Raw genomic sequence first — 57,052 nt, 5'->3', positions numbered from 1 at the left:
CGCTGAGCGCTGGCAACAACGCTGTCATTCCAGTTGATCATCGCCCAAAGGCCCTTGCCGCCCAGAGCTTTGCCGAGCGCCTCGCCGGCCAGCTCTCCAAGCTTGTAGTTATCCGTAGCAACCAGGCAGACCGGCCACTTCGAATCAGTGGAGTTATTTATGAGAACAACGGGGATATTCTTCTCCTCGCAGATGCTCATCGCACTGCCGACAGACGCCGGATCTCCGGGAGCGATGACAATGGCGCTGACCTTTTTCGCAACGGCGGCTTCTATCATTTCGACCTGAGCCTGCAGGTTACTGCCATCGTCCGGGCCGTTGACGGAGCATTTCACGCCTTTTTCAGCGAGCTCGTCTATTGCCTTCTCAACGCCTCTCTTCACATCCGACCAGAAAGAGCCATTGAGGGTCTGCATAATCACCGCAATCTCTCCGACTTCTTTATCGCCGCCCTGGGCATCGGCCGACTGGGCAGGATCAGCAGCAGGGCTGTTATCCGGCTTATCTTCGCCGCCCTTGGAACAGGAGACGAACAGCATCGCAACCAAAAGTAATGCGAGCACAATAGAAATTGTCTTTTTCATTTTCCCTCCATATTTAGTTCGGCGCCTATTGAATATGGTTACTATACTATAGTTTCCAGGGATAGTAAACTGAATTTTCAGGCAAAAAAGTTACCTTTTCTGAACCAATTCAAAAGGCATTGATGCTCTCTCATGCAGGCGCCGGCCGCCGGGCACCCCATATTTTTACTGCTATACCAAAAGCTCAGCAGGATTCAAAACACAGAAAGGGAGCGAGAGCTGCCCAGGCACCGGGCTTTGCTTGGCTCCCCACTGAGGGACGCGTTTTTTTGGCAGAAAAACGCTGGTTTTTGGTCTTGACCATCCCGGGAGTATAAAAAACCCCGGGCAGCAGAGGGTTGTTCGCTGCCCGGGCAGATGATGGTGATAAAGAGCGGTGTTTTGGCGCTTCCACCGTTCTTTTTTTGCGCAATGGATTATTTGCCCTGCCGGAACTGGCTGGGCGTTTGGCCAAGCTGTTTATGAAAGACCCGGCTGAAATATTTCTGAGAAGAAAAGCCGCATCGCCGGGCAATTTCCTCGATGCTGTGGTCCGAAGCCAGCAGCAGGCGCTTGGCCTCTTCCAGCCGGACCCGGGCGACCAGCTGAACCAGAGAGACGCCCCATCGCTTTTTGGCGATGCGGCAGGCATACGATTCGCTGACGTGCGCCGCCCGGACAATATCCCCGACCGTGATGCTCTTCCGGAAATTTGCCCGGATATACTGCTCAATGCGCTCCTCCGCAGACAGTTTCTTCGTGCCCATTTTTGTCAGGTTGAGCAGCAGGGCTTTGACATAGTACTCCAGCAAAGCCTCGTTTTTATCCGGGCTGTAATATTCCTGGTTGATATTGGAAAACAGCCAGAGCAGTTTTCCCTGGCGGTCTGAAACACGCAGGGTTTGGGGCAGGACAAAATCCGTTTTCAGCTTGAAGCCGTAGTACTCTTGTTCGAGATCCCAGTTGATTTTCTCCCAGTGATATACCCCGGCAGGATAGGCGATAACATCATAGGCTGAAATGCCGATATCCTGCTTGGAAATCCGAACATTGGCCGGCTCTTTGATGAGCAGATACAGCAGTTCAATTTCCTCATGCTTATGCCACTTGGCGATCCCTTTGGCATTTCTCTTATGGTGCGCCGTACTCGCCACGCGAAAGCTGGCGCGCTCAATTTCCGCCGCCAGAGGCTGTTCCATCGTTTCTTTTTTCTTTTGCGCACTGCTTATTTTTTCTGGTATCATATCAATAAGTATATCATTTTTTCACTCTGGCACAACGCCTTTCTTTGGGCACAGAGGAAGAATAGCAGCGGAAATTCGGGCGCGATGCGCCGCCCTTGACTGCACAGCAGATTATTTCCCTTTCCGGAACTGACCGGGCGTTTTGCCAAACTGCCTATAGAAGACCTGGCCGAAGTATTTTTGAGAAGAAAAACCGCATTGCCGGGCAATTTCCTCAATGCTCTGATCCGAAGCCAGCAGCAGGAATTCGGCTTCTTCCAGCCGAATTTGGGTAGCCAGCTGCATCGGAGAGACGCCCCAGCGCTTTTTGACGATGCGGCAGGCATACGATTCGCTGACGTGCGCCGCCCGGGCGATTTCCCCGGCCGTGATGCGCTCCCGGAAGTTTGCCCGGATATACTGCTCGATGCGCTCGGCCGCGGGCAGTTTCTCCATGCCCATTTTGGTCAGATTGAGCAGCAGGGCTTTGACATAGTGCTGGAGCAGTGCGCCGTTTTTATCCGGGCTGTGGTATTCCCGGTTGATGCTGGAAAACAGCCAGAGCAGAGTTCCCTGGCGATCCGAGATGCGAAGAGGCTCGGGCAGGATAAAATCCGTCTCCAGCATGAGGCAGTAGAACTCCTGGCTGCGGCTCCAGTCGATATTCTCCTGGTGATACACCCCGGCGGGATAGGCCAGAACATCACAGGCGGAAATGCCGATGCTCTGCTCGGACGCCTTGACGGAGGCCGGCCCTTTGATGAGCAGATACAGCAGTTCGATGCCCGTATGCTTATGCCGCGCCGTGATCCAGACGTCGCTCTCCTCTTTATGATGCGCCGCATCCGTCAGGCGAAAACAAGCCCGCTCAATCTCCGCCGCCAAATTTTGCTCCATACTCTCTCTTTCTTTTGCGCGCTGTTCTGTTTTTTCTGGTATTATAATAAAGATACCAGTTTTTTTGCTCTGGCACAATATTTTTCTTTTGATACGAGGGGGAAGCGGCGATGAAAATTTGGGCGCACCGGGGGGCCAGCGCGGCCGCGCCGGAAAACACCATGGAGGCTTTTTCTCTGGCTGCCCAGATGGGCGCAGACGGCATCGAGCTGGATATTCAGCTTTCGGCAGACGGCGAAGTTGTCGTCCTACACGACGAGACGGTGGACCGCACTTCTTCGGGCAGCGGCCGGGTTTGCGATTTGACGCTGGCGCAGCTGAGGGAGCTGGATTTTTCCTGCGGCATGGCGGCCTACACGGGCGCGCGCATTCCCACGCTCCGGGAGGTTTACGCGGCGTTTGCCAAAAGCGGGATGTTCTTCAATGTGGAAATCAAATGCGAGCAGGGGGATTACCGCACGCTCTGCGAGAAAGCGCTAGCGCTGGAAAAAGAGGCGGGCATGGCCGGGCGCGTTCTCTACTCCTCCTTCAACTGGGACGCGATGCGGGAGGTGCGGGCGCTCTGCCCACAGGCCGAGACTGCCCTGCTCTACGAGCGCGCCTTATGGAGCCCGCAGAACTATGCTCTACAGCTGGGGGCCGGGGCTGTGCACCCCTCGGGGTATACCCTGCTGGTTCCGGGGGTAGTGCGCCGCTGCCATAAGAAGGGAGTGCGCGTGCACGCCTGGACCATCGACTCCCCCTTCGCCCTCCGGCAGATGGCGCGGATGGGCGTGGACGCCGTCATCACCAACCGGCCGGCGTTTGCCCGGGAAATTTTGCAGAAATAGAAACATGCCGCCTTCGCGGGCAGGGCGCTCTTCCCTTTGCCGTATTCTCATGCGCCTGCGGCGCGGCTTTGCCTTTGCCCGGCAGATATGGTATAATAAACGCACGGCTTAAGCGGAAGGGCTATGCCCTTCCGAAGCCTGGGCATTTATTGACGGCTGCCGTCAGCGCACACTGCGCGCTGACGACATGGTATAATAAACGCACGGCTTAAGCGGAAGGGCTATGCCCTTCCGAAGCCTGGGCATTTATTGACGGCTACCGCCAGCGCACGCTGCGCGCTGACGACATGGTATAATGAACGCACGGCAAGGCGCAAAGGTCAAGGGCGATGGGCAACCATGGGGGCAAGCCCCCATACCCCTTTACTTATTTTTTAAAATGGAATTGCCGGGAAAGCCAGTTCGCATGGCGGCATGATATAATAAAAAAGATATTTTTAGATAGGAGCATGTTTTCTTTACTATGATTCGAGAACTGAGGCAGGAAGACCGGGAAATCTTCCTGGCAATGTGCCAAAAATTTTACCAGAGTTCCGCCGTTCTGCACGGCATCCCTGCGGCCAACATGGAGGAGACCTTCCGGCGGGTTGTGGCCGGCTCGCCCTATGCGCAGGGCTATCTGCTCACCCACCAGGGCGAGACTGCGGGCTATCTGCTCACCAGCACGACTTATTCCAACGAGGTCGGCGGGCTGGTGATTTGGCTGGAGGAGCTCTATCTGGAGGAGAAGTTCCGGGGGCTGGGCCTGGGCGGCGCGGCCATGGAGTATATTCGGCAGAACTGCCCGGCAGACGTGCGGCGCCTGCGCCTGGAGGTTACCCCCTGCAATCAGGGCGCCATCCGGCTCTACGAGCGCAAAGGCTACCAGAAGCTGGACTACATTCAGATGGTTCAGGATTTTTAAAGGAAAAAGGCAGGGCAGAAGCCCTGTCTTTTTTTGCGGGGATTGGGGGAAGGGGAAGGTCAATGGCCGCTCTGAAACATGGGGGCAAGCCCCCATACCCCCTTACTTAGGATGATAAATAGGGCAGCGCGGGGATAGATTTCTTCGTGGGGCGGGCAGAGTATGAGCGAGCATGTGCCCTCTGAATGGCTGGTTTGCGGCTTCGCGTGCGGGGCCGACAGATTATACTACACTGTCAATCGGGTACAGCGGCGTATGCGGAATTGACAGGTTTTTCCGTCCCACCATTCGGGTATTTTCTCCATAGGAGCATAGGTATGGAAACGCACAACACGGGAGAGCATTTACCGGCGAACAAGCCGATTTGCAGCGGCGTGTGCGGAATTGACGGGTTTTGCCGTCCCACCATTCGGGTATTTTTCTCCACAGAAGCATAAGTATGGAAACGCACAACACGGGAGAGCATTTACCGGCGAACAAGCCGATTTGCAACAACGTGTGCAGAATTGACGGGTCTCGCCGCCCCACCATTCGGGTATAAAAATAGCAGCTTATCAGAAGGCAAATGCTTTTTTGATGATTCCCCATATGGGGTATGGGGGCCTACCCCCATGTTTACCCATGCCCTTGGCCTTTAGATGAGCGACAAACTGCGCAGGAGAAAAATCCAGGCGGTTACCGTCGCGGCGGAAAAGAGCGTCGTGTAGACGATGATGCTGGAGGAGAGGTCTCCGTCGTTGCCCAGGTTCACGGCCATGATATACGAGGCTGTGGCAGTCGGCGAGGCAAACATGATGAGCAGGGCCACCAGGCGCTCCCCCGTAAACCCCAGCCAGACGGCCACCGGCAAAAACACCGCCGCCTGCGCAACGAGCTTGAGAAACGTCGCCCAGAGCGCAGGCCCAAGACAGCGCTTTGCGCCGTCCAGCCGGAAGCTGGCGCCGATGGCCAGAAGCGCCAGGGGCGTCGCCACGCTGCTCACGCTTTGCAGGGAAGACGTGAGCATCCGGGGAAGGCGCAGATTCCAGACGGCAAAGGGCAGACCCAGCAAAATGCCCCAGATAATCGGATTTTTGAGCACGCCCAGCAGCGCCTGCTTTGCCACGCCGCCCTGAGCGGCGCCCTCCGGCCGCCTGCCCTCTATCGTCAGGATGATGACGGCCATGATATTATACAGCGGCGCGGCGGCCAGAATCATAATAGAGGCGTAAGAAGCGCTGCCGTAAATATTCTGCATGAGCGCCACGCCCAGCAGCGCGGCGCTGCCCCGGTACGAGCCCTGGACAAAGCTGCCCACCATGCTCTTATCCTTCAAAAACAGGCGCGCGCCGCCCCAGATGAGCAAAATGCAGGCCAGAGAAGAGAGAAAGCCAAAGGCCAGGAAGCGGAAATCCAGCAGGGAGGCCGCATCCATCCCGGAAATTTCCAGAAACAGCATGACGGGCAGCGTGATGGAATACGTCAGCCGGTTGGCCACGGTAACGAAGTTGTCGTTGAGCATTTTGGCGCGCCCCAGCAGATAGCCCAGCACGATGACCAAAAAGACCGGGATAGTCGCATTCAGGCTATAAATAAAATTCTCCAGCATGATAAGCAGCCTTTCTTTCTCTTTTTTCCATTATACTACGCCGCCGGCTTTTTGCGCAAAAAAACTGCGGCGGGCTTTTCGCGCGCCGCAATGCATCTCCTACTGCCTGGCCTGCCGCGCGGCCAGAACTTCCTGCACAAAGCAAAGAGCCGTCTGCCCGGCGGCGCCTGCGCCTGCCTCGCGGTAGACGATGGGCATCCCCAGCTTGGCCGCCATGCGGTTGAGCCCGGCGCCGTTGGCCAGCACCAGTTCCTGCGCGGCGGCTACGGCGTTATCCAGCTCCTTCATGGTCGCCCGCAGCACCTCGGGCTCCAGCCGCTCCTGCCCATAGGCATACAGCGCCAGCTCCCGGTTATAGACGGCGTGGGCATATTCCATAAACGCCCGGGCGCAGGAAAGCAGAAAGGCCGTCGCCTCCTCGTCGCCCTCATACGAGCGCAGCAGCGCCCGAAATTTCTCCAAATCCAGCACAAACATCATCTCCTTTATCTTTGATTATTCGCCATGTACCGGCGTTTTCCTTGTTTTTCCACGCCCTTCATGCTAAAATGAGAAAAACTGCTTCTCTGGAGGTTTTCCCATGGGTAAAAAAGTGTTTCTCAACGAATTTTCCGCGCTGGAAGTGCAAGAGCTGCTCAAAAAGAAGGAGGAGGTCGTGGCCATCGTGCCATTTGGCTCCTGCGAGAGCCACGGCTGGCACTGCCCGCTGGGACCGGACTTCTTCGTGCCCACGGAGGCCGCAAGAAGGGCTGCCGAGCGGCTGGACAACGTGGTCGTCGCGCCCTGCCTGCCTTACGGCACCTCCATCCACTATAACCAGTTTCCCCTTTCGCTGACCCTGCGGTTTGAGACCGTGCAGGCTGTGGCCGAGGACGTGCTCGAAAGTCTCATTGCCAATGGCATTACGCATCTCTACCTGCTCAACGGCCACGACGGCAACATTCCGGCGCTGGAGATTGCGGCGCGCAACGTCAAAAACCGCCACAAGGAGGCGCGCATCCTCTTCCTGCCGGCATGGTGGGAGAAAGTCGGCCCGATTATGGGCGATCGCTTCGAGGTCTGGGGCGGGCTTGGGCATGGCGGCGAGGGCGAGACTTCTATCATGATGGCCGTGCGGCCAGATTTGGTCGACCTCTCCCGGGCCGAGGCACAGGTGCCCCAGGGCGTCATCGATATGGACAAGGCGACCATCATCTGGGATATTGGCGAGATTACCCGCACCGGCGCCACCGGCGACCCGACCCGCGCCAGCATGGAAAAGGGCCGGCAGATGCTGGAAATTTTGACCGGGCTGATTGCCGACGCCATCACGGACATGCGGGCGCAGGGCTGGGATTACAGGACCAAATAGTGCAAAAAACCGAAGGCTCTGCCCTCGGTTTTTTGTTGGGGCGGAAAAAGCAAGGGCAAAAGGGCAAGGGAAGAGGGCGAAGGTCAAGGGCATTAGTGAACATGGGGGCAAGCCCCCATACCCCATGATGGGAAAAGCAGAAGCTGGAGGCGGCGAGGAGAGCGCAGGCAAAGGCTTCAGGGGGTATAGGGGCAGAAGGGCAAGGGCATCGGTGGACATGGGGGCAAGCCCCCATACCCCATGACGGAAAAGTGGGAGTTGGAGGCGGCGAAGAGAGCGCAGGCAAAGGCTCCAGGGGGTATAGGAGCAGAAGAGCAGGGGCATCAGTGAACATGGGGGCAAGCCCCCATACCCCATGACGGAAAAACGGAAGCTGGAGGCGGCGAAGAGAGCGCAGGCAAAGGCTTCAGGGGGTATAGGGGCAGAAGGGCAAGGGCATCGCTAAACATGGGGGCAAGCCCCATACCCCTTACATTATAATAGGGGTGGAGTTGCGCAAAAAAGCACAGCGGGCAGGGAGCATGCGCCCTCTGAAAAAATAGCTTCCGGCGCCGCATGCGGAAGGGGCAGGTTCCTGGGTTCCATCATTCGGGGACTGCACCGCACACAGGGCTGAAGGGCGTTTCTATCCTGCTAATCGGATGCGGCAGGAATCTCTTATCCCCAATCAGCTTTATAGTCGCCAAGTCCTGGGGTATGGGGCGCAAGCCCCATGGCTGCCCACCGTCCTTGACCTTGGGCGCGTCTGGAGCTAGGCCAGGGTGGAAGAACAAAAAATATACTAAAGAAGGAAAAGCGCAGGCGCTTTTGAGAGGAGGGACGCGGCATGTTGGAGATTGTTTTTAGCGAGAGCGCGGCAGGAAGCCTTGCGGCGGCAATGGGCAAAAAGAGCGGCAAAGGCCGCCGGGAGGCGCTTGCCGCAAAAAACGGCGGGTATGAATTAAACGGCCCGGGGCAGCCGGCTTTGGCCGGGAGCCAGGAAGATATTTGCAGTTTTCCGCTTTATCTGGGCTTTGGCGCCATAGACGAGGCGGGCATCGGCCCACTGCGGGAGCGGGCTGTCTCCGCGCTAACGGGCGCTTACCCGGCCGAAGGGACCCATGCCGCGCAGGCGTTTTTGCAGGCGGCCCGCTCATCCCTGGAAAAACTGCTGAGCCGGGCAAGGCAGGGCGAGCCCCTGCGCATCTGGGCCAGCGGCCAGCCGGACGACGCCTGCGGGCTTTGCTGGCTGATGGAACAGCTGATGGACGCAGGGCTGGAGAAGCTGGATGCCGCGCTGGTCTTGCTGCCCAGTTTCTGCGAAAAACCCGGCGGCACGGCGGTTTTGCACAGCGGCTGGGGCGAGCTCTCTGCGCAGGAATGGAGCCGGATGGCAGGGCTGGGCCAAAAGATTCCGGCGGCTCTCTGCCAGGCCATGGCGGCCTGCTGGCAGCAGCTTCGGGCGCAAAACGCGCCGCTGCGCGCCGTAGTAAGCGGGCGGCTGGTCGGCGTGCACTATGGGTTCTACGATTTCCTGATTCTGCGCGAGCTGGAGACAGAGCCGGAGGAGTTCCTGGAGGCGCGGCTGATTGGCAAACTGCTGGGCAAATACTCTCTGGGCCTGAGCGACGCCTTCTTCGCCCTGCGTTTAGAGCAGTTTGTTCGGGACGGCGCCTTGCAGGAGGTCTCCTCCCCCGCCCCGGGAGAGCCGGCCTATCACCGCATACTGCGCAAGGCAGGCCCGCAGCAAGAGACAGAGCGATAGCCCGGGCAGAAAAGGCGGACAAAGAGGGCGCTCCCGCAGAGGCAGGCGCGCAAAACGCCCTTCGCCTAAGGCGGGGCAAACAAAAAAGAAGAGAGCGAATTGCTCTCTTCTTTTTTTAATCAAGATGAAGCGCATAACAGGAGGCCTCGAACAAGCTCCCATCATACCTCGGATACTGCCCATAAGATTCAAACCGAAACCCGCATTTTTTCAGCACGTTTCCGGAGGCCGTATTGGCAGTTGCATGGCGGGCGAAAAAATCGCGCGCGCCAAGGCTTTCGTATGCCCACGAAACCAGCGCTTTTGCGGCTTCGGTCGCGTATCCCATGCCCCAGTAAGCCCGGTTCAGATTGTAGCCCAGTTCATAGGAGGCGCGCTTCGCGTCGCAGATGACCGAGCCTGAGCCGATGACTTTTCCCGAATTTTTGAGGCAAAAGCAGAACTCGTTTTTATCCCCCAGAGAGCGGATCCACTCCTCGGCATCGGCGGGGCTCTTATGCAGAGGATAAGGCATATATCTGTTGACAAGCGGGTCTCCCGCCCATTCAAATACGGCGCTGGCATCGTCCACGGTCAGCGGCCTTAAAATCAATCGCTCTGTCTCTATTCTCTTCATATTTTTACTGCTCCAGCAGTTTTTGCAGCCGCGCTACGCCCTGCTCACTGGCCTGGGGGGTATCCCGCAGGGGGAAAGGAATGCCCATCTGCTCGTATTTGGGCAGGCAGAGCTTGCGGAAGGGCAAGAGCTCGGTTTTCTGCACGTTTTTAAACCCGCGCACGAACTCCCCCAGGGCGCGGATATGCTCCGGGGCGTCCGTCAGCCCGGGGACGACCACATGCCGCACCCAAGTGGGCACGCCCATCTCCTCCGCCAGCCGCAGAAACGCCTGCACCTGCGCAAAACTACCGCCGGTATGTTTTTTGTACTCCGCTTCCGAGAGGAACTTCACATCTGCCAGCACCAGGCTGGTCTGCGCGAGCACGGAGCGGGCAGCCGAAAGCGCGCCCATGCAGGAGGTATCCAGCGCGGTATGCACGCCCTGCTCCCGCAGAAGCCGGAAAAATTCCGCGCCAAAGCCCGCCTGCATGAGCGGCTCGCCCCCTGAGAGCGTTACGCCGCCGCCCCTCTTCCAATAGGGCGCATACCGCAGTGCCTTCTGCGCGGCCTGCTCCGGCGTATAGGGCTGGCCTTGGCCGAATGCCCAGGTATCCGGATTGTGGCAATAGGCGCACCGCAGCGGGCAGCCCTGCAAAAACACCACAAACCGCAGGCCTGGCCCATCCACCGCCCCCAGAGACTCAAAGGAATGCACATAGCCGATATTCTGCTCTTCTTTGCGCATGGCGCCGCTCCTTTCGCTGGGGGATTAAGGGCAAGGGATTAAGGTCTAAGGTCAAGGGCTTAGGGGTGTTTTTGAAAAAACACCCCTAACACCCCAAAAACTTCTATGATAAGAAAATAGGGGGGCGAGTGGACATGCCCAAAGGCGCGCCTGTGCGCCGTCCGGCAGGGGAAGGGCGCCGTCTGAAAAAGCATCCGTTCTCCGGCTGGCCGGCGGGCAACGCGCGTTATCGCCGCATTCCCATCGCCGGGGCTTCTTAGCGGGCTTGCCCTCATGGCTAGAGCGGCCTTGGCTTTGCCGCACCGAATGGATGATTCACGCGGAGGGACAGGCCTTGCCGTTCTGCCGGGGCGGCGCACCGCAGGCGGGAGATAATGGCATTTCAGCCTTTCTTCAGCGCACCTTTCGCGCAAAGGAGAAGAGCGCCATGCCAAAAAGCTCTGCCATCTCCTCAAAACACCGGCCACCTTGGTTGCAAAAAGTATTCTCTCCTCCCCTATAGTAAGGGGGTATGGGAGCTTGCCCCCATGTTAACCAATGGCCCTTGACCTTGAACTTGCCCTAAACCGCCTGATGGAACGTGCGGCTGATGACCTCTCTCTGCTGTTCCCGGGAGAGGCGGACGAAATTGACGGCATAGCCCGAGACGCGGATGGTCAGCGTGGGATAGAGCTCGGGGTGGTCGTAGGCATCCATCAGGGTCTCGCGGTTTAAGACGTTGACGTTGATATGGTGCGCGCCCTGGGCGAAATAGCCGTCCAGCATGGCCACCAGGTTTGCCGTCTGCTCGCCCTCGGTTTTCCCGAGCGCCGCCGGGACGATGGAGAACGTGTTGGAAATGCCGTCCTGGCAGATGCCGTAGCGCAGCTTGGCCACCGAATTGAGCGCGGCCAGGGCGCCGTTTTTCTCCCGGCCGGCCATGGGGTTGGCGCCGGGGGCGAAGGGCTCGCCGCCTTTTCTGCCATCCGGAGTCGAGCCGGTCTTTTTGCCGTACATGACGTTGCTCGTAATCGTCAGAATCGAGAGCGTGTGCTCTGCGCCGCGGTAGCACGGGTTTTTCTTCAGTTCCTCAAAGAACTTCTCCACCTGCTCGCAGGCGATGGCATCCACCCGGTCGTCGTCGTTGCCGAAAGCGGGATAGCTTCCCGTGGTCTCAAAATCCGTGATGAGGCCGGTCTGCGCATCCCGGATGCAGCGCACCCGGGCATATTTGATGGCCGAAAGCGAATCGGCCAGCACGCTCATGCCCGCGATGCCAAAGGCCATGAAACGGTGCACCTGGCTGTCGTGCAATGCCATCTGGCTCTTTTCATAGGCGTATTTATCGTGCATATAGTGGATGATATTCATGGCGCTGACGTACGTCTTGGCAAGCCAGGGGCGGTAGAAATCCATCAGCTCCAGCACTTTGTCGTATTCCAAATATTCGCCGTCGTAGGGCGCGTGCACCGGGCCCACCTGCTCGTTTTTCTTCTCGTCTTTGCCGCCGTTCAGGCTCATGAGCAGCAGCTTGGCCAGGTTTGCCCGGGCGCCGAAGAACTGCATCTGCTTGCCCACCTGCATGGCCGAGACGCAGCAGGCGATGGCGTAGTCGTCCCCATAGACCGGGCGCATGACATCGTCGCTCTCATACTGGATGGCATCCGTATCGCAGGAGACCTTGGCGGCGAACTTCTTCCAGTTTTCGGGCAGGGCCTCGCTCCAGAGCACGGTCAGGTTGGGCTCGGGCGCCGGGCCCAGGTTATAGAGCGTATGCAGCATGCGGAAGCAGTTTTTGGTGACCAGCGGGCGGCCATCCTCCCCCATGCCGCCCACGGACTCGGTGATCCACATGGGGTCGCCGCCGAACAGCGTGTTGTAGCTGGGGGTGCGCAGGTGCCGCGCCAGGCGCAGCTTGATCACGAAATCGTCCATGATCTCCTGGGCCTGCTCCTCGCAGAGCGTGCCCTCGGCGAAATCCCGCTCGAAGTAGATATCCAGGAAGGTGGAGACGCGCCCCAGGCTCATGGCCGCGCCGTTCTGCTCCTTGATGGCCGCCAGATAGCCGAAATACAGCCACTGCACGGCCTGTTTTGCATTCTGGGCGGGCAGGGAGATATCCACCCCGTAATCCGCCGCCATTTTCTTCATATCCGCCAGCGCCGCGATCTGATCCGAGATCTCCTCGATTTCCCGGATGGTATCGCCCAGCAGGGCGCCCTGGCTCAGCGCCAGCTTATCCTGCTTTTTCTGCTCCACCAGCGCATCGATGCCATACAGCGCCACGCGCCGGTAATCCCCGATGATGCGGCCGCGGCCATAGGCATCGGGCAGGCCGGTGATGAGCCCGCAATGCCGCGCCTGCTTGATTTCCGGCGTATAGGCGGCGAAAACGCCGTCGTTATGCGTCTTATGGTGCTCAAACGCTTTCTCGATTTCCTCCGAAACCTGATAGCCATAGGCCTGGCAGGCCTCCCGCACCATGCGCATCCCACCAAAGGGGTTGCAGGCGCGCTTTAGGGGCGCATCCGTCTGAAGGCCGAGGATGATATCCCGCTGCTCGTCCACATATCCCGGGCCAAAGGCCGTGGGCGTGATGACGGTTTTGGTATCCACATCGTAGACGCCGCCCCGGGCGATCTCCTCCTTCAAAAGGTTCTGCACTTTTTCCAGCACCTGGCGCGTGCGCGCCGTAGGCCCGGCCAGAAAGCTGGCATCGCCCAGATAGGGCTGATAGTTTTTCGCAATAAAATCCCGGACGTCGATCTTGCTCTGCCAATCTCCCCCGGTAAATCCTCTCCAAGCGTTTTCCTGCATTGCTCTTCTCCTTTCCCTTCTGCCCGGCCAATGCCGGCAGGCTGTTTGCAAATATCAAAAAGGGCAGCACCCAGATAGATGCTGCCCAGACGGTCGGCTTAAAAATCCCCTCCGCTCCCTGGTGGTATTCCACCCGAAACCGTCAGTTACGGAGGTTCCTGCTGTTCTGCGCTTTTGCCAAAAGCACAGGTTTTTTACAAAACTACCATATCATGCGGCGGCGCAAATGTCAAGCACATGCTCTAGCACAGTAGCGCGGTAATGCGCCGCATCATGCAGGCAAATTGTCCCGGAAAATGCCTCCCAGGCGGGGCACATTCGGGCGCGCGGCAACGGCGCCTGCCGGAATTTTCCTGCGGCAAAATCTGGCAGATAGCTTTTCAGGGCAGGCAGAGGTGCGGGGCTTGGGGGGCAGCAGATTCGGGGCAAACCGGGCAGGAGCGCGGCTTTTGCCAGCCATGAGCAGGCAGGCCAAAACTGAGATTTCCCCCGGGCAGGCGGAACCTCTGCGCCTGGCCTAGTTTTCCTTCAACAAAATTTGCCGGATGAACAGCTCTTATTTATAGACCTCGCCGCACTCAAAATACATGCAGGCCAGCTCGGGATGCGCCTCCCCTATCAGCGCGCAGACGTGCTCCATGCCTGCCCGCTCGCTGCCCGCGTGCCCGCAGATGAGGATGGCCTTGGCAAAGCCCATCTGGGCGGCATCTCTGGCGTATTCGCCGCACATCCATTCGCAGACCTCTCCGCCGATGAGCAGCTCGGTCTCGCCCGTCAGCGCCTGCATCATCATCTGCTCCCCCGGGCAGCCGATGAGCAGGGCGATTTTGGAGACGGGCGTATCCGCCGCGCCCACCATGCGGATATGCGCGATGCCCCACTTCTCCTCTAGCTGGGCCATAATCTGCCGGGGCGTCTGCTTCTGGGCCAGCGTGAAGGCAAAGCGGCCGTCGTACTCCCCCTGCCAGCCCAGCCTACCCAGCTCGCCCTCGATGATGCCATCCGGCAGGCGGCCGTGCAGGTGGTCGTGAAAGCGCCAGAGCGTCATGCCGCTCTGCTCGATGAGCCGCTGTTTGGCCAGGATGACCGGGTCGTTTTCCCGGCCGGTCAGGTTGTCGTGGTGCTCGTAGTAGGTGGGCTCGTGGGTGATGAGCAGATCCGCCCCCCAGGCCGCGGCGTTTTGGATGACCTCCGGCGTCGCGATAAAGCAGGCCGCCACCTTCTTCACTTCCCTGCCCGGGTCTCCCGCTTTGCAGGTATCCACAGTATTTGCAATCTCTTGCTCAGACCAGCCCAAAAGCTCGGCCATCAACTCGTCTGCTCTCATGATGTTCCCTTCCTCCCGCCTAGAATTTTCAATATAGAAAATTTCTGCGTTTTATGCAAAAATCCTTGTTCCGGGGCGAAAAGCAAAGTATACTGGGAAAAGAAAGCAAAAAGGAGAGAGCACATGAATCTTGCAGAACTGAGCATTCATCAGCTGCTGAGCCTGGGCCAGGTTTCGGACTGCCCATGCGGCAAGCAGCACGAGACGCAGTTAAAATATCTGGAGCTTGGGGCAGGGGTTTTGAGTAAACTACCCGAGGTTTTGCAAAAGGCGGGCTATCGGCGCCCCTTTGCCATTTGCGACGCCAACACCTATGCCGCGGCAGGAGAGCGCGCGCTGGCGCTGCTGGACGGCGCCGGGATTTCCTACGGCTATATGCAGCTGCGGGAAAACAAGCCCGAGCCGGACGAGGCCGCGCTAGGGCAGCTCTGCATGAAGTTCGACGCATCCTGCGACTGCATTTTGGCCATCGGGGGCGGCGTCATCAACGACCTGGGCAAGATGCTAGCCGCGGCCACGGGCAAGCGCAGCATCATGGTCGCCACGGCGCCCAGCATGGACGGCTTTGCCTCGGGCTCGGGCTCGATGGTGGTGGGGGGCGTGAAAGTGAGCCTATCCTGCCCCTGCCCGATTGGCGTGATTGCGGATACGGAGGTTATGGCGGCCGCGCCCATGCGCATGCTGCAGGCCGGGCTGGGTGACGCGCTGGCCAAATACATCTCCATCTGCGAATGGCGCATTGCACACCTGGTTACCGGGGAATACTACTGCCCCGAGATTGCCCAGATGGTGCGCACTTCGCTCAAAAACACCGTGGCCCAGGCGGATAAGCTGATGGAGCGGGACCAGCAGGCCGTGCAGAACGTGGCCGAGGCGCTGATTTTATCCGGCATTGCCATGGGGCTGGCGGGGGTCTCCCGGCCGGCATCCGGCATCGAGCACTATTTCTCGCACATGTGGGAAATGCGGGCATTTGAGAAGGGCGAGCAGAGCGATTTGCACGGCATTCAGGTGGGCGTGGGCACGCTGCTGGCCGCGCGCCTTTACGAATGGATTGCAGATCTGACGCCCAGCCGGGAGCAAGCCGAGGCGCATATGCGCGCGTTTTCCCAGGAGCAATGGGAGGCGGAAATGCCGCAGTATTTTGGCTCTGCCGCGCCCGAGATTATCGCCGTCGAGCATCGCCTGAAAAAGAACGACCCTGCCCGGCACGCGGAGCGCCTGGGCCGCATTCTGGCGCACTGGCCGGAGATTTTGCAGATCATCCGGGAGGAAGTCCCTCCGTATCAGCAGATTTTTGACCTGATGAAAAAGGCCGGGATGCCCATGATGCCCGCAGACCTGGGCTTTACCCCCGCCCAGACCCGGGAGGCGTTTCTCGGCACCCGGGAGATCCGGGATAAGTATGTCGCCAGCAGCCTGCTCTGGGATTTGGGCCTGCAAAAGGAGTTTGCAGACCGGCTGGCGCAGAGTCTGTAGGAAATGTAGTATTTTTTCGGAGGGCAAAGGGCTATCAGTAAACATGGGGGCAAGGCCCCATACCCCCATAGTGGCGAAGAAAAAGAGCAGCAGGGAGAAGGGCGATTGGGCTTCTATCATTTTGAGCTGGATAAGGTCAAGGGCGGTTGGGTAATCATGGGGGCAAGCCCCCATACCCCCTTTATGGAGAATGAAAAGCAGTTTGCGGACTGACGCTTACAGAAAATGTAATATTTTTGTTCCAGCCGTCGGAAGTTTATTGCTTTTTCGCCCCGGCCGCAGTAGGATATAGAGAGAAAAAAGGAAAAGGAGTTTTTTACTTTATGAATCCATCGACATCTGGCGCTCCGGGCAAGAATTATCTGCTGGTTACGGGCATTCTGCTCGTGATTTTCAGCGTTTATAGTCTATTTGGCATCATCCCGGCGCTCATCCTATCGCTGGCCTCGCTTTCTCTTGGGATGGTGGGCGTGATTCTATTGCTGGCCACGCTGGTGGCTTCGGCTTCTGTGATCATCAATTTTATCGCCGGAATTTTGGGGATTACCAACCGCGAAAAGCCGGAAAAGGCCAAGGCCTGCATGGGGCTGGGCGTTACGATGCTGGTGATTGCAGGGCTGAACCTCATCGCTTCCATGAGCACGGGAGAATTTAACTTTTTCTCTGCGCTTTGCGGCCTGGTTCTGCCCATCCTCTACACGGTTGGCGCATCCAAGAACAAGGCAGCTGCCCAGCAATCCGGCAATTTCTAGGAAAATCAAAAAAAGCGCCCCTTGGGCGCTTTTTTTGTGGGTATTTGCGGGGGAGCCCAAGGGCGAAAGGCTGATGGACAAGGCCAAGGGCTATGGGTGATCATGGGGGAAAAGGGCTTCTACCTTTTGGGCAGCTAAGGTCAAGGGCTATGGATAGCCATGGGGGCAAAGCCCCCATACCCCCTTTATGGGGAAGGAAAATAGAGCAGGAAGAGAGTTTGTGCGCGGGCAGAGAATGGGGAGAGCATTTGCTCTCTGGCAGGCTGACCGGCAACGGCACGTGCAGAACTGTCAGCTTCCGCCGCCTCATCATTCGAGTATAGCTTGCTAATTTCATAATGCGATGTTATGCTATTGATATAGAATAATATAATATAGGAGGCTATCTATGGATACACATTCAAATGCACCTGGCCGAATCCTGCTCATCGCTTCGGGTATTGCCCACGCCATTCTAGGCTTTTTCTTCATTTTCTATACGTTATCGCCTCGCATGAGGCTATCCCCATTTTTTTCGCCAACCCTTTTCATCATATATGGAGCCCAGTTTATAATCGGCATTTTAGGTATCCTCTTTTCACGGGCGCTATCTGTTCCCAAATGCTTATCACTGATTATTTTAAGCGGCTTGCAACTGCTCTTCTATGTTTATATCCTTTTTTCAGGCTTGAACTTTATCCTTGTGATTGAGCTGTGCGCAACCATTTGTCTTTTTATCGGCGCTTTGCGCAATCTCTTGGCCAGCAGGGAATAACTGCCAAAAAATGATGGTGCCGCGGGGCAAGAAGGCCAAGGGCTATGGGTGATCATGGGGGCAAGGCCCCCATACCCCCTTTACTGGGATTCATAAAAGGGCAGAGCGGGAGGGGGGTTCGCTAGGCAGGGAATAATGGAAGAGCATTTACCCTCTGGCAGGCTGACCGGCAGCGGCGCACAGAACAGGCAGACGGCACATTCCCAGCATTCGGGTATAGCGCCGTGTGCAGAGCTGGCAGGCTTTGCCGCCCCTTTCATTCGGGTGTAGAAAAGCGGCGCGAGTGGGCACAGGCGGGCACAGCACGGGAGAGCATTTGCCTTCTGACAAACGGACTTCCAGCGGTGCGTGCAGAACAGGCAGGTTTCGCCCCTCTATCAATCGGGTATAAAAAAGGAGCAGAAACTGCTCCTTTTTTGCTGTGATGATTTGCGGGTTAGTTGAAGGGGAACCGGCGGGGCGGCAGGCCTGCGGCCTCTCTGGCGGCGCGGTCTTCCATCTCCTGGCGCTCCTCCTCGGCATATTTCCAGTTTTCCCGGGCGCCAAAATAGAACTGCACAGGGCAAAGCACCATCATGGCAAGCAGTATCGTGAGCAGCGACGAGCGAAACGCCATGTCTACCCCAAATACATGAATGATTGCATACAGAATACCTCCCGTGAAAAGCACGCCCGCGAGTATCATCACAACACCCAGCGTCTGACAGCTTTTGCATTTCTCCGGCCGTTTTGCCCGGGTGAGCCCAAAAATGCTGGCAACTACCATAAAAACGGGAATTCCTATGGCAATAGTCAGAATAGGGATCGCCACGATAAGAAATTTTCCGCCCAAGCTTTTTACCGAATCCACTACCGCGCTCGCGCTTCCTCCTCCAAGAAAAATTGCAAAGAACAATGAGCATATGAGCAGTTCGATCGCTGCCGCAACCATCTTCTTTTTCCCTGGTGCTTCCTGATACATTTTCCTTCCTCCCCCGGCAGAAAACAGGCCTCTTATTCCCGCTTCACGCCCTTATAATATTGATTATCAACAGTATACTCTTTCCTTTGCTGAAAAGCAACACCAAAGAAGCGCAGGGAACACCCTGCGCTTTTTGAAAAGAAGTTAGATAAGATAAAGATAGGAAATATATGTGAAAATAAAATAGAAAGGCATTTTGGCGGCGGCACAGCAAACCGCACAAATCCGGCTGATGATGAGCCGTAAATCCGGGCGCGCGCGTTCCATCGCTGTCGCATTAGAAATAGCTGACTTTGATGCGCTTGCCCATTTTTTTGAGGCACTCGGACAGCTCGGAGATCAGCCGCATTTTGATGGTCGAGTTGACGGGCGAGCCCTCATCCTGGTGCGCCGGGTTGATGGCCTGGCCCACATAGAAATCGATATCCGTCGCCTCCTCGAAAAGCAGGCGGGCGATCTGCGAAGCGCCGTCTGGCTTATAGCTCCACTGGGCATAGCTCTGGTTATCCTCCAGATAGTTCTGCGCATAGCTGAGCACGCGGTTTATGGTGATGGCGCCTTCGGTTGCCAAGTCCACCCCGGCGATTTTGGAGGTCGGCGGGATTTCGGGATCCAGGTAATCCGCAGAAGTATCCAGCGGCACGCCGAGAAAATCCGCCGCCAGCTGGGAGGTCGTCCCCCCGCAGACGATATGCTTGCCGGCTTTGGAGAAAAACAGGCTCATCATGGTCTTTTCATCTCCCCGGCGGCTGGGCGGGCCGATCATCAAATTCACCTGGTTTCGCTCCCGCACTTTGACGACGCAGGCCGTGGTATCATCCTGGGGCTGGCCGCCATAGAGGTTTTCGCATTCGCCGATGAGCATGGTGGCGAGCGTCTTGGCAGTAAAATCGCCGTCTGCCATCATCTCCATGAAATCTGCGATATTTTCCCGCTTCCAGTTGGGGTTCATGGCCTTGCCCGGGCCGGCGCCGATGGCGCCGTCGCTGAGCGCGATAAAGATATCCCCCAGCTGCACGGGAATTTTGGCCATATAGATGGTCTTGCCGTCTATCTCCAGAATCGTCTTGGGAAATTCATAGCGCTTGCCGCCGCGCAGCAGGATGATATGCGGGTTGTCGTAGACGATGAGCTCGGCCTCGCGGTTCTCTATGGTGCGGATGACCGAGAACGTCGAATACGCGACGCCGTGCTCGCTGCTGACGGGCAGCGTAGCCGCGATGGTGCGCACGCACTCCTCCAGCTCCATGCCGCCTTCCAGCATGGTCGTCAGAATCTTGGCGGTGAGCGTCGAGAGGATGGAGGCTTTGACGCCGCTCTTGAGCCCATCGGCCAGCACGACGATGCTGCTATCTGGGCTCTGGGCCACATCCACATGGTCTCCGCAGAGCTGTTCGCCGAATTTATTCAGGCTGTAATAGCCGATATCCATGCAAAGGTTATTCATCTGCCAGCGACTCCTTGAGCTTTGTCAGAGCGACTTTGGTTTCGGCGGTCGTCTCGCCCAGCAGGCTGGCGATCTCCTGCACCGTGCGCATCTGCTTCTCGATGACCTGGTTGGTTACCTCTATGGTATGGCGCTCGATCTGCTCCCGGCTGGCGCGGCTATCCTCCTCGGCGGTGATATCCCGCAAAATGCCCAGGATGATATGGTAGCTCTTATCGTAGATGATGCTCTGCTCCACATAGCGCTTATACTCGGCCAGATATACCCGCTTATCCCGGATATTGCGGCCGGTCTGGTAGACCTCGAAATAGGGCTGGGGGTCCAGAATGCGCACGATGTTTTCGCCCAGCACATCCTGCCGGCTTTTGAGATTGACGATCTCGCAGGCGGCAGGGTTGATCTGCTGGACCTGCATCTGCTCGTTTAGCACGATGACGCCGCTTGGGATATTGCGCAGAATCTTATCCGAGAAGGATTCCGCCTTTTCTTTGAGGAAGGGCAGGCACATGGACAGATCGGCCTTGCCTTGGAAGATGGCCATGGCCTTTTCCCGGCAGCTGTCGTAGCCGCAGCTGCCGCAGTTGAGCTCGTCTTCCGGGCGGGTTTTGCCCATCTGCCGCAAAATCTCCTCGATGGCCGAGCCGCCGGGAGTCGGGCTGCGCAGGGGCTGGGGAGCCAGCTCTTTTCTAAGCTCCCCCTCGGGGGGCATCTGAACGGCGAAATCCTCGCTGCCGGCATAGGCATTCACGGCGATATATTCCCGCACGGGCGCCCGGTGGCTCTTCTCCATGCCCGGGCCCGAGACGCAGCTGCCCTGGCAGGCAGACATCTCGATAAAGCATTTTTTCAGCCTGCCCTCGGCGATATCCTTGAGCGCCTTGATGCAGTTCTCCGTGCCGTCTACCACCAGGTAGGTATACTCCTTCTGGTCGCAGTTCATGGTGCGCAGAATGCCGCCGGATGTGGGGAACATGCGCGCCCGGCCGGGGGCAATCTCATCCGGCTCCTTGCCGACGGAAACTTGCTTTTGCTCCAGCCAGCCCGAGAGCTCTTCGAACGTCAGCACGCAGTCCACCGCGCCGGGGTATGCCTCGGCCTCCTGCTTTTTGGAGATGCAGGGCCCGATGAACACGGTATGCGCCCCGGGATGCTCGCTTTTGAGCTTGGCGCAGTGCGCCTGCATGGGGGAGACGACGTCTGCCAGATACTTGGTCAGCTCGGGAAAATGCTTTTGCACCAGGGTGTTGACCGAGTGGCAGCAGGTCGAGATGACGATATCCTGCGCCCCTTCCCGCAGAATCTGCTCATAGCGGGTTTTGACGATGGTCGCCCCGATGGCCGTCTCCTCCGCCCCGGCAAAGCCCAGGATTTTCAGCGCCTTCTCCATGGATTTGATGGTGGCGTCGTCGTAATTGGCGACGAAGGAAGGCGCGATGCTGGCATAGACGGGCGCGCCGCTGGCGATGAGCGCCTTTGCCTTTTCCACATCGCTTCGGATTTCCTTGGCGTTCTGCGGGCAGACCATGAAGCACATGCCGCAGAGAATGCACTCGTCCTCCACGATATGCGCCTGGTTGCCCGAAAACCGGATGGATTTCACCGGGCAGTGCCGGATGCACTTATAACAGTTTTTACAGTTGGATTCTTTGAGTCTCAAATAGCCCTGCATGGCTCTCTCCCTCGCTTTTCCTCTTTATAAAAATACGGCGGGCTGCTGCCCGCCGCACTTCTCCCAATGGGATGCTCCGTCTTTTGGCGGACGCTAATTTGCGCTATTTGTTCTTATTTTGGATATATTCATCCATGGCCGCCGCGGCATCTTTGCCCGCGCCCATGGCCAGGATGACGGTGGCCGCGCCGGTTACAGCGTCGCCGCCGGCAAACACGCCTTCCCGGGAAGTCTGGCCGGTTTTCTCATCTGCGATGATACCGCCCCACTTCTGGGTATCCAGGCCGCTGGTGGTGGATTTGATGAGCGGGTTGGGCGACGTTCCGATGGACATGATGACGCAGTCCACATCCAGCACGAACTCGCTGCCTTCTTTGACGACCGGGCGTCTTCTGCCCGATTCATCCGGCTCGCCCAGCTCCATCTGCACGCACTTCATGCCCGAGACGAACTTGCTCTCATCGCCCAGGATTTCCACCGGGTTGGTCAGCAGCTGGAAGATGATGCTCTCTTCCTTCGCATGCTCGACTTCCTCCGCCCGGGCGGGCAGCTCTGCCTCGCTTCTGCGGTAGACGATATACACTTCCTCCGCCCCCAGGCGCTTGGCGCACCGGGCCGCATCCATGGCGACGTTGCCGCCGCCCACGACTGCCACCTTCTTCGCATGCATGATGGGGGTGGGGTTTTCCTCTTTATAGGCCTTCATCAGGTTGACGCGGGTCAAAAACTCGTTGGCGGAATAGACGCCCTTGAGGTTTTCCCCGGGGATATTCATGAACCGCGGCAGGCCCGCGCCCGAGCCGATGAACACGGCCTCATAGCCCTGATCGAACAGCTCATCCACCGAGAGCGTGCGCCCGATGACGACGTTGGTATCAATTTCGACGCCCATTTCCTTGAGGCCGTCGATTTCCTTCTGGACGATGCTCTTGGGCAGCCGGAACTCCGGAATGCCGTAGACCAGCACGCCGCCCGCCTGATGCAATGCCTCGAACACCGAGACATCGTAGCCGCGCTTGGCCATTTCGCCTGCGCAGGTCAACCCCGCAGGGCCCGAGCCCACGACGGCGACCTTATGGCCGTTTTTGGCAGGCGCATCCGCCTTCTTTTCCGCATGGGCATTATGCCAATCGGCCACAAAGCGCTCCAGCCGGCCGATGGCCACAGGCTCGCCCTTGATGCCGCGGACGCATTTGCCCTCGCACTGGGTCTCCTGGGGGCAGACCCGGCCGCAGACTGCGGGCAGGGAGCTGCTCTTCTGGATGATCTGATAGGCGCCCTCGAAATCTTCCTCTTTGATTTTTCCGATGAACGCGGGAATATCGATGGCCACCGGGCAATGCCCGACGCAGGGCTTGTTCTTGCAGCCCAGGCAGCGGTTTGCCTCATCAATGGCCTGCTCCTTTGTATACCCCAGGGCGACTTCCCCGAAGTTTTTATTGCGGACGTCCGGCGCCTGGGAAGGCATCTCGTTTTTCTTTAAAGACATATTGGGCATACTACTGCACCTCCTTCGCAAACAGCTGGCAGGTTTTCTCGTGCGCATGGCGCTCAAACTCGCGGTACATGGTGCCCCGCTCCATGGCTTCGTCGAAATCCACCTCGTGGCCGTCGAAATCCGGGCCGTCGACGCAGGCGAACTTGGTTTTGCCGCCCACCGTCAGCCGGCAGCCGCCGCACATGCCCGTGCCGTCGATCATGATGGGGTTCATGGAGACCATGGTCTTGATGCCGTACTGCTTGGTCAGCTTGCAGACGAACTTCATCATGATGAGCGGCCCGATGGCGATGACTTCGTCGTACTGCTCGCCGCTCTTGATGAGCTCCTCCAGGGCGTTGGTTACCAGGCCCTTTTGGCCATAACTGCCGTCGTCCGTCATGACGACGTATTTATCGCTGCACGCTTTGAACTCGTCTTCCAGAATCAGCAGATCCTTGCTGCGGAAGCCCACGATGCTATGCACCTCTGCGCCCAGGCTGTGCAGTTTCTTGGCGATGGGATACGCGATGGCGCAGCCCACGCCGCCGCCCACCACAGCAACTTTTTTCAGCCCTTCCACATGCGAGGGCGTGCCCAGCGGGCCCACGAAATCCACGATAAACTCGCCTTCCTGCTTGTGATTCAGGGCCTGCGTCGTCGCGCCGACGATCTGGAAGATGATGGTAACCGTGCCTTTTTCTCTGTCGTAATCTGCGACGGTCAGCGGGATGCGCTCCCCCGCCTCATCCACGCGCAGGATGATGAACTGCCCCGGCTCTGCTTTGGCCGCAACCAGCGGCGCGTCGATCTCCATCAGCGTAACCGTGGGGTTCAGCTCTTTTTTTCTCTTAATCTGATACACTGCCCTTCTCCTTTTCCTTTATCAATTTCCCGCCCCGCATCTGCGGAGACTATCTCTTCTTGATCCTATACCCATTTTCTGCCGGATGCAAGAGAATTCTGCACTTTTGGCGGCCGGCGGTTTTGCCCGGCTGCTCCAGCTCTATTTTATCATATTTGTCTGAAAAATTCCGCTGGTAATTCTGCCCTGGGCGGAAAAATTTTCAAATTTTCCCAAAATTTCCGCTATATAAGAGGGCAGGGCCTTTTTGGGGGCCCTGCCGAGAAAAGCCACCGCCCGCCGCGCTGCCAGCGGGCGATGGTTTTAGAGAAGCTAGCTATTTAAAAATCCACTTCCGTGCCGTAGTAGCAGCAGCCGAAGAGCTTTTCCATCTGCTCCGGGGTGATCGCTCTGGGGTTGGAGCCCGTGCAGGCATCGCCCACGGCGTTTTTGGAGAATTCTGCCACTTTGCTCTTAAATTCCGCCTCATCTACGCCAAAGGCTTTCATATCGTGCGGAATCTCGAATTTCTGGTTATACGCCCAGATTTTCTCGCGCAGAGCCTGCACCTTCTCCTCGGCCGTTTTTCCGGGGATGCCGGCATAATCGGCGATCTCAGCATAGCGCCGCATCGCGCGCTCATCCTTGGCGTTATACCGGATGACATAGGGCAGATACATGGCGTTGGCGCAGCCATGGGTGATATGCCCGGTGGAGAAGACGGCGCCCGTCTTATGCGCCATGGAGTGCACGATGCCAAGGAGCGCGTTGGAGAAGGCCATGCCGGCCAGGCACTGCGCATAGTGCATCTGTTCGCGCGCGGCCATATCGCCGTCGTAGGAAGCGGGCAGGTAGTCGAACACCATCTTGATGGCCTTGAGGGCCAGCGGATCCGTAAACACCGAGGCCGCCGTGGAGACATACGCCTCGATGGCGTGGGTCAGGGCGTCCATGCCGGTATAGGCCGTGAGGGTTTTGGGCATGGTCTCGGCCAGAGCCGGGTCTACGATGGCCACATCCGGCGTGATGTTGAAATCCGCCAGCGGGTATTTGATGCCCTTCTGATAATCCGTGATGACCGAGAATGCCGTCACCTCCGTGGCCGTGCCCGACGTGGAGGGGATAGCCAAAAACTTCGCCTTCTGGCGCAGCTCCGGGAAGGAGAAGGGCGTGATGAGCTGCTCGAACGTGCAGTCCGGGTATTCATAAAAGACCCACATGGCCTTGGCCGCATCGATGGGCGATCCGCCGCCGATGGAAACGATCCAGTCCGGCTCGAACTCGCGCATGGCCGCCGCGCCGCGCATGACCGTCTCCACAGACGGATCCGGCTCGACATTCTCGAACAGCTGCGTCTGCATCCCGGCCTCGTGCAGGTAGTTTTCCACCTTTTCCAGGAAGCCGAAGCGCTTCATAGAGCCGCCGCCCACGACGATGATCGCTTTTTTGCCCTTGAGGGTTTTGAGCGTTTCCAGACTGTCTTTTCCATAATACAGATCTCTTGGTAGTGTAAATCTTGCCATGATGGTCTCTCCTTTTCTTTATTCACAAACCTTGGGCGTTCCGCCCCTTTTGCTACTATAAGTTTAGCATATGTAGTTTTTCTGGGGAAATGCAAAAACAGATATATCGATATATATTTATCGATATATCTGTACTGATTTCGATTTTTTTCGGCAAAATCCGTGCCGCTAGGCCTGCCCGGCCTGGGCGATTTCCTGGCGCACGGCCACCACCTGCTCCAAAAACGCCTGCTCCAGCTCGGTGGGCCGGAAGCCCCGGGGGAAGATGAACACATCCTGATAGCGCTCTGCCCCAAGGCAGGGGCGCTGAACCAGCCCATAGCGGGCGAGCATGGCCGCGGGCAGGGGCGAGCAGAGCATATAGGCCGCGGGCACGGCGGCCAGAAGCTCCAGCTGGCTGCCCCGCTCATAGACGCTGATCGCCTTTTTCTCCTGCCGCTCGGCCTGAGCGCGGCGGGCATCTGCCAGGGCCATGGGCCGGGCGGCATCCAGATCGCCGTGCACCAGCTCGATATAGCCCCTAAGCTGCTCCGGGCAGAGCTGCTCCTGCTCTGCCAGCGGGTTTTGGGCGGAAAACAGCACCACCGGGGCAAATTCCCACAAAAGCTCGCTCTCCAGCCCCTTTTCCTCCAGCTGTTTGCCGTAAAAGCCCTGCTGGGAGAGGGCATAGCGGATGACGCCCAGGGCGCTCTCCCCTTCGGCCACGCCCGCGATGGCATCCAGGGCGTTGCTCTCCCGCAGAGTAACATCCATCTCCTTTTGAAAATCCACACTGCGCACGAACTGGGCGAAGGCATAGGAGAGATAGCTGGCCCGGGGAATGCAGAGATGCAGGCTGCTCCTCTGGCTGCCCGGCCGGTAGATGGCCTCCATCTCCTCGATCTGCTCCAAAATGGCCTTGGCATAGGCCAAAAACTCCTCGCCCCGGCGCGTGGGCGCCACGCCCCGGGAGGTGCGCCGGAAAATCGTGATGCCCACCTGCTGTTCCAGCTCCTTGATGGCCTTGGAGAGATTGGGCTGGCCCATAAAGAGGTTGTCTGCGGCCCGGGTGATCGAGCCGGTCTTTTCTACTTCTACTGCGTATTTGAGATGCGTCAGATTCATGCTTCCCCCTGGGCCTCCCGCATGGCTTCCCGAAGGTGCTGCGAGAGCGCGGCCAGCGAGGCCGCCATGTTTTCGTGATAAACCAAAATGCCTTCGGGCACCAGAAGATGCGCCGAGGCAAAATTCCAGATGGCCAGGACGCCCCCGGCCACCAACGCATCGCAGGCATCCTGGGCGCTGGCCGAGGGGACCGTGATGATGCCGATATGCGCCCTCAGCCGCCGGCAGAGGCTGGGCAGTTTCTCCACGGCCAGCACGGGTTTGCCGCCGATGCTCTGGCCGATAGTGCCGGGGCAGTTGTCGAACGCCGCGACGATCTCCAGGCCGTATTCCGAAAAGCCGCGGTAGCTGAGCAGGGCGCTGCCCATATGCCCCGCGCCCACCAGCACGGCCCGGTTGACGTTGTCGTAGCCCAAAAAGCGCTCGATATCCCCCGTCAAAAGGGCGGTATCAAAGCCTTTCTTGGGCTTGCCCGCCTGCGAGCTGACCGCCGCCAAATCCTTGCGCACCTGCACCTCGTTCAGCCCGAGATCTGCCGCGATGACGGGCGCGGAGATATGCCCGCTCTCTTGCTTCTGCCTCCGCAGATAGTTCAGATACAGCGGCAGCCTCTGCAATGCCTGCCTGGAAATGGCTTCAAACGGCTTTTTTTGCTCCCCCATTCTGCGCCTCCAAAAATCAATCGTTTGCTATCGATATTATTATACCGAATCTCGGGCGCTTGTCAAACCGAAACATTTGGTAAACATGCCCGGCCGGCGGTTGTGGGAGCGCGAAAAATGCAGTATAATGAAACTGCGCGAAGGCGCGAGATAAGGAAAGGGGAACATCGTAACATGGATTACGAAAAACTCATCGCAACGCTAAACCGCAAGGGCTACCACGGCTATTTCTGCAAAGACAGCGCTGCGGCCAAAAAGCTGGTGATGGAAGAGCTGCTGGCCGGCGTGCGCTCCATCGGCAAGGGCGGCAGCGCCTCGCTTCGGGAATGCGGCATTTGGGACGCGCTTTTGGAGCAGGACGCCCGGACGGACGACGAGCGCATCGAGCTTTTTTCCACGACGCTCTACAACTCCCAGGGCAAAGACCCGCAGATCGCCCTGGATAAGGGCATGACGGCAGACGCCTACATCTGCTCGACCAACGCCATGACCGAGCGCGGCACGTTCATCAACATCGACGGCGTGGGCAACCGGGTGGGCGCGATGATCTACGGGCCAAAGAAAGTGATTTTGGTCGTGGGCAAGAACAAGATTTTCCCGGATTACGAGACGGCATGGGATCACCTAAAGAACGTCACCTGCCCCAAGCATTCCCTGCACGGCAGCGGCAAATCCGCATGCGCCAAGGCGGGCAGATGCGTAGACTGCGACAACGACAACCGCATGTGCTGTATCACTTCGGTTCAAGACCGCGCCCTGCCCGACCGCGAATACCACATCGTCATCGTAGACGAAGAGCTGGGCTATTAGGCAGAGAAAAAGAGCGGGCCAGCCTGCTCTTTTTTGCGTTTTGCAGAGGAAGGATGAGAGGAAATGTTACAGGATATTGCGCCGCACTGTTTTGACAACGCCTACCGCCCCGGCCTGCCCGGGCCGGAGGATCTGGCGCTGTGTTTTTGCGAGCAGGGGGTTCTGCTCAAAGACGGCCTTCTGCCAAAAATTTCGGATCTGCCAAAAACAGAATATGAGCGGCTGTTTTGCATCGATGAGACGGGCTTTTTCCTGGCGCAGAGCGCGCCGGGCGAGCTGCCGGAAGGGTTTTGCTGGCAATCTACCCGGGCATTCCGCACGATGCAGCCGCTCTGGATGGCCTTTGGCGGCATCACGGCCTGCCAGCTTTGGCGCTGGGAGCAGAGCCGAAGGTACTGCGGGCGCTGCGGCGCCAAAACCCTGCCCAGCCAGGCAGAGCGGGCGCGGGTTTGCCCGAATTGCGGGCTAACCGAGTACCCCAAAATCTGCCCGGCCATCATCGTGGCCATCTCGGATGGGGAGAAACTGCTCATGGCGCGCAATGTGAATTCCAAAACCGGCAGCTACGCGCTGATCGCCGGGTTTGTGGAGATTGGCGAGAGCTTCGAGCAGGCTGTACACCGGGAAGTGATGGAGGAGGTCGGCATCAAGGTCAAAAACGTGCGCTACTACAAGAGCCAGCCCTGGGGGTTCTCGGATACCGTCATGATCGGGTTTACCGCCGAGCTGGACGGCAGCCCGGCTCTGCGCCTTCAGGAGAGCGAAATTGCCGACGCCAAATGGGTGCCCAGGGAGCAGGTTCCGCCCTCGGGCGGCTCCATCAGCATCGGCGGCGAGCTCATCGAAAATTTCCGGCTGGGCCGCGCCTAGCGCACGCTCTGTATCAAAAAGCCGCGCCCGGGCATACTATCTACAGAAAAATGCGCCGCGCCGGAAGGAAACTGCCTGCGCCGCGGCGAAAAATTAGGAGAAGAAAATTTTTCCGCGGAAGATTTTTTCTCCCCGCAAAACCAGTTGTTTTTTGGGCGGGAACATGGTAAGATAACTTCAATATCAGCGGGAATGGTATTTTGTTTTCCAGGACGAGGAGGAACGTATTATGAAAATGGTATTTGCCATCGTAAACAAAGACGACAGCGGCGTTGTCTCGGAAGCGCTCACGCAGGAAGGTTTCTTCGTAACCAAAATTGCCACCAAAGGCGGGTTTCTCTCGGCTGGCAACACGACGCTCATTACCGGCACGGACGACGACAAGGTGGATCAGGTGATCCAGATCATCGAGGAGCACAGCAAGAGCAGAAAAGAGCTGGTTTCCATCGGCTCTATCGGCACGGCGACATATTCTCCCTTCCCTGTGGAGGTTACGGTGGGCGGCGCGACGATCTTCGTTTTGCCCGTTGAGCGGTTCGAGAAGGTTTAAAAGCGCATATTGAAAATGAAAAGCAGCCCAAAGGCTGCTTTTTTATTTGGGGCAAAAGGTCAAGGGCGGTTCTTTAACATGGGGGCACGGCCCCCATACCCCCTATTATCATAATAGGATAGCGCGGGAACACGGGCCGGCTCCCAGCTTCGCGTGCGGGGCAGATAATTTTTGATACCCCGATAAGAGGTTACCCTCAATCAGGGAAATGACATCTTCCCAAAAACCTGCTAAGATAATCACATAGCAGGTGCTATGCTGCGGCCAACAACAGACGCGCGCAGGCAAATTCCATTGCGCGTTTTTTGAGGTTATACTATATCCAGAGGAAAAAGCTGGAAATGAATGAAAAATTGCGCAACGAACGGTTTATCAAAATCGGGTTAAACATCTCATATTATCGCAGGCTCAGGGGGCTTTCACAGGAGCAGCTTGCTGAAGCGGCAGACATCAGCCGGCAGTGGCTGGGGCAGGTGGAAGCGCCTGGCCTGGTATCTCCGCTCTCTATCGAGACGCTTTTTTCCATCGCAGATGCACTTGGTGTAGAGCCGGCGGCGCTTTTAGATTTCAGCCGATAGAAAACAGCCCACATGCCGGGCTGTTTTTTGATTCCGGGAAAACGCCGAAAGAGGAGACAGACCATGGATGAAACGACCAAAATAATCTACCGCACGCTGTCGCGGCACCTGCTGGAAGCCGCACAGGAGCTGCGCAATATCCGCTGCTTTGATGAACAGCTTTATCTGGAATCGGCGCTGCGGGAAGTCTATTTGATTGTGCGGCAAGACAGCCTGCCGCCCCAAAAAAAGATAGCGCAGATTCGCTCTGCGCTGGAAGCATTCTGCCCCTATTTTATGGAACAGGCAAATTGCCTGTGCGCCGAAGATTTGCAGGAGCTCATGCAGGAAGAAGAATTTCCCGAATAATCATACCCGAATGATAGGGTGGCAAAATCTGCCAATCCTGCACGCGAAGCCGAAAGCTAGCTTGCCAAAGGGCAAATGCTCTCCTGTGCAGGAGAATACCCGAATGCCGGGGCGGCGTTTGCACGCGCCGCCAAACCCGAATGATAGGAATACAGAAACTTTCATAACCGAACGCGAAGCCGAAAGCCGGTTTCGCTGTCGGCAAATGCTCTCCCGCGCTGTTCCGCGCCAGGGAAGAGCAGAGAAGTTGAACAGCCAAAGGGCTGTACCCCAATAAAATAGCAGGATAGCGCGTATATCCTTCCCGCACTATCCTGCTATTTTCATATATTGGGGGTATGGGGGCCGCGCCCCCATGGCTACCCATGGCCCTTGACCTTCTGCCCTTCCCCTAGTTCCCGCACTCCACGCTGATGGCGTTGAACACGCCCAGCAGATCCGCAACCGCAAGCTTCTGCTTTTCTTCGCCGCCGCGGTCTTCCACGATGGCGCCGCCGTGCATCATAATCAGCCGGGAACCGTATTCCACGGCGTATTTGAGGTTGTGCGTTACCATGATCGTCGTCAAACCCTTTTCGCGCACCAGCTCATCCGTCAGCCGCATGACGTTTTCCGAAGACTTCGGATCCAGCGCCGCGGTGTGCTCATCCAGCACCAGAATATCGATGGGCGTCATGGTGGCGAGCAGCAAAGCCAGCGCCTGCCGCTGGCCGCCCGAGAGCGAGCCGACCTTCTGCCCCAGCCGGTTTTCCAGCCCCAGATGCAGGCGCTCCAGCTGCTGCTGATAATAGCCCCGGCGCTTTTTATCCACGCCCCAGGAGAGGCCATAGGGCCTGCCCTTGCGGTCGGCCAGCGCCATGTTTTCCAGCACCGTCAGGCTCGGGCAGACGCCCCGGGAAGGATCCTGAAACACGCGCCCCATTTTGGCCGCGCGCCTGTGCTCCTTCTGGCGGGTGATGTCTTCCCCGGCCAGCAGGATTCTTCCGCCATCTGCCGGGATGCTCCCGCAGAGGATATTGAGCAGCGTCGTCTTGCCGCTGCCGTTGCTGCCCACGATGGCCAGAAACTCGCCCTTCTCCAGCTCCAGATTGAAATTCTGGAACACGACTGCGGCGTCCGGCGTGCCCGGGTTGAAGGTTTTGCAGATGTTATCGAATTTCAGCATGTTTTTTCCTCCCGAGGTTGTTGGAAACCAGCACGGCCGTGAAGATGGCGGCCATGAGCAGCTTGAGGTAGTTGGTGGGCAGGCCCAGCTGCATGGCGACGGCCAGGCATGCCTTATAGATGCAAGCGCCGATGACGGCGGAAGTTGTGCTCTTCATGATGCGCAGGCGGCCGAAAATCGTGCGCCCGATGATGACGGACGCCAGCGCCATGACGACCATGCCCGTTCCGCTGGAGATATTGGCGCTTTCCGCCTGCTGGGCCAGCACACAGCCCGAGAGCGAGACCAGCCCGTTGCCCAGGGCCAGCCCCAGAATCTTGCGGTTGCCCTGGTCTTTGCCCAGGGAGGTTACGAAGCTCTGGTTATCGCCCACCGCCCGCAGCAGCAGGCCGGATTTGGTTTTGAGATACAAGTCCACGATGAGCTTGACGGCGACGACGCAGACCGCCCCGATGATGACCACCCGGTGCGCATACAGCCCATCCGGGAGCAGCGCCGCCAGGCCGCTGTTGAAAATAGTGGGCAGGTCATAAAAGGGCAGGACGGATTTGCCGCCCGTCACCACCAGGTTGACCGACCAGAGCGCCGTCATGGTCAGGATACCCGAGAGCAGATCCGTGATTTTGCATTTGACGTGCAGAAGCCCGGTGATGCACCCGGCCGCCATGCCGCAGAGCAGCGCCGCCAGGCAGGCCAGCAGCGGGTTTGCCCCGGCGCCGATCATGGCCGCGGCCACGCACCCGCCCAGCGGGAAGCTGCCGTCGACCGTCAGATCCGGAAAATCCAGGATGCTATAGGTGATATACACGCCAATGGCCATGATGCCATAGATGAGGCCCTCTTCGAAGATGTTTTCGAGCAGGCCGCCGATGATTTCCAAACTCATTTTTACACACCCGATTGATAGTTTTGTGGAGATTGCTCTATTTGCACGCGCCGCTTGAAGGTCAAGGGCGGTGAGTGGACATGGGGCTCCCGCCCCATACCCCATAACTGGGAAAGGGGGATAGAGGGGAGCGCGCCATGCTCTGCCCGCCGCTTTGCCGAAAGGTCAAGGGCGATGGGTAATCATGGGGCTTTCGCCCCATACCCCGTTACTTGGAAAGGAGGATAGAGGGGAGCGCGCCATGCTCTGCCCGCCGCTTTGCCGAAAGGTCAAGGACAATGGGTAATCATGGGGCTTCCGCCCCATACCCCATTACTGGGAAGGGGGGATAGAGGGAATCACGCCACGTTCTGCCCGCCGCTTTGCCGAAAGGTCAAGGGCGATGGGTAATCATGGGGCTCCCGCCCCATACCCCGTTACTTGGAAAGGAGGATAGAGAGGAGCGCGCCGTGCTCTGCCCGCCGCACGCACCTTCTTCCCGCACTATTCTCTCATTATAATATAGTGGGGGTATGGGGGCCGTGCCCCCATGGCTAAGAATGGCCCTTGACCTTGACCTTCCCCCCCAAAACAGCAGCAGGGCAGGCCAGCCTGGCCCGCCCCATTTTTCTGCCTTTGCTTACTGTGCCGCCGAGAGGTCTGCCGCGGAAGCGTAATCCGCCGGGAGCGTCAGACCGAGGGCGTCCAGAACAGTCTTGTTGTAGACCGGGGTGCTGGCCGCGATGACCGAAACCGCCATATCCGCGGGCTTTGCCTCGCCTTTGAGCACCTTGGCGGCCATGCGGCCGGTCTCCTTGCCCAGCTCGACGTAATCCAGGGATTCGGACGCCAGGCAGCCGTTCTTCACCTGCTCCTCCTCCGAGCCGAACACAGGAATCTTGGCCTCGTTGGCCGCGTGCAGAACCACGCTCAGGTTATCCACCACGTTGTTATCCGTGAAGTTGTTGATGCAGTCGACCTTGTTTGTGATGAGCGTCTGCGCCGCCGTGCCGACTTCCGAAGCGTTGGTTACACCCACAGCCTCAATCTCGAAACCGTAATTCGGCGCCAGCTCTTTGAATTTTTCCAGATGCGTTACCGAGTTGGGCTCGCTGGTCGTGTAGATGATGCCGATTTTCTTTGCCTCGGGCAAAAACGCGCGGATCATCTTCATCTGGCCTTCCAGGTTCAGGCTATCCGCCGTGCCCGAAGCGACCGAGCCGGGTTTTTCCAGGCTCTGGACGACGCCCGCCGCCACCGGATCCGAAACCGCCGAGAAGATGACCGGGACGCCCTCTTCCTTCGCCGCGCTGTAGCAGGACATGGCCGCCGGAGTCGCGATGCCGCAGAGCAGGTTATACTTGCTGGTTACCATGTTTTTGGCCTGCAAATCTGCGTTGGAGACCTCGCCCTGGGCGTTCTGGAAATCGATGGTGAGGTTCTCGCCCTCCACCAGGCCCTCTTCCTTCAGACCCTGGACAAAGCCATTATAGCAGTTATCCAGGGAGGGATGCGTCGCATACTGGATGACGCCGATTTTATAGCTTTCGGCCTCGGGAGAAGCGCTCTCGCTCTCTGCGGGCACAGCCGGCTCGGAAGCACCGGGCACGGGCTTGGCACAAGAGACCAGCATCAGCGCTGCGATGAGCAGCGCCAGGGCGATAGTTGCAATTTTCTTCATGTTTCATACCTCCAAAAAAATATTGATGAATTTTGTGCGGAGGCAATAAAAAAACCCTTGCCCCCATAACAGGGACAAGAGGTATACTCCTGCGGTGCCACCCAGTTTGACGCAAAAAGCGCGCCCACTCAATTCACACTAACATGTGATACAGTTTGTAACGAAGATGCGGCTCCGTCTCCCCTACTAGATGCAATGCATCGTTCGGTTTGCCCTCACAAGTCCATTCGGCTCTCTCCCCTTTGCCGCACTCCCACCATCGGCGGCTCTCTTTGAAAGCTTTGAAAGCTTACTCCTCTTGCTCATCGGTTTGTTTTGTTAGGGATAGTCTAATCCCAGGGGGCGGATTTGTCAAGATATTTTTTTCAGAAAAATTTTCTCCGCTCCTTCTCATACTATGCGCTGGCAGGGCGCGCGTGCGCGAAGTTTTGAGAGGGGCAGGGGCGTTGGGTGAACATGGGGCAGAAGGTCAAGGGCTCTGGGTAAACATGGGGGCATAGCCCCCATACCCCCACGACTGGGAAAAAGGGAATGGCGAAAAAGTGGGTAAGAAAACAAGGAGTTATTCCTAATTTTCCTGTTTCTCTAAACTTGCATATGATCCATCGCATAATCAATGCACTGAATTGCAGATAAAAATGGAAAAGTAGTATAATTCTGCCATTTTATTGGGGTATGGGGCGAAGCTCCATGTTTAAGAGCGGCCCTTGACCTTCCGGCGCGCAAAACACGGGAGAGCATTTGCCTTCTGGCAAATTGGCCTTCAGCGGCGCGGATGGGGCCAACAGTTTCCGCATTTCTGTCATTCGGGTATAGAAAGCGGCGCGGACAGGAGTGCAGAAAATGAGGAAGCATTTGCTCTATGGCTGGCTAACTGCCAGCGGCGCGTGCAGGGCTGGCAGGTTACTGCATTCTATCAATCGGGTATTGCCCTCCGCAGGAGGTGCTGCGCACGGCATACGGAGATAGTGCGTGCGGCAAGCAGAGACTGTGCGAGCATTTGCTTTCTGACTAACCAGCTTTCAGCGGCGCGTGCAGGGCTGGCAGGTTACTGCGTTCTATCAATCGGGTACAAAAAAGAGAGCAGGAATGCTCTCTTTTGGTCGTCTTGCCTTATTCTGCGATGGGCGCAAGCTGCTCCTTGCCGTAGCCATAGACATTGCGGTACTTGTAAATCAAAAACATGCACAGACAGAAGCTGATAAACTCGCCCACGGGAGTCGCCACCCACACGCCCGTCAGGCCGAAGGCATAGGAGAAAGCGACAGTCAGCACGACAGTCAGCACCATGTTCCTCGTGACAGAGACGATAGACGCCACCTTGCCGTTGGAAAGCGCGGCGAACATGCCGGACGTCGCGATGCCAAAGCCGTTGAAGAAGAAGCACAGCGCATAGATGCGCAGGCCGTCCAGCACGATTTGGAACAGCTCGGGCTCCTTGGCCTGGGTGATAAAAATGCTGATGAGCGGCCTTGCGGCCAGCTGGCAGATGATCACCGTCGCGCAGTTGGCCACGGCCAGGAACGTCAGGCTATAGCGCACAAGGCGGCGCATCATCTTGTGATCCTGGTTGCCGTAGTTGTAGCTATAGACAGGCGCGATGCCGTTAGAAAAGCCGATAAACATGGACGACATGATATAGCTCAAATTGCCGATGACGCCGTTTGCCGCGACGCCGTCTTTGCCGATGAGCCGCAGCATGGTCGCGTTGATGATAAAGCCGGTAACGGCCATGGCCATATGGTTGAGCATCTCGGACATGCCATTTTTGCAGGAATGCCCCAGCAGGCTGCCCCAGTTCGTCGAGGGCTTTGCAAAGTGCACGGCGTGCTTCTTGTTGCAATAGAAGCAAAAGCCCAGCAGGCAGGTCGCGAGATCGCCGGCGGCTGTGGCCAGGGCGACGCCCAAAACCTCGAATTTCAGGACGACGATAAACAGATAGTCTAAAAAGATGTTTACCGCGCCGCGCAACACCGTGCTCACAAGGCCCATTTTGGGCGCGCCGCTCGTCACATAGAAAAACTCGAATATCGGCGAGAGCACTGAGAAGGGCATCGTTCCGATGAGCAGATTGCCGTAGACCACGCAGTAGCCCATGATGGAATCATCTGCGCCAAGAAGCCGCATGATGGGCTCCATAAAAATCACACAGGGCAGCGCCACAATCGCCGCTACAATTGCCGCGATGATGCAGACGCTGGTAAAATCCCGCCGGGCTTCCTGGGGCTTTCCTTCCCCAATTTTCTTTCCGGCGATGGCAGAACCGCCCGTGGCAAACATAATCGCGATGCCCCAGGTTCCCATGACGATAGGAAAAGCAATATTGACTGCCGAGAGCGCATTCTTGCCCACAAATTGCGAGACAAACAGCCCATCGTCGACAGATTTGAACAGTGCCATAAACAGCGACATCGCCATCGTTGGCAACACAAAGCGAATCAGCGGCCAAAACTTGAACTTAGTGGCAATCCGATTGTCCGCTGCGGAGACGCCCTTCGGGGTCTCCTGGATTGCCTCCAGTTGCGTATCCATTTCACACCTCTACTTAGTCATTTCATATCTAGATTTGTTAGCTAACTCTTTCAGTCTAACAGAACAAAAATGCAATGTCAAATATTTCAGCAGGAATTTTGCAAAAAAATGCCTTAAAACCGGCATTTTTGCCATCCGCCGCCCCTTGACAAGGCCGCCCGGCCGCCGTATGCTAAAAGAAAACCGGCGCCAAAACGGGCGCGCTCTTCAAACGAGGGAAAGGATTTTATCATGCTGGAAGCCATCATTTCCGCCGTGCGCGAGGCCGGCAAAATTATGCTGGGCGCGCACGCCGGGCAGGAAGATATCTCGTCCAAACAGGGTAAGGCCAACTTCGTCACCAAATACGACGTGGCCGTGCAGCAGTTTTTGCAGGAGCGCCTGCAGGCGGCCTTCCCCCAGGCGGCATTTCTGGGCGAGGAGGGCGAGAGCAGCATCCTGCCCCGGCAGGGCGATGTGTTCATCGTAGACCCTATCGACGGGACGACCAACTTCATCACGGATTACCGCCACAGCAGCATCTCCGTCGGCCTGGCCCGGGATGGGCAGATGCAGGCCGGGGTGGTCTATAACCCGTATCTGGGCGAGGTGTTTGCGGCGGAGCGCGGCAAAGGCGCGTTTTTGAACGGCGCGCGCATTTCCTGCGGCAGCCGCGGCCTGGCTCAGGGCACAGTGGGCTTCGGGACTTCCCCCTATCACCCGGATTTGGCCGAGCCGACGTTTGATTTGCTCAAAAAGCTCTACGCCGTCTCGCTGGATATTCGCCGCAGCGGTTCGGCCGCGCTGGACCTCTGCTACACCGCCGCCGGCCGCACGGCGCTCTTTTTTGAGATGGTGCTCGAGCCCTGGGATTATGCCGCGGCCAGCATCATCATTTCCGAGGCGGGCGGCGCATGCACTCAGATAGACGGCAGCCCCATCACCCTGGGCAAGGGATGCTCGATTCTGGCCGGCAACCCCGCCGCCCGGGCGGATTTTTTCGCGATAGAGAAATAGGGGGAAGGCAGAAGGGCAAGGGCAATAGGTAAACATGGGGGCAAAAGGTCAAGGGCCACTCTTAGTCATGGGGGCACGGCCCCCATACCCCTTTTAGGGGATGAAAAAAGAGCGGCGCAAAGAAAGCCCGTGCGGCAGGCAGGGGCTTTTGGGCGAGCATACGAAATAAGGTCAAGGGCCTTGGGCTGACGTGGGGGCAAGCCCCCATACCCCCCCTTTTAGGGAAAAGGGAGAACGGGGAAGGAATGCCTGCGCGGCAGACAGAGAATGGGCGCAGCTATGGTTTCAAGGGCAAGGGCCTTGGGTTAGCATGGGGCGCAGCCTCCACACCTCCCTTTGCGGGGAATCATAAAAGGGCAAAGCGGGAAGAGGGTGCCGCCGCAGGGCATTTGCCCTTTGGCTGACTCATTGGCTGCTGGGCGGGCGGCAGGCTCTATCAATCGGCCGTGCGTGGCTCTCCGCAGGAGCGCGGCCTGGCAAGGCTTTGCGCGCCGCCATGCGGGTTTCTATTTCAAAGGAGTTGTTATGAAGCGACTGCAAACGCCGCGTTGCTTCCTGCTGCCGGTTTCTATTGGCGATGAGGAGGCTCTGCTGAGCCTTTATACCAGCGCTCAGGCCAGGGAGTTTTTAGGCGGCGCGCTGAGCGCCCCAAGAGCCCGGGAGAAAATTGCCCAGGTTCTTTCGGGCCAAGATGAGGTGTTCGCCGTGCGCCTGAAACAGAACGGCGCATTTCTGGGGCTGGTCTATCTGAACCCCTACTGCGGCACGCCCTTCTGCGAGATTTCCTATGAATTCCTGCCGGAGTTTTGGGGGCAGGGCTACGCCTGCGAAGCTTTGGACGAATGCCTGCGCTATTGCCAGGAAGAGCGCCGCGAAACGCAGGTAGTCGCGGAAACGCAGCAAAAGAATGCGGCTTCCCGGCGTTTGCTGGAAAAACTCGGCTTTGCGCAAAGCCAAGAGCTGGTGCGGTTTGGAGAGCGGCAAATCGTATACCATAAAAAGCTCAATCCATAAAAGCCCGGCAAACCTTCATTTGAAAAGGGCGCTGAGATTGCGCGAATGCCGGAATTGGGGAAACGAGCGGCGCAGGGAGCTGGTCTTGTTTTGGGGATACGGGGATTGCCCTCCGTATCCCCGTATTTATTTATCGCCAGAGAACCGCGCGCAGGGGGAATGGCAGCGCCAAACCTCTTGCGCGTTTTTAATGGATGCAAAAATAGGTTATAGCAGAAATTGTTTGGGAACTTTTTGTTGAATTGAGCTGAAATGTACGGTATAATGCGATCGAATTCATACCACATTTTGCCATATATCCATTAAATTGACACAACAGCCAGCATATAACGGAGAAGCTGGACAAGCGTTGTCTTGTTGTTGTGGGAGGGGAAGCTATGAAATCTGTTGCGATATTCAATAATAAGGGAGGCGTTGGCAAAACTACCGTACTATGCAACCTTGCGGGCTATTTATGCCAAAAAATGAAAAAGAAGGTTCTGGTTATCGACGCGGATCCGCAGTGCAACACCACCACCTACGTTTTGGATGAGGATTCCTTTTTCCAGGTTTACTATGAGCCCCGGCAATTTACGCTGAACGACATTGTCCTTCCTTTAAAGACGCGCGGCGCCTATATCGAGAAAGAAAAAATCAAGTTTTTGCATTCGGATGGCTTCGGGTTTGACGTGATCGCCGGCAGCCCAAAGCTTGCCACCAGCGAAGATTTTCTATCCGGCGACTGGAAGGATATCAAGGCAGGCGAGATTCGCGGCATCCGCTCGAACATGATATTTTTCGACCTGCTGAGAAAATGCGATACATACGACTATGTTTTTTTCGATATGGGGCCCTCTTTAGGCGCAATCAACAGAGCCATCCTTTTGGCCTGCGAGTTTTTTATTACGCCCATGTCTTCCGATTTATTCAGCATTCTGGCGCTGGAAAACATCAGCTTGTCTATCTCGGACTGGATGAAAAGATTTAACGATACCGTCCGCGGGCTATCCCCCGAAGATCGGGAGGGGCTCGAGGGGATGCAGGTTGCCTGCAAAATCAAGTTTTTGGGCTATATCTACCAGCAGTATATCACGCGGACTTCCAAGGGAAACAGGCGGATCGTGCGCGCATATGAGGAGATTCTCAAAAAGCTGCCGGGGAAGATAACCCAATTCTTGGTCGAGGAAATAAACAGGGACTACGATTCCGAAATTCCCTATGAAATTGGGTCCGTCCGCAATTTCTACAGCCTGATTCCCATGTCGCAGAGCTCCCATAAGTCAATTTTCACCCTGACAAGCGCAGACGGCATTGTCGGCGCGCACTATCAGAAGGTGAGAGAATACGAGCGTGTCATTCAAGAGATTGCAAAAAATATGTGCGCGAATATGGAGGCTCTGGGATGATAGCTTGGCCGGAAGAATTGATTGCTGATGTTGCTCGCCGCAAATGTGTACTATACCTGGGCTCCGGAGTTTCGGCTAATTCTGTGAGCAAAGACGACCCTGCCCGGCGCCCCGCAACCTGGGAAGCGTTTCTGCGCAATGTGCTGGTCAAGAAGAATGCCGATTTGGCGGGGCAAACGGACAGCATCGCGCAGCTGCTGGATCATCACGACTATCTGACTGCCTGCGAAATTATTGTAGACATTTTAAGCGATCAGGTTTTTGGGGAACTGGCTGCCGATGAGTTCCGGCGGCCCGGCTTCCAGCCAAGCGAAATCCACAACTTGATATATAGCCTGGATTCCCGCATCGTCATCACGCCCAATATCGATAAGATATACGAGCAGTGCGCCCAGACCAACTCTTTTGGCACGGTGGTTATCAAAAAATACTACGAAGAGATTGCGCCGTTTCTCAGGCAGTCCGACTATTTGGTGATCAAGGCGCATGGATGCGTGGACGATCCGCCGCATATTGTTTTTACGCACAAGCAGTACAATATCGCCAGATACCAATACGCCTCGTTTTATAGAGTGCTGGACGCACTTTTGCTGACAAACACGTTTATTTTCGTCGGCTGCGGCTTCTCTGATCCGGATATACAGCTGACGCTGGAAAACAGCAATTTCTCATTCCCAAACTGCAAGCCGCATTATTTCATTACTGCAAAAGAGATGATTCCCTCTGGAGTAGAAAAAAGCCTGCTGACCAACCGAAATATAAAAGTGCTTACTTACGACAATGCGGACGGGAGCCACAGCCAGCTGCTCGATGAGCTCAAGCAGCTGGCGCCGCTGGTAGAGGAGAAGCGCCAGGAATATTCCTGGAACGCAACCTGGTAGCATCAAAAACAGCGCAGAAAAAGAGGCCGTTGCGGCGGGCAACCCGCAACGGCCTCTTTTTCTATGGCCCCGGCTCAGGGGGCGGCAGGCAGGGCATGGGAGAGCATTTGCTTCCTGGCAGGCTGACCAACAGCGGCGCGTGCGGGGTGGACAGATTGCGCATTCCCATCATTCGGGTATCGCCCTCCGCAGGAGCGCGGGCGGCATAAGCCGCTTCTGCATCCCCATCATTCGGATGCTGAAAAGCAAGGTCAAGGGCGGATGGCTGACATGGGGCGCAGCCCCATACCCCATACTTTGAAAATAGGTCAGAGGGAAACCATTTGCACGGCGGGCACGCTATGCAAAGAGCATTCGTCCTCTGCCCGGCTTCCGACGGTATGGGCGGGATTGCCAGTTTCCACCGCCCCATCATTCGGGTGCTGAAAAGCAAGGTCAAGAGCGGATGGCTGACATGGGGCACAGCCCCATACCCCATATTTTGAAAATAGGTCAAATGGAAACCATTTGCACGGCGGGCACGCTATGCAAAGAGCATTCGTTCTCTGCCCGGCTTCCGACGGTGCGGGCAGAGACGACAGCCTCTACCATCCTGTCATTCAGGCACAGCGGCGCGGGCAGTTCGCAGAGAACGGGAGAGCATTTGCCCCCTGGCAGGCTGACCAACAGCGGCGCGTGCGGGGTGGACAGATTGCGCATTCCCATCATTCGGGTATAAAAAAGCTCCGGCAACCCGGAGCTTTTGGTTTATTTCTCGTCTAAAATCTTGGCCTCTTCCACGACCCTGCTGGGCACCTGGTCGAACAGCGTGGAAACCGAAACGCGCTCGTGAATGCGCAGCACCGCTTCCGCGAACAGCGGCGCAACCGAAACCGTTACCATCTTCTTGGAAGCCGTGATGAACGGGTTCTCGACGGTATCCGTGCTGATGAGCATCTCGATTGGGCTCTCTTCGATGCGCTTCACGCCCTTTTCCCGCAGCATGTTGTGCCCCAGGCAGGCCAGAATGCGCTTAGCGCCCTTGACTTTGAGCACCTTTGCGATATCCGCCAGCGTGCCGCCGGAAATCGTGAAGTCGTCGACGATCATGCAGTCTTTGCCGTCCACATCGCCGATGAGCTCCAAAATCTCGGCCTTTTCATCGTGGGCGACGCGCGTCTTATCCCCGATGGCCACGGGCGTTCCCAGGTAGTCTGCGTATTTGCGGGCGGTTTTTGCAAAGCCGGCATCCGGCGAGACCACCACCAGGTTTTCCGAAAGCCCCATGCCTTTGACGACTTCGCAGAGCATGGGCAGCGAATAGAGGTGATCCATGGGAATGCGGAAGAACCCCTGAACCTGCGGGCTGTGCAGATCCATCGTGATGACGCGGTCTGCCCCGGCCGTCTCGATGCAGTCTGCGCAGACTCTGGCGCGGATGGAAACTCTGGGCTCGTCCTTCTTATCGCCCTTGGCATAGCCGAAATACGGGACGATGACCGTAATCGAGCTGGCGCTGGCGCGCTTGAACGCATCGATCCAGAAGAGGATTTCCACGAGCTCGTTGTTCGGGTCCAGCCCGATGGGCTGAATCAGATACACATCGTGATCCCGCACCGTCTCCTGAATGCGCACGAAGATATTGCCATCGGAAAAGTGAATCACTTCGCTTTTGCCAAGATCCGTCCCCAGATATTTGCACATCTTTTTGGCAAAGGAGCCGCCCGTGCTCCCGGCAAATATCTTGATGATATTTCCTTGTTCCAAATGCATTTTCTACCTCTTAATCTCGCAAAAGAACCGCTGAATTTTCGTGGTTTATCACTTTCTAAGTATACCACAGCGCCATTACTTCTTCAACAGCTTTTGCCCATTTGCAAACAAAATTTGTACGGAGGAATCCACCTTGCCGCCGCCCCGGCGCTCTTTGCCCACAAACGTGCCTGGCCGGAAGGCGCCGTGGGCATCGCTGCCCTGGCTTATGAGCAGGCCCCTCTTCTGCGCCTCCTGCGCGAAATAGGCGCACTCCTCGTTCGTATGCAGGGGGTAGAAGGCCTCGATGCCATCTAACCCCTCGGCCATCAGCCTATCCAGCATGGCGGGGAAATCCTGGGCATAGGCCAGCTTGGGATGCGCCCAGACGGCCTTGCCCCCGGCGGCATGGATGAGGGCGATGGCTTCCTCCTCTCCCAGCCGGAAGCGCTCCACAAACCCCGCCCCGCCGCGGTTTAAAAACCGCGCGAAGGCATCCGGGATATCCGCGGCATAGCCTTTCTGCACCAGCTCGGCGGCGATATGCGGCCGGCCGATGAGGTTGCCGCCGGCGTGGGAACGGATGGCATCCAGGCTGATCTCGTACCCCGCCCGGCAGAGCTTCTCGGCCATCTCCTGCGCCCGGGTCTCCCGGCGCTCGGCCAGCATCCGGCAGGTTTTGGCGAAGTGCTCGTGCTCCAGATTGACGCCGTAGCCCAGGATATGCAGTTCCCCCGGGTATTTTACGGAAAACTCCACGCCCGGGACGGCCTGCACGCCCAGCTTCCCGGCCTCGTCCAGAAACTCCTGCACGCCTGTGATGCAGTCGTGATCCGTCAAGGCGGCGTGGGTCAGGCCAGCCTTTTGGCACTCCTGCGCCATCTGCGCCGGGGTCTGCGTGCCGTCAGAGGCGGTGGAGTGCATATGCAGGTCTACTCGCATTGCTTCTTGCTCTCGGCTTTGGCCATGAATTTGGCGCTGTCGATGACAAAGCGCTCGTGCTCGGCTTCGGCGACCTTTTCCGCCGCATCAAAGGCCTCGATGAAAAAGCTGAGTTTTCTTCTATCCACGGCTGTGAGCCTGGCCGTCACGCGCACCTGCATTCCCAGCGGCGTTGCGGCCAGGTGCTTGAGGGCGGCGAAGGTGCCCACGGTGGACTGCCCCTCCTCCAGCATGGGGGCGACGCTCTTCCAGGCGGCCTGCTCCATCAGCGCCAGCAGGGAGGGCGTGGCGAGCACTTCGGCCTGCCCGCTGCCCATTTGCCGGGCTGTCATGGATTCCAAAACTTCCGCTTCGATGGTATATTCTGTTCCGATTTTTAGTTCTGCCATTGTTTTGCTCCTCTGTTTTGCTAGGCATATTATAGCACGCTCTGCGGCCGATTGGTAGGGCGGGAGAGGGGAAAGGGTGTTAAGGGAAAGGTCAAGGGCCATGGGTAAACATGGGGCAGAAGGTCAAGGGCCACTCTTAATCATGGGGGCACAGCCCCCATACCCCCTTACTATATTATAATAAGGGGCTTGTGCGCCAAGAAAGCATGTTCGGTGGGCACATCATGAGAGAGCATTTGCTCTCTGGCAAACTGGCTTCCAGCGCCGCGTGCGGGAATGGCAGGTTTCTCATTCCTGGCAATCGAGTGCGGCGCGGCCCCCATACCCCATCACTATATTATAGTAAGGGGCTTGCGCGCCAAGAAAGCATGTTCGGCGGGCACATCATGAGAGAGCATTTGCTCTCTGACTGGCTGGTTTTTAGTAGCGCGTGCAGGAATGGCAGGTTTCTCATTCCTGGCAATCGGGTGCGGCGCGGCCCCCATACCCCATCACTATATTATAATAAGGGGTTTGTGCGCCAAGAAAGCATGTTCGGTGGGCACATCATGAGAAAGCATTTGCTGTCTGACTGGCTGGCTTTTAGTAGCGCGTGCGGGAATGGCAGGTTTCTCATTCCTGGCAATCGGGTGCCATACCCCATGGAATGACGCATTTGATTGGCGGGAAAATGCTGATATTTGGTCTTGACGCGATGATGGGAGGAAAAAAGGGCGGGATTTAGTCATGGGGCTTTGCCTCATGCCCCATAAAAAGGCGCATTTGACTGGCGGGAAAGTGTTACTATTTAGTCTTGACGCGGCGATGGAATCCGGGCGCGGAGATTGGCGCCCGCTCGGCGGCTCACCCGCTTGACGCGGTTTTCTCCCGGCCTTATACTAATATTATCCAGTTATTTTGATTTGCTCGGAGGCGGCCATGCCAAAACACATTCTCAGGATTTTAATTTGCGGATACGCCTGCATACTCTGCGCCGCCGCGGCGCTGGTCTTCGCCCTGCCCACGCTGGGCATTTCCGCCAACCGATATTCTTTTGCCTGCATTGCCTGTGCCGGGGCATTTGGCCTGATGGCCGTGCTGGGCGGGCATCTGAAGCGGGATTTCCGGCTTTGGCAAGGGCTGGCGCTGCTGCTGGGCGGCGTGATTTGGATTCTCTTTTCCATTCAGCCGGAATTTATCTGGTTTTCCGCGTTTTTCGGCCTGATGATGGCGCTGACCGGCGGGGCGCTGGCGTTTTTGCGGGGTGGCCGGTTTGCCGGGTATCTCGGCCTGGCTTACAGCACGATTTGCGCCCTCATGCTTTTTATGAGCGGCATCGCGCTCTACCTGGCCCGGGACGCTGTTTTCTCCGAGCTGACCTACCTTTTGCAGAGCTTTTTGGCTTTCTGCGCGTTTCTGCTCAGCGGCCTTTGCGTGTTCTTTCTCTCCAGGAAAAAGGGCAAGGACAATGGGTAGAAGGACCAAGGACGATTCGTAATCATGGGGGCAAGCCCCCATACCCCCTCACCGGGGTATGAAAATGGGATAGTGCGGAAAGAAGGCGCGTGCGGTGGGCACATCATGGGAGAACATGCGCTTTCTGACAAGCTGACTTTCAGCGGCGCGTGCAGAGATGAAAAATTTTGCGGTTCTATTATTCGGATGCAGAAGCGCGGGCAAGCACATGATGAGAGAGCATTTGCTCTCTGGCAAGCTGACTCTCAGCACCGCGTGCAGAGATGACAGATTGCTGCATCCCATCATTCGGGTATAAAAAACCAGCGGTGCCTCCGCTGGTTTTTTATTTATGAGAAGTTTTGAAAGCGCGTCTCGAATTTCTCTTCCGCACTGTTTTTTATCGTAAGGGGGTATGGGGCGCAGCCCCATGTTAACGAAAAGCCCTTTCCCTTACCCTCGCTTCCTCCTCCGCGCCCCGGCGCGGGCCAGCACCAAAGCGCTCAGCGTGAGCGCGCACAGCAATCCGACGCCCACCCAGAGCAGGCTGTGCAGCAGCTCCAGCCAAAGCCCGCTGGGCCGCACCTCTACCTGCACCGCCCGGGTTACCCGGCTGTAATTGCCCGTGTCGGCAGGGGTGTAGACCGCGGTGTAGCCCTGCGCGCCCAGGCGCAGCGCGGCATCCGGCTCGGCCCACGCCCAGCCCTCGGGCAGCGGGATATCTGCCAGCCTTTCGCCGGCCTTGTATTCCCGGGATTCCAGCTTGGGCGTGGAGACCACAGGCGAAGCCTTAGCCACCACCAGCGGCACTTCCCGGCGCACCACGCCGGCCCCGGCATCCCAGCCATCCTGGGCGGAGTAGTCGTAATTATCCGTATCCCTGGGCGTATACACGGCGGCGTAGCTCTGGCCGGAAGGCACGGGCACGGCATCCGGCTGCTCCCACGCCCAGCCTTCGGGCAGCGGGATATCCGAGAGCGCTTGCGCGGCGCTGTATTCCACGGGCTCGGGCAGGGGCGTCTCCACCTTGCCCACGCCCTTTTGCAGCTGCACGCGCACCCGGCGCACCACCGCGCCCCGGGCGGCATCCCAGCCCGAAACGCCGGAGTAGTCGTAATTTTCCGTATCGGCAGGGGTATAGAGCATATCGAAGCTCTGGCCGTCTTCCTCCCAATCCAGCATGAGACTGCCGTTTACAAAGGCAAAACTGCCCGGCTCGCCCGTCTGCTCAAACACCGCAGAGCCGAGCGGCTCGCCATAGCGCACCTGGGCAGTCTCCGGGAACTGCACCTCCCAGACCAGCGCAGGCAGCACCCTCAGCGGCACTTTGCGCGTCAAAATCTGCTGGTCAGAGCCGTTCCAGGCGTAATCCTCCGGGTGATCCGGCAAAAAATCCACCGAGATGAGCGCGCCGTTATCCAGGGCATCCGGGCGGGAATCCAGGCTCTCCCGGCTGCTGACCACAAAGCGCCCCAGGCCGTTGCCGCCGGCCAGCTCGGCCTGCCCCAGCTTTTGGCCATAGACGACCACGGCCTCCTCCGGGAACTGCACCCCGGTTCCGGGGTAATCCGAAGCGGCAGCGTCAAAGACGCTCCTTTCGGCGCATTGGCGCTGATAGAGCGTGAGCGTCTGCTCCTGGGCATCGCAAATCCACCAGCAGAGCGGCTGGCCCTGGGCATCCCGGCCCAGGCAGACGGCCTGATTCTTCAGACACCCACACCCCCCCCCGGTGCTCAAAACCGAATGTTCACACCAGGAGGCGGCCAGTGCCTCGGCCTGCGCAAAGACCAGCGGGTTTTGCAGTTTCTTGTTGCGGTGCAAGGGCTCCGTCGCCCGGGCAAAAGCCTCGCCCTGGGAGGCGGGCGTCTCCATCCAGATGCTCCAGCGATAGCCCGAAAGGCGCTCGGCCTGCTGGCCCAGCGCGCCGATGGGCAGGGCGATTTCCTGCTGGCCGTCCGAGCAGATACGCTGGGCGGCCATGAGCACGGGGGCATCGCTCTTTGATTGGCCGGCATAGGCGCAGAACACGACGTATGCGTCTTTTTTGGCGTTTTGCATACCGCTTATCAGGATAACCCCATCCTGAACGCGGCAGGAGGAGAGGGAGAAGGCGGTCTCGTCCAGCGTTTTGAGATACAGCCCGCTTTGGCCCGCATCCTCCGCACACAGCGCGCCGCCGTTTGCCGCGATGCCGGCGGCATCGGCCATGGCCCCAAAGGATACGCCTTCCAGGTTCACCCGGCAGACCGCCGCGACGCCCCGCTCTTCCCGCAGCTGCCCGGCCAGCACCTGGCCGTCTGCGCTGGCAAACAGCGCCTGCTCCCGGCCGGCAGACGCGCGCAGCCAGGCCCCGTTTTCCCCGGCGGCCCAATAATCCCGGGGGATGAGCAGGGCGGCATCTTCCTCCCCGCCGCCCAAAAAGGCATCCGGCGCCCAGGAGATTTGCCCTGCGGCCGCATCCGCCGCCGGGAGATAGAACACGTCCTCTACCTGCTCGGTCTGGCCGGTTTTTTCGTTTTGCACCGCGACGCTGGTGCTCAGCAGGGCAGAGAGCTCTCCGGAGGTGAAATGCGCCTCAAAGGGAGCGGCGCTCTGGCCGGGGGCGGACTGGGCGGCGAAGTTCTTGCTCCCGCCGGAGCGCAGGCCGCCGTTCAGATAGGCCCGGATATCGCTTCGGCCATAGTGGCTGGCAAAGGCAGGCTGCCAGAGCGGCTCGCCCCCGGCAAGGGCCTGGGCGGGAAAAAGCGCAGCGCAAAGCAGGGCGCAAAGCGCCCAGGCAAGTGCTCTGTTTTTCCAGCCGCGTTTTTTCAAGGCAGATTGCTCCTCACCGTTATTTGTGCTTTTATTTTAGCCGCCCGGGCCGCAAAAAACAAGAGCTCCCGGCGGCTCTGGGGCCTCCGGGAGGTTTCAAGTTTGTAACATATGCTCAAATTCGCAAAAAAAGGCAAACTAAGGCCGCAGCGCGGCGTTCCTCTGCGGCCTTCCCTTCCCAACCGAAACTTTATTTTCAGTTTAAAACAAAAATTTCCACATATCCAGCATTTTAAAGCCCATATAGCCAAAGCCGGACCCCAGCAGAACCCCAGCCAGGACATCCGACGGGTAGTGCACATACAGATACATCCTGGAAAAGGCGATGAGCGCCGCCAAAACCAGCGCGATGCTCCCCAGATGCCGCTCGGCCAGAAACAGCGCCGTGGCCGCGGCGAAGGAAGTCAGCGTATGCCCAGAGGGAAACGAAGCATCCCTGGGCGCCCGGATGATGAGCTCCAATTCCGGCCGCTTGGCAAAGGGCCGCGCCCGGCGGAACACCGGTTTTAAGATGAGGTTGCCCACCACAAGCCCCATGGAGAGCGCCAGCGCCATAGAAAGGCCGGCCATGCGGTAGCGGGCCGTGCACAGGAAAACGCCGATGGCGCAAAGCCAGATGAACCCGCCGTTGCCCAGCGCCGAAATGAGCGGCATGAGAAAATCGCCCAGCACACAGCGCAGGTGCTTATGGATATAATCCAAAATAGAAAGTTCCAGCTTCAATTCTTCCTCCAGTGCACAGCGTTCGGCCATTTGCGGCCGTGGCATTATCATATCACAAGTTTTTCGCCCCGGCAAGCCTTTGGCAAACATCGGAAAAAAGGGGAAAGGCAGGGGTAATCATGGGGGCAAAGGTCAAAGGCTTTTCTTAGCCATGGGGGCAAGCCCTCATACCCCTTTACACTATATAGAGTAGGAGCGTACAAAGGGAGGCTTATGCGGCGCATCTTGCAACGGCTCCAGCGGTTTCTCTCGCCCGGGTTAGAGATGGGGCAAAAGCGGAAGGTCAAGGGCCGCTTCTAGCCATGGGGGCAAGCCCCCATACCCCATTACACTATAATAGAGTAGGAGCGTACAAAGGGAGGCTTATGCGCCGCATTTTGCAACGGCTCCAGCGGTTTCTCCCGCCCAGGTTAGAGATGGGGCAAAAGCGGAAGTTCAAGGTCAAGGGCTGCTTTTAGCCATGGGGGCAAGCCCCCATACCCCCTTACTATTATCATAATGGGATTGTGCGGAAAGAAAGCGCGGGCGGGGGCAGAGAATGGGAGAGCATTTGCTCTCTGACAAACCGGCTTTCAGCGCCGCGTGCGGGAATGGCATTTTTCCCATTCCTGGCAATCGGGTGCGCCGTGCCCCCATGATGACCCATTGACCTTGACCTTGGGCGCGCACTCACACCCGCCGGGTGTGAACATTATAGCATCCTGCCGCCAGAGCGCAACAGTATTTTTGCGGAATATTTTTTTAAGATTAGCAAAAATCGCTTTAGCTGGCACTTTTACGCTTCCGGGGCCAGCCAGAAATGCCCGGGGGAGTGCTCCTGCCAGCGGCCGGCGGGAGCGGAGGGCAGCGGCAGAAGGGGCGGGATGGGAACGGCGGGATCCGGCGCGGGCTGGCAGGCCAGCAGGCGGCGCGTATACGGATGCAGGGGGCAGGAAAAAACCTGCTGCGCACTGCCCAGCTCCACCAGCCTGCCCTGCCACAGCACGCCCACCCGCCGGCAGATTTTGCGCACCAGGCCCAGGTCGTGCGCAATGAGCAGGCAGCCCTGCCCTGCCGCCGAAAGCTTTGCAAACAGCGCGGCCAGCTGCGCCTGCGCCGGGGCATCCAGCGCCGAGAGCGGCTCATCCGCCACCAGGTAGCTGGGCCGCATGGCCAGAGCCCGGGCGATGGCGACGCGCTGACGCTGGCCGCCGGAAAGCTCGGACGGATAGCGGGCAAGCAACTCCTCCGGCAGGCCGACCGCACCCAGAAGCTCTGCCGCGCGCTCTTTTGCCCGGCCTTTTGACCCAAGCGTATGCGCGATGGCAAAGGGCTCGCAGAGAATCTGCCAGACCTGCATGCGCGGGCTGAGGCTGGCAGAGGCGCTCTGAAAGAGCATCTGCACCTGTTTTTGGCGGGCTTTCCGCTGTTTTGCCGAAAGGAGGCGGACGTCTGCGCCCTGGTAGAAGAGCTGGCCGGAGGCGGGCTGATACAGCCCTGCCAGCAGGCGGCCCAGCGTGGATTTGCCCGAGCCGGATTCGCCCACCAGCGCAAAAATCTCCCCGGCATACAGCCGCAGGCTCACGCCGAGAAGCGCGCACACCTGCCTGCCCCGGCGGGAAAAGGAATGCGAAAGGCCGCGCAGTTCAAATATGGGGGTCTGGTTCTGCAAGATATCCCTCCTCTATCACGACTTTGCCCTGCCGCACCCGGACGGGCGGGGGCTGGGGACGGCGGATGGCCGCCCAGTGTGTCTGGCTCAGATAGAACCGGGGCTCGGACGGGGCCTCGGCATTGGCCTGGGGGTCCGCCTGCTCCGGCTGGTCTATACGGCTATTCTGGGGCAGAGCGGCGCCGGGCGGCTCTTTCGGCGCTTGTTCCGCAAAAAATTGCTCTGGCTGGACGGACGGCGCGCAGTCTAGCGGGGCATGGGCAGCGCCTCCCGCTTGCAACACATGTCCGGCAAAACCGGCCGAACAGGCGGCGCTGACCGGAGCGGGGCTTTCCTGCGTCTCCGGCACAGTTTGGGCAAGCCGGGCGGCAGGCTTGGACGCACATTCCCGCTTTTTTGCGGCACCGAGAACAGGCTCTGCCCCGGGCAGAGTGCTGGCGGGGGCGTTTTGGGCAGGCACCTGCTCAGGCGAGGCCGTGCCCGCCGGAGGTGCGGAGCAATCGGCCAAAAAGCGCTGGGATTCGGCGCCGGCCGGCAGGGACGGGATTTGCCAAAGGAGCCCTGCACCCGCTTCCCACGGCATCTGCTCTGCTCCAGGCAGGGCGGCCAGCAGGCTCCAGGTATAGGGGTGAGCGGGCGCATAGAGCACCTCCTCCGCCCGGCCCTGCTCCACGAATCTGCCTGCGCGCATGACGGCGATGGCATCTGCCAGCTGGGCGGCCACGCCAAAATCGTGCGTAATCAGCAGCATGGCCATGCCAAGCTCCCGCTTGAGCCGCGCCAGCAGCTGCAAAATCTCGGCCTGCACCGTCGCGTCCAGGGCGGTGGTGGGCTCATCGGCGATGAGCAGTTTTGGCTGGCAGGCCAGTGCCACGGCCAGCGCGGCGCGCTGGAGCATACCACCCGAGAGCTGGTGCGGATAGGCGAAATAGCAGGTTCGTTCCAGCCGGACCAGCTCGATTAGGCGCATCGCCCGCTCCTTCGCCCCCTTTTTGCCCGCCTTTTCGTGCACCAGGATGGCTTCGGCAATCTGCGCGCCGATGGAAAAGGAGGGGCTCAGCGCCAGGTGCGGCTCCTGGAAGAGATAGGCCATCTGTTTTCCCCGGATTTGGCGCATGGCTTTTTCCGAAAGGCCCAGCAGTTCCCGCCCTTCCAGCCGGATGCTGCCCTGCGCCCGGGAGCTGCCCGTGCACAGGCGCATGAGATTGCGGCAGAGCACGGTTTTGCCGCAGCCCGACTGCCCGACAATGGCCAGCGTCTCTCCCGGCTGCACGCAAAGCGAGACCCCGTCTACCGCCGCGAAGGGCCCGGACGGGGTTTCAAAGCTGACTTTGAGATTTTCCACTTCCAGCAGTGCCATAGTTCTCCTTTCTACACCCGAATGACAGGACGGCAAAACCTGTCAGTCCCGCACGCGATGCCGGAAACTGGTTTGCCAGAGAGCAAATGCTCTCCCATGCTGTGCTTGCAAAAGGGCTGGAGATGACATGGGACCCATGGATATATATCTATATAGTAGAAAAACGTGGAACTGGCAGGTTTTGCCGCTCCACCGCTTCCGCACAAAAGGCTACGGGCATTTCGGAAATGTCCACCCGTGCATAGGCCTTTCGGCTGCGCTTATCTTTTCTCCCACATTTTGGCGCAAAATCCAATTATATATGCTAAACTAGTAGTATCTTACTTAATACATAGAGAGAAAACATAATGATTTACGAGAGCCACCCATGGAAACAAGATCTGATCCGTCGAAAGAATTTAATTTTGAAACATAATACATCCGAATATTTTCACAAAAACTACGATCACACCTATGTCATTATTGAAAAGGCTATTTTTTATTCTGCATTTATTATCCGAAAGCTTATTGATTGTGGCGGCAAGTTAAGTAACGAAGCAGACAAATACTCTCTTGATGTTTTTTCCATTAGGCCACTTAAGCGCATTGATCGCTTACATCGTTGGCCAGAAGACGATAGCCATGATTGGCATAATGAAAAAAAGCTCTCGGTTTCAGGAAAAAAGCTTTGTAATTCATTAATGCATTCTTTCTTGTTCTTTATTACGCTAAATGAAAACAATGTTGTTGAAAGTTTTTTCGTTTCATCAGACTATGACAAAAACAAATTTCTATATCGAGTTCCTTTGCATGAATGGGTAAAATACATTAATTTTATTGCTACGGATAATATTGCGCAACTAGAAATCCGCTATAGTTCTAAATATGATGACTATATTTTATCTAAGAAGCGCGGAAAAATAAAGTAATTATTAATGTTTAAAAATTTTTGGGGTGTTAGGGACTTTTTCCAAAAAGCCCCTAAGTCCTCGCCCTTTTGCCCCCTAATCCAGCTCCCACTCGGCGACGTTCCAGAAAATGCCCACGCCGTGGTGCCCCAGAACAGTATCCTCGCAGATGCCCTTCAGGCCGGGCACAGCGACGTAGACCGCGTCTACATATGCCAGAAACGTATAGGGCGGGTTGGCCGCCAGCGCTTCCTGAAACTCCGCGTAAAGCCGCAGGCGTTCCTGCCCGTCGCCCGTCTCCCGGGCCTGGCGGAGCAGCTCATCCACCTTCGCATCCGAATAGCCGCTGTAGTTGGCGCCTTTGCCCGTGCCAAAGACTTTATAGGTGTGGTCGTCCGGGTCGAAGGGGCTGCCCCAGCCGATGAGATAGGCTTCCTGCCCTGCCCAGTCCACCTGGGCATCCACCTGCACGCGCACATCCGCGCCAATCTCCCGCAGCTGCTGGGCGCAGAGATTGCTCATATCGATGCGCACCTGGTCGCCCTGGCCGTTGTGGATGACGAACGCCAGCCGCTCGCCGTCCTTCTGATAGAAGCCATCCTCGCCCCGGCTCCAGCCGGCCTGCTCCAAAAGCTGCATGGCCTTCTGCGGGTCGTACTCATATTTTTCCACATCCGGGTTATGATACGGCCCCTTTTGCAGGGGAGAATAGGCAGCCTCGCCGCTGCCCCGCAGAACCGTATCCACGATGGCCTGGCGGTCTACTGCGCAGCTTAAAATCGCCGGAAGCTCTGGGTGGCTTGCGAAAAAGGCGCTGTTAAAGTTGTATAGAATGCCGCGGTAGTCTGCGGTCTGCATCTGATAGAGGGCATAGTCGCCGCTGCCCCGGAACAGCTCGGCATCCTCGGGAGTAACCTGCGCCAAAGTCAGCTCGCCGCTTTGCAACTGCAAGGCCCGGGCCCGGGAATCCTCCACAATCTTGAAAATAATCCTCTCGATTTTGGGCGCGCCCCGGTGATACTTCTCGCTGCGCACCAGCGTGATGCTCTGCCCCGCATCCCAGCTTTCCAGCCGGTAGGGCCCGGCGCCCACGGGATGCTGATTGAAGCCGTCTGTGGCCAAATCCTTGCCCTCCAGCAGGTGCGCAGGCAGAATGCCCATGGTCAGGTAATCCAGCATGGCGACGTTGGGCGCGGAAAGCTCAATCTCCAAAGTGAAGTCGTCCGGCACGCGGATGGCGGTGATATCCTCGTAGTTGGAGGCGTTTTCCGAGGCGTTGGCTGGGTCCATAATGGCCTCCAGCGTGAACTTGGCGTCCGCCGCCGTCAGCTGGACGCCGTCGTGAAAATACACATCGCGGCGCAGGTGGAAGGTGTAGGTGTTGGTCGCCTCGTCGAACTCCCACCGCTCGGCCACATCCGGAATCACCCGGTTATCCTCGCCGTGCGCCGTCAGCCCGGCAAACAGCAGAAGGTTGATTTCGCCGTGCTCATACAGCGCCGGGTTGATGGCTGTGTAATCGCCGCTGCCGTAGACCAGGGTTTTGGGGGAATCCTGCGCAGGGGCCTGCCCGCAGGCCGCCAGGCTCACCGCCAGCAATGCGGCCAGAAAAAGTGCTAAAAATTTCTTCATATAACGTTTCCTTTCTATTGAGAGGGGCGGCGCAGGGCGTCTGCAAGCCGCAGGAAGCTGAGCAGGCAGAGCACCAGCAATGCCCCGGGAATGAAAATCATCCACCACTGCTCTGTGAGCAGGGCGCGCTCGGAGGCCTGAAGCAGGCTGCCCCAGGAGACGGCCTCCACCGGCAGGCCGATGCCAAGAAAGCTCAAGGTGGCCTCCAGGCCGATGGCCCCGCCGATGCCGCTCACCGCCTGGAACGCGATGGAGGAGAAAAAGGCCGGGGCGAAGTGCCGGAAAAGCAGGTAGAAAAACCCGCCGCCCATGCTCCGGGCGGCCAGGATATACTCCCGCTCCCGCAGGCCGCGCACCTCGGTGCGCACAATTTTGGCGATTTCCATCCAGCTCGTCCCGCCGATGACCAGGCAGAGCGTCCAGATATTCGCCGGGCCCAGGGCGGCTTGCAGGAGGATGGCCAGCAGAATGCCGGGCAGGCTGAGCAGCAGCTCAGCGCCCCGCAGGAGCAGCTGCTCCAGCCAGGCCGGGCAGAGGGCCGCCAGGCAGCCATACGCGCTGCCGATGGCCGCGGAGAGCGCCGCCGCACCCAGGCCGATGAGCAGGGAAGCGCGGCCGCCGTGCAGGAGCATGGCCAGCACATCCCGGCCCAGGGCATCCGTCCCCAGCAGGTGCGCCGGGCCCGGGGGCTGGGCCGCCGCGGCATAATCCATATGCCCCGCATCGCCTGGGGCCAGCACATCTGCCAGCAGGCAGAGCAGGGCCAGAAGCCCCAGAAAAACCAGGGCAGGCCAGGGCGGCCTGTGGGACGCGCCGGGGCGCGGGCGCCTAGAAGAATGCCAAAACTGCCTAATCATGCCGCGCCTCCTCTCTTTTTTGGTATCCGCTGGGAAGAGGGCGCCACAGGCTTGGGCGCAGACACAGGGCGTGCCCGGCCAAGCCGCCGCGCTTTCTCTCCCCGCGCAGGGGGCAGGCCGAAAGGGGCAGCGCATGTCGGCCAAAGCGCCAAATCAGGCCGAGGAGCGAAGGCTCTGCCGGGCGGGGCAGCCACCCAGTTATACCGCGCCCGCTCTCTTCCTCGCGCGCAGATGCGCCGGGCTTGGGGCTAAGCCGCTGATATTTAGAGGAAGGCAGGAGCCGCAGACGCAGGCCATGTTGCGGCCGACGCAGGTTCCGGCCTTGTTTTTCTGCTTGCCAAAGGTGCTTACTCATGCCGCGCCCCCTCTCTTCGCCGGCGCGGGTCTGCCCAGGCCGAGAAAAGCTCGGCCAGCAAACTGCAAAGCACCACCAGCGCTCCCGTCAGCACGCAGAGCACCAGCAGGAGGTTATAATCGTGATACTGAGCGGCCTCGAAGCAGAGCGCCCCAAGGCCGGGGTAGGAAAACACCTTCTCCACCACATACGCCCCGCCTGCCAGATGCGGCACGGCCAGGGCAGCCATGGCCAGCAGGGAGGGCAGGATGGCCCGAAGGCAGTGCCGGTATAGAATGCGGCGGCGCGGGACGCCCTTTGCCCGCAGAAACAGGACGTATTCGCTCTCCAGCTCGCCCAGCAGGCGGCTGCGCACGAGATAGGCGTAGTGCCAAAAGTGCCCCAGGGCGATGGTGCACGCGGGCAAAACCAGATGCCGCAGGCGGCCCAGGGCAGAGCCCGCCGCCCCGATGGGGTAGGCCCCGCTGCTGGGCAGCAGGCCCAGGCGCACGCTGAACACCGCGATGAGCAGCAGCGCCAGGAAGAACACCGGGATGCAGGAGAGCGCCGCACCCAGGCGGCAGAGCAGGCGGTCTGCAAAGCTGCCAGCATGAGAGGCGCAGTAGATGCCCAGCGGGACGGCCAGCGCGAAAGTCAGCAAAAAGGACGCGCCGCCCAGCACCAGCGTATTCTGCCAGCGCCCGCCCACCACGACCAGCACATCCTGCTTATACTGGAAGGAGATGCCGAAATCCCCCGAAAGCGCGTTTTTCACCCAGATGACAAACTGCGCCGCCAGGGGCTGGTCCAGCCCCAGCTTATGCTCGGCCGCCGCCCGGGCCGACGGGCTCATGCGCTCCACGCTCTGGCCGTAGTAGGCGCGGAGCGGGTCGCCCGGGGCCAGCCGGGAGAGGAAAAACACCGCCGCGACCAGCAGGAAAAACAGCAGCAGCATTTGCGCGGCTTTGGCCGCTATCGTTCGGGTTTTCATGGCTTCTCTCCTTTCTTTGGACTTGGGGAAAAGGGCAAGGGCGGTGGGCAATCATGGGGGCAGGAGCTCTCTTTGCCGTGAAGAAAAAGGTCAAGGGCCTTGGGCTAACATGGGGGCAAGCCCCCATACCCCCTCACTGGGATAATAGAATGGGATAGTGCGGAGGGAAAGCACGTGCGGTGGGCAGAGCACAACGCGGGAGAGTATTTATTAGTTGACAAATCGGCTCTCGGCGGCGCGTGCAGGCAGGCGCATAATGAGCGAGCATGTGCTGCCTGACAAACTGGCTTTTGGCGCCGCGTGCGGCAACGGCAAATTTCACATCCCCAGCAATCGGGTACAGCGACGCGTGCGGGCAAGCACAGCACGGGAGAGCATTTGCTCCCTGACAAGCCGA

General features: G+C 58.3%; 52 protein-coding genes and 1 riboswitch (1 of these 53 cut by a window edge). Of the genes, 21 read left to right on the top strand and 31 right to left on the bottom strand.

Annotated features, from left to right (window positions below; genetic code table 11):
* From AALG83_09190 to AALG83_09180, 3 genes are all read right to left on the bottom strand, one after another.
* Nucleotides 1-584 carry the 5' portion of a substrate-binding domain-containing protein gene (locus tag AALG83_09190; protein ID MEY8383325.1) on the bottom strand. The gene continues 463 nt to the left of window position 1, outside the view, so the window shows 584 of its 1,047 coding nt (coding positions 1-584); its start codon is at nt 582-584; the stop codon falls past the left edge of the window.
* A 416-nt stretch (nt 585-1,000) separates the two neighbouring features.
* On the bottom strand, nt 1,001-1,762 hold the full coding sequence (locus tag AALG83_09185; protein MEY8383324.1) for a helix-turn-helix transcriptional regulator: 762 nt from the start codon (nt 1,760-1,762) through the stop codon (nt 1,001-1,003).
* 156 nt (nt 1,763-1,918) lie between these two features.
* Entirely contained in the window at nt 1,919-2,683 is a 765-nt protein-coding gene (locus AALG83_09180) for an AraC family transcriptional regulator (GenBank protein MEY8383323.1), read from the bottom strand.
* Nucleotides 2,684-2,793: 110 nt separating this feature from the next.
* Here AALG83_09180 and AALG83_09175 point away from each other — a divergent pair, with 110 nt between their 5' ends.
* Together AALG83_09175 and AALG83_09170 are read left to right on the top strand one after the other, a co-directional pair.
* Nucleotides 2,794-3,513, top strand: a complete 720-nt coding sequence (locus AALG83_09175; GenBank protein MEY8383322.1) for a glycerophosphodiester phosphodiesterase — start codon at nt 2,794-2,796, stop codon at nt 3,511-3,513.
* 463 nt (nt 3,514-3,976) lie between these two features.
* Nucleotides 3,977-4,417, top strand: a complete 441-nt coding sequence (locus AALG83_09170) for a GNAT family N-acetyltransferase (protein ID MEY8383321.1) — start codon at nt 3,977-3,979, stop codon at nt 4,415-4,417.
* Nucleotides 4,418-5,051: 634 nt separating this feature from the next.
* Here AALG83_09170 and AALG83_09165 read toward each other — a convergent pair.
* Both AALG83_09165 and AALG83_09160 read right to left on the bottom strand, forming a co-directional pair.
* A complete protein-coding gene (locus tag AALG83_09165) occupies nt 5,052-6,005 on the bottom strand; it encodes an AEC family transporter (GenBank protein ID MEY8383320.1) in 954 nt (317 codons plus the stop codon).
* A 99-nt stretch (nt 6,006-6,104) separates the two neighbouring features.
* Complete coding sequence (locus AALG83_09160; protein ID MEY8383319.1) at nt 6,105-6,485, bottom strand: hypothetical protein; 381 nt, start codon at nt 6,483-6,485, stop codon at nt 6,105-6,107.
* Nucleotides 6,486-6,585: 100 nt separating this feature from the next.
* Between AALG83_09160 and AALG83_09155 the strand changes: the two genes are divergently transcribed.
* On the top strand, nt 6,586-7,356 hold the full coding sequence (locus tag AALG83_09155) for a creatininase family protein (GenBank protein MEY8383318.1): 771 nt from the start codon (nt 6,586-6,588) through the stop codon (nt 7,354-7,356).
* Nucleotides 7,357-8,182: 826 nt separating this feature from the next.
* Nucleotides 8,183-9,100 carry a DUF3658 domain-containing protein gene (locus AALG83_09150; GenBank protein MEY8383317.1) on the top strand — a complete coding sequence of 306 codons (918 nt, stop codon included), beginning with the start codon at nt 8,183-8,185 and terminating at the stop codon, nt 9,098-9,100.
* A 115-nt stretch (nt 9,101-9,215) separates the two neighbouring features.
* Here AALG83_09150 and AALG83_09145 read toward each other — a convergent pair whose 3' ends face one another.
* Both AALG83_09145 and pflA read right to left on the bottom strand, forming a co-directional pair.
* The gene (locus tag AALG83_09145; GenBank protein MEY8383316.1) at nt 9,216-9,716 is read right to left on the bottom strand and encodes a GNAT family N-acetyltransferase; all 501 of its coding nucleotides are present in this window, start codon (nt 9,714-9,716) and stop codon (nt 9,216-9,218) included.
* A 4-nt stretch (nt 9,717-9,720) separates the two neighbouring features.
* Nucleotides 9,721-10,443, bottom strand: a complete 723-nt coding sequence (pflA, locus tag AALG83_09140; GenBank protein ID MEY8383315.1) for a pyruvate formate-lyase-activating protein — start codon at nt 10,441-10,443, stop codon at nt 9,721-9,723.
* 128 nt (nt 10,444-10,571) lie between these two features.
* Between pflA and AALG83_09135 the strand changes: the two genes are divergently transcribed.
* On the top strand, nt 10,572-10,703 hold the full coding sequence (locus AALG83_09135) for a hypothetical protein (protein ID MEY8383314.1): 132 nt from the start codon (nt 10,572-10,574) through the stop codon (nt 10,701-10,703).
* A gap of 301 nt (nt 10,704-11,004) precedes the next feature.
* On the opposite strand, the gene pflB is transcribed toward AALG83_09135, so the two are convergent.
* Both pflB and AALG83_09125 read right to left on the bottom strand, forming a co-directional pair.
* Nucleotides 11,005-13,239, bottom strand: coding sequence for a formate C-acetyltransferase (gene pflB, locus AALG83_09130; protein MEY8383313.1), 2,235 nt, complete (start codon nt 13,237-13,239; stop codon nt 11,005-11,007).
* A gap of 76 nt (nt 13,240-13,315) precedes the next feature.
* Nucleotides 13,316-13,399: riboswitch (ZMP/ZTP riboswitch) on the bottom strand.
* Nucleotides 13,400-13,795: 396 nt separating this feature from the next.
* Nucleotides 13,796-14,566, bottom strand: a complete 771-nt coding sequence (locus tag AALG83_09125) for a Nif3-like dinuclear metal center hexameric protein (GenBank protein ID MEY8383312.1) — start codon at nt 14,564-14,566, stop codon at nt 13,796-13,798.
* A gap of 123 nt (nt 14,567-14,689) precedes the next feature.
* Between AALG83_09125 and AALG83_09120 the strand changes: the two genes are divergently transcribed.
* The 3 genes from AALG83_09120 to AALG83_09110 all read left to right on the top strand — a co-directional run bounded on the left by AALG83_09120 (nt 14,690) and on the right by AALG83_09110 (nt 17,551).
* Complete coding sequence (locus tag AALG83_09120; GenBank protein ID MEY8383311.1) at nt 14,690-16,045, top strand: sn-glycerol-1-phosphate dehydrogenase; 1,356 nt, start codon at nt 14,690-14,692, stop codon at nt 16,043-16,045.
* Nucleotides 16,046-16,368: 323 nt separating this feature from the next.
* Complete coding sequence (locus tag AALG83_09115; protein ID MEY8383310.1) at nt 16,369-16,797, top strand: hypothetical protein; 429 nt, start codon at nt 16,369-16,371, stop codon at nt 16,795-16,797.
* 388 nt (nt 16,798-17,185) lie between these two features.
* Complete coding sequence (locus tag AALG83_09110; protein MEY8383309.1) at nt 17,186-17,551, top strand: hypothetical protein; 366 nt, start codon at nt 17,186-17,188, stop codon at nt 17,549-17,551.
* Between the two features lie 436 nt (nt 17,552-17,987).
* Here the strand turns inward: AALG83_09110 and AALG83_09105 are convergent, their stop codons facing one another.
* Nucleotides 17,988-18,317 carry a hypothetical protein gene (locus tag AALG83_09105; GenBank protein ID MEY8383308.1) on the bottom strand — a complete coding sequence of 110 codons (330 nt, stop codon included), beginning with the start codon at nt 18,315-18,317 and terminating at the stop codon, nt 17,988-17,990.
* 16 nt (nt 18,318-18,333) lie between these two features.
* On the opposite strand from AALG83_09105, the gene AALG83_09100 reads away from it, so the two are divergent.
* Complete coding sequence (locus AALG83_09100) at nt 18,334-18,507, top strand: hypothetical protein (GenBank protein MEY8383307.1); 174 nt, start codon at nt 18,334-18,336, stop codon at nt 18,505-18,507.
* Nucleotides 18,508-18,789: 282 nt separating this feature from the next.
* On the opposite strand, the gene AALG83_09095 is transcribed toward AALG83_09100, so the two are convergent.
* The 7 genes from AALG83_09095 to AALG83_09065 all read right to left on the bottom strand — a co-directional run bounded on the left by AALG83_09095 (nt 18,790) and on the right by AALG83_09065 (nt 27,238).
* Complete coding sequence (locus tag AALG83_09095) at nt 18,790-19,959, bottom strand: SpoIIE family protein phosphatase (GenBank protein ID MEY8383306.1); 1,170 nt, start codon at nt 19,957-19,959, stop codon at nt 18,790-18,792.
* A complete protein-coding gene (locus AALG83_09090; protein MEY8383305.1) occupies nt 19,952-21,628 on the bottom strand; it encodes a [Fe-Fe] hydrogenase large subunit C-terminal domain-containing protein in 1,677 nt (558 codons plus the stop codon). The genes AALG83_09095 and AALG83_09090 overlap by 8 nt, the downstream gene beginning before the upstream one ends.
* 103 nt (nt 21,629-21,731) lie before the next feature.
* The gene (gltA, locus tag AALG83_09085; GenBank protein ID MEY8383304.1) at nt 21,732-23,126 is read right to left on the bottom strand and encodes an NADPH-dependent glutamate synthase; all 1,395 of its coding nucleotides are present in this window, start codon (nt 23,124-23,126) and stop codon (nt 21,732-21,734) included.
* A 1-nt stretch (nt 23,127) separates the two neighbouring features.
* Nucleotides 23,128-23,970 (bottom strand): sulfide/dihydroorotate dehydrogenase-like FAD/NAD-binding protein, encoded by an 843-nt coding sequence (locus tag AALG83_09080; protein MEY8383303.1) that lies wholly within the window; start codon nt 23,968-23,970, stop codon nt 23,128-23,130.
* Nucleotides 23,971-24,290: 320 nt separating this feature from the next.
* A complete protein-coding gene (locus AALG83_09075; GenBank protein ID MEY8383302.1) occupies nt 24,291-25,472 on the bottom strand; it encodes an iron-containing alcohol dehydrogenase in 1,182 nt (393 codons plus the stop codon).
* A gap of 168 nt (nt 25,473-25,640) precedes the next feature.
* On the bottom strand, nt 25,641-26,576 hold the full coding sequence (locus tag AALG83_09070; protein ID MEY8383301.1) for a LysR family transcriptional regulator: 936 nt from the start codon (nt 26,574-26,576) through the stop codon (nt 25,641-25,643).
* On the bottom strand, nt 26,573-27,238 hold the full coding sequence (locus AALG83_09065) for a redox-sensing transcriptional repressor Rex (protein ID MEY8383300.1): 666 nt from the start codon (nt 27,236-27,238) through the stop codon (nt 26,573-26,575). Before AALG83_09065 ends, AALG83_09070 begins: the two co-directional genes overlap by 4 nt.
* A gap of 174 nt (nt 27,239-27,412) precedes the next feature.
* Between AALG83_09065 and AALG83_09060 the strand changes: the two genes are divergently transcribed.
* From AALG83_09060 to AALG83_09040, 5 genes are all read left to right on the top strand, one after another.
* A complete protein-coding gene (locus AALG83_09060; protein MEY8383299.1) occupies nt 27,413-28,048 on the top strand; it encodes a lactate utilization protein in 636 nt (211 codons plus the stop codon).
* Nucleotides 28,049-28,111: 63 nt separating this feature from the next.
* A complete protein-coding gene (nudC, locus tag AALG83_09055) occupies nt 28,112-28,918 on the top strand; it encodes an NAD(+) diphosphatase (protein ID MEY8383298.1) in 807 nt (268 codons plus the stop codon).
* 229 nt (nt 28,919-29,147) lie between these two features.
* Nucleotides 29,148-29,468, top strand: a complete 321-nt coding sequence (locus AALG83_09050) for a cyclic-di-AMP receptor (GenBank protein ID MEY8383297.1) — start codon at nt 29,148-29,150, stop codon at nt 29,466-29,468.
* A 341-nt stretch (nt 29,469-29,809) separates the two neighbouring features.
* Nucleotides 29,810-30,046, top strand: coding sequence for a helix-turn-helix transcriptional regulator (locus AALG83_09045; GenBank protein MEY8383296.1), 237 nt, complete (start codon nt 29,810-29,812; stop codon nt 30,044-30,046).
* A 63-nt stretch (nt 30,047-30,109) separates the two neighbouring features.
* Nucleotides 30,110-30,394: a hypothetical protein gene (locus tag AALG83_09040; protein ID MEY8383295.1), complete on the top strand. Its 285-nt coding sequence runs from the start codon at nt 30,110-30,112 to the stop codon at nt 30,392-30,394.
* A 391-nt stretch (nt 30,395-30,785) separates the two neighbouring features.
* Here the strand turns inward: AALG83_09040 and AALG83_09035 are convergent, their stop codons facing one another.
* The 4 genes from AALG83_09035 to AALG83_09020 all read right to left on the bottom strand — a co-directional run bounded on the left by AALG83_09035 (nt 30,786) and on the right by AALG83_09020 (nt 36,637).
* Nucleotides 30,786-31,559: an ATP-binding cassette domain-containing protein gene (locus tag AALG83_09035; protein ID MEY8383294.1), complete on the bottom strand. Its 774-nt coding sequence runs from the start codon at nt 31,557-31,559 to the stop codon at nt 30,786-30,788.
* Nucleotides 31,543-32,439, bottom strand: a complete 897-nt coding sequence (locus AALG83_09030; protein ID MEY8383293.1) for an ABC transporter permease — start codon at nt 32,437-32,439, stop codon at nt 31,543-31,545. The genes AALG83_09035 and AALG83_09030 overlap by 17 nt, the downstream gene beginning before the upstream one ends.
* A 625-nt stretch (nt 32,440-33,064) precedes the next feature.
* Entirely contained in the window at nt 33,065-34,105 is a 1,041-nt protein-coding gene (locus AALG83_09025; protein MEY8383292.1) for an ABC transporter substrate-binding protein, read from the bottom strand.
* Nucleotides 34,106-35,218: 1,113 nt separating this feature from the next.
* Nucleotides 35,219-36,637: an MATE family efflux transporter gene (locus tag AALG83_09020; protein MEY8383291.1), complete on the bottom strand. Its 1,419-nt coding sequence runs from the start codon at nt 36,635-36,637 to the stop codon at nt 35,219-35,221.
* A gap of 231 nt (nt 36,638-36,868) precedes the next feature.
* Here AALG83_09020 and AALG83_09015 point away from each other — a divergent pair, with 231 nt between their 5' ends.
* The 5 genes from AALG83_09015 to AALG83_08995 all read left to right on the top strand — a co-directional run bounded on the left by AALG83_09015 (nt 36,869) and on the right by AALG83_08995 (nt 41,631).
* Nucleotides 36,869-37,633, top strand: a complete 765-nt coding sequence (locus tag AALG83_09015) for an inositol monophosphatase family protein (GenBank protein ID MEY8383290.1) — start codon at nt 36,869-36,871, stop codon at nt 37,631-37,633.
* A 525-nt stretch (nt 37,634-38,158) separates the two neighbouring features.
* Nucleotides 38,159-38,647, top strand: coding sequence for a GNAT family N-acetyltransferase (locus AALG83_09010; protein MEY8383289.1), 489 nt, complete (start codon nt 38,159-38,161; stop codon nt 38,645-38,647).
* Nucleotides 38,648-39,024: 377 nt separating this feature from the next.
* Complete coding sequence (locus tag AALG83_09005; GenBank protein MEY8383288.1) at nt 39,025-40,032, top strand: ParA family protein; 1,008 nt, start codon at nt 39,025-39,027, stop codon at nt 40,030-40,032.
* Nucleotides 40,029-40,913 carry an SIR2 family protein gene (locus tag AALG83_09000; protein ID MEY8383287.1) on the top strand — a complete coding sequence of 295 codons (885 nt, stop codon included), beginning with the start codon at nt 40,029-40,031 and terminating at the stop codon, nt 40,911-40,913. The genes AALG83_09005 and AALG83_09000 overlap by 4 nt, the downstream gene beginning before the upstream one ends.
* A 496-nt stretch (nt 40,914-41,409) precedes the next feature.
* Nucleotides 41,410-41,631 (top strand): hypothetical protein, encoded by a 222-nt coding sequence (locus AALG83_08995; GenBank protein MEY8383286.1) that lies wholly within the window; start codon nt 41,410-41,412, stop codon nt 41,629-41,631.
* 29 nt (nt 41,632-41,660) lie between these two features.
* Here the strand turns inward: AALG83_08995 and AALG83_08990 are convergent, their stop codons facing one another.
* The 3 genes from AALG83_08990 to AALG83_08980 form a co-directional block, all read right to left on the bottom strand.
* The gene (locus AALG83_08990; protein MEY8383285.1) at nt 41,661-42,665 is read right to left on the bottom strand and encodes a ribose-phosphate diphosphokinase; all 1,005 of its coding nucleotides are present in this window, start codon (nt 42,663-42,665) and stop codon (nt 41,661-41,663) included.
* 75 nt (nt 42,666-42,740) lie between these two features.
* Nucleotides 42,741-43,586, bottom strand: coding sequence for a PHP domain-containing protein (locus AALG83_08985; protein ID MEY8383284.1), 846 nt, complete (start codon nt 43,584-43,586; stop codon nt 42,741-42,743).
* On the bottom strand, nt 43,577-43,975 hold the full coding sequence (locus AALG83_08980) for a thioesterase family protein (GenBank protein MEY8383283.1): 399 nt from the start codon (nt 43,973-43,975) through the stop codon (nt 43,577-43,579). The genes AALG83_08985 and AALG83_08980 overlap by 10 nt, the downstream gene beginning before the upstream one ends.
* Before the next feature lie 918 nt (nt 43,976-44,893).
* On the opposite strand from AALG83_08980, the gene AALG83_08975 reads away from it, so the two are divergent.
* Nucleotides 44,894-45,430 carry a hypothetical protein gene (locus AALG83_08975; GenBank protein ID MEY8383282.1) on the top strand — a complete coding sequence of 179 codons (537 nt, stop codon included), beginning with the start codon at nt 44,894-44,896 and terminating at the stop codon, nt 45,428-45,430.
* Between the two features lie 432 nt (nt 45,431-45,862).
* On the opposite strand, the gene AALG83_08970 is transcribed toward AALG83_08975, so the two are convergent.
* The 4 genes from AALG83_08970 to AALG83_08955 all read right to left on the bottom strand — a co-directional run bounded on the left by AALG83_08970 (nt 45,863) and on the right by AALG83_08955 (nt 51,954).
* Nucleotides 45,863-48,220: a hypothetical protein gene (locus AALG83_08970; protein ID MEY8383281.1), complete on the bottom strand. Its 2,358-nt coding sequence runs from the start codon at nt 48,218-48,220 to the stop codon at nt 45,863-45,865.
* A gap of 201 nt (nt 48,221-48,421) precedes the next feature.
* A complete protein-coding gene (locus AALG83_08965) occupies nt 48,422-48,943 on the bottom strand; it encodes a phosphatase PAP2 family protein (GenBank protein MEY8383280.1) in 522 nt (173 codons plus the stop codon).
* 775 nt (nt 48,944-49,718) lie between these two features.
* Nucleotides 49,719-50,594 carry an ATP-binding cassette domain-containing protein gene (locus AALG83_08960; protein MEY8383279.1) on the bottom strand — a complete coding sequence of 292 codons (876 nt, stop codon included), beginning with the start codon at nt 50,592-50,594 and terminating at the stop codon, nt 49,719-49,721.
* Nucleotides 50,569-51,954: an ATP-binding cassette domain-containing protein gene (locus AALG83_08955; GenBank protein MEY8383278.1), complete on the bottom strand. Its 1,386-nt coding sequence runs from the start codon at nt 51,952-51,954 to the stop codon at nt 50,569-50,571. The genes AALG83_08960 and AALG83_08955 overlap by 26 nt, the downstream gene beginning before the upstream one ends.
* Before the next feature lie 347 nt (nt 51,955-52,301).
* Between AALG83_08955 and AALG83_08950 the strand changes: the two genes are divergently transcribed.
* Nucleotides 52,302-52,862 carry a hypothetical protein gene (locus AALG83_08950; GenBank protein MEY8383277.1) on the top strand — a complete coding sequence of 187 codons (561 nt, stop codon included), beginning with the start codon at nt 52,302-52,304 and terminating at the stop codon, nt 52,860-52,862.
* A 75-nt stretch (nt 52,863-52,937) separates the two neighbouring features.
* Here AALG83_08950 and AALG83_08945 read toward each other — a convergent pair whose 3' ends face one another.
* The 3 genes from AALG83_08945 to AALG83_08935 all read right to left on the bottom strand — a co-directional run bounded on the left by AALG83_08945 (nt 52,938) and on the right by AALG83_08935 (nt 56,655).
* Nucleotides 52,938-54,473 carry an ABC transporter substrate-binding protein gene (locus AALG83_08945; protein MEY8383276.1) on the bottom strand — a complete coding sequence of 512 codons (1,536 nt, stop codon included), beginning with the start codon at nt 54,471-54,473 and terminating at the stop codon, nt 52,938-52,940.
* Between the two features lie 14 nt (nt 54,474-54,487).
* The gene (locus AALG83_08940; protein MEY8383275.1) at nt 54,488-55,330 is read right to left on the bottom strand and encodes an ABC transporter permease; all 843 of its coding nucleotides are present in this window, start codon (nt 55,328-55,330) and stop codon (nt 54,488-54,490) included.
* Nucleotides 55,331-55,677: 347 nt separating this feature from the next.
* Entirely contained in the window at nt 55,678-56,655 is a 978-nt protein-coding gene (locus AALG83_08935) for an ABC transporter permease (GenBank protein MEY8383274.1), read from the bottom strand.
* Nucleotides 56,656-57,052: the final 397 nt, after the last annotated feature.

Source organism: Christensenellaceae bacterium 44-20, assembly GCA_041223705.1.
Taxonomy (GTDB): domain Bacteria; phylum Bacillota; class Clostridia; order Christensenellales; family Christensenellaceae; genus QANA01.
This window is presented reverse-complemented; position numbering and strand designations above follow the sequence as displayed.

Coding starts and splice junctions, on each gene's coding strand:
- AALG83_09185 (MEY8383324.1), bottom strand. CDS start 1,762: ATGGAACAGCCTCTGGCGGCGGAAATTGAGCGCGCCAGCTTTCGCGTG.
- AALG83_09180 (MEY8383323.1), bottom strand. CDS start 2,683: ATGGAGCAAAATTTGGCGGCGGAGATTGAGCGGGCTTGTTTTCGCCTG.
- AALG83_09175 (MEY8383322.1), top strand. CDS start 2,794: ATGAAAATTTGGGCGCACCGGGGGGCCAGCGCGGCCGCGCCGGAAAAC.
- AALG83_09170 (MEY8383321.1), top strand. CDS start 3,977: ATGATTCGAGAACTGAGGCAGGAAGACCGGGAAATCTTCCTGGCAATG.
- AALG83_09165 (MEY8383320.1), bottom strand. CDS start 6,005: ATGCTGGAGAATTTTATTTATAGCCTGAATGCGACTATCCCGGTCTTT.
- AALG83_09160 (MEY8383319.1), bottom strand. CDS start 6,485: ATGATGTTTGTGCTGGATTTGGAGAAATTTCGGGCGCTGCTGCGCTCG.
- AALG83_09155 (MEY8383318.1), top strand. CDS start 6,586: ATGGGTAAAAAAGTGTTTCTCAACGAATTTTCCGCGCTGGAAGTGCAA.
- AALG83_09150 (MEY8383317.1), top strand. CDS start 8,183: ATGTTGGAGATTGTTTTTAGCGAGAGCGCGGCAGGAAGCCTTGCGGCG.
- AALG83_09145 (MEY8383316.1), bottom strand. CDS start 9,716: ATGAAGAGAATAGAGACAGAGCGATTGATTTTAAGGCCGCTGACCGTG.
- pflA (MEY8383315.1), bottom strand. CDS start 10,443: ATGCGCAAAGAAGAGCAGAATATCGGCTATGTGCATTCCTTTGAGTCT.
- pflB (MEY8383313.1), bottom strand. CDS start 13,239: ATGCAGGAAAACGCTTGGAGAGGATTTACCGGGGGAGATTGGCAGAGC.
- AALG83_09125 (MEY8383312.1), bottom strand. CDS start 14,566: ATGAGAGCAGACGAGTTGATGGCCGAGCTTTTGGGCTGGTCTGAGCAA.
- AALG83_09120 (MEY8383311.1), top strand. CDS start 14,690: ATGAATCTTGCAGAACTGAGCATTCATCAGCTGCTGAGCCTGGGCCAG.
- AALG83_09115 (MEY8383310.1), top strand. CDS start 16,369: ATGAATCCATCGACATCTGGCGCTCCGGGCAAGAATTATCTGCTGGTT.
- AALG83_09110 (MEY8383309.1), top strand. CDS start 17,186: ATGGATACACATTCAAATGCACCTGGCCGAATCCTGCTCATCGCTTCG.
- AALG83_09105 (MEY8383308.1), bottom strand. CDS start 18,317: ATGGTAGTTGCCAGCATTTTTGGGCTCACCCGGGCAAAACGGCCGGAG.
- AALG83_09100 (MEY8383307.1), top strand. CDS start 18,334: ATGGCAATAGTCAGAATAGGGATCGCCACGATAAGAAATTTTCCGCCC.
- AALG83_09095 (MEY8383306.1), bottom strand. CDS start 19,959: ATGAATAACCTTTGCATGGATATCGGCTATTACAGCCTGAATAAATTC.
- AALG83_09090 (MEY8383305.1), bottom strand. CDS start 21,628: ATGCAGGGCTATTTGAGACTCAAAGAATCCAACTGTAAAAACTGTTAT.
- gltA (MEY8383304.1), bottom strand. CDS start 23,126: ATGCCCAATATGTCTTTAAAGAAAAACGAGATGCCTTCCCAGGCGCCG.
- AALG83_09075 (MEY8383302.1), bottom strand. CDS start 25,472: ATGGCAAGATTTACACTACCAAGAGATCTGTATTATGGAAAAGACAGT.
- AALG83_09070 (MEY8383301.1), bottom strand. CDS start 26,576: ATGAATCTGACGCATCTCAAATACGCAGTAGAAGTAGAAAAGACCGGC.
- AALG83_09065 (MEY8383300.1), bottom strand. CDS start 27,238: ATGGGGGAGCAAAAAAAGCCGTTTGAAGCCATTTCCAGGCAGGCATTG.
- AALG83_09060 (MEY8383299.1), top strand. CDS start 27,413: ATGGATTACGAAAAACTCATCGCAACGCTAAACCGCAAGGGCTACCAC.
- nudC (MEY8383298.1), top strand. CDS start 28,112: ATGTTACAGGATATTGCGCCGCACTGTTTTGACAACGCCTACCGCCCC.
- AALG83_09050 (MEY8383297.1), top strand. CDS start 29,148: ATGAAAATGGTATTTGCCATCGTAAACAAAGACGACAGCGGCGTTGTC.
- AALG83_09045 (MEY8383296.1), top strand. CDS start 29,810: ATGAATGAAAAATTGCGCAACGAACGGTTTATCAAAATCGGGTTAAAC.
- AALG83_09040 (MEY8383295.1), top strand. CDS start 30,110: ATGGATGAAACGACCAAAATAATCTACCGCACGCTGTCGCGGCACCTG.
- AALG83_09035 (MEY8383294.1), bottom strand. CDS start 31,559: ATGCTGAAATTCGATAACATCTGCAAAACCTTCAACCCGGGCACGCCG.
- AALG83_09025 (MEY8383292.1), bottom strand. CDS start 34,105: ATGAAGAAAATTGCAACTATCGCCCTGGCGCTGCTCATCGCAGCGCTG.
- AALG83_09020 (MEY8383291.1), bottom strand. CDS start 36,637: ATGGATACGCAACTGGAGGCAATCCAGGAGACCCCGAAGGGCGTCTCC.
- AALG83_09015 (MEY8383290.1), top strand. CDS start 36,869: ATGCTGGAAGCCATCATTTCCGCCGTGCGCGAGGCCGGCAAAATTATG.
- AALG83_09010 (MEY8383289.1), top strand. CDS start 38,159: ATGAAGCGACTGCAAACGCCGCGTTGCTTCCTGCTGCCGGTTTCTATT.
- AALG83_09005 (MEY8383288.1), top strand. CDS start 39,025: ATGAAATCTGTTGCGATATTCAATAATAAGGGAGGCGTTGGCAAAACT.
- AALG83_09000 (MEY8383287.1), top strand. CDS start 40,029: ATGATAGCTTGGCCGGAAGAATTGATTGCTGATGTTGCTCGCCGCAAA.
- AALG83_08995 (MEY8383286.1), top strand. CDS start 41,410: ATGGAAACCATTTGCACGGCGGGCACGCTATGCAAAGAGCATTCGTTC.
- AALG83_08990 (MEY8383285.1), bottom strand. CDS start 42,665: ATGCATTTGGAACAAGGAAATATCATCAAGATATTTGCCGGGAGCACG.
- AALG83_08985 (MEY8383284.1), bottom strand. CDS start 43,586: ATGCGAGTAGACCTGCATATGCACTCCACCGCCTCTGACGGCACGCAG.
- AALG83_08980 (MEY8383283.1), bottom strand. CDS start 43,975: ATGGCAGAACTAAAAATCGGAACAGAATATACCATCGAAGCGGAAGTT.
- AALG83_08975 (MEY8383282.1), top strand. CDS start 44,894: ATGCCAAAACACATTCTCAGGATTTTAATTTGCGGATACGCCTGCATA.
- AALG83_08955 (MEY8383278.1), bottom strand. CDS start 51,954: ATGGCACTGCTGGAAGTGGAAAATCTCAAAGTCAGCTTTGAAACCCCG.
- AALG83_08950 (MEY8383277.1), top strand. CDS start 52,302: ATGATTTACGAGAGCCACCCATGGAAACAAGATCTGATCCGTCGAAAG.
- AALG83_08945 (MEY8383276.1), bottom strand. CDS start 54,473: ATGAAGAAATTTTTAGCACTTTTTCTGGCCGCATTGCTGGCGGTGAGC.
- AALG83_08940 (MEY8383275.1), bottom strand. CDS start 55,330: ATGATTAGGCAGTTTTGGCATTCTTCTAGGCGCCCGCGCCCCGGCGCG.
- AALG83_08935 (MEY8383274.1), bottom strand. CDS start 56,655: ATGAAAACCCGAACGATAGCGGCCAAAGCCGCGCAAATGCTGCTGCTG.